This window comes from Pseudoalteromonas sp. ND6B, from assembly GCF_000764215.1.
Classification (GTDB): Bacteria; Pseudomonadota; Gammaproteobacteria; order Enterobacterales; family Alteromonadaceae; genus Pseudoalteromonas; species Pseudoalteromonas tetraodonis.
The window spans coordinates 288,358-330,336 of record NZ_JQFL01000035.1 but is presented as its reverse complement, the minus strand read 5'-3'; the positions used below and the strand labels follow the sequence as shown (position 1 = coordinate 330,336).

At 41.0% G+C, this 41,979-nt stretch carries 35 protein-coding genes (1 of these 35 only partly in view); 18 read left to right on the top strand and 17 right to left on the bottom strand.

What is annotated here, in order from left to right:
- The first annotated feature begins 214 nt into the window (after positions 1 to 214).
- Both ND6B_RS0119215 and ND6B_RS09495 read left to right on the top strand, forming a co-directional pair.
- Positions 215 to 415 (top strand): hypothetical protein, encoded by a 201-nt coding sequence (locus ND6B_RS0119215; protein WP_442960094.1) that lies wholly within the window; start codon positions 215 to 217, stop codon positions 413 to 415.
- A 27-nt stretch (positions 416 to 442) separates the two neighbouring features.
- On the top strand, positions 443 to 1,039 hold the full coding sequence (locus ND6B_RS09495; protein ID WP_033103489.1) for a DUF1287 domain-containing protein: 597 nt from the start codon (positions 443 to 445) through the stop codon (positions 1,037 to 1,039).
- Between the two features lie 98 nt (positions 1,040 to 1,137).
- Here ND6B_RS09495 and yfaE read toward each other — a convergent pair whose 3' ends face one another.
- The 5 genes from yfaE to ubiG all read right to left on the bottom strand — a co-directional run bounded on the left by yfaE (position 1,138) and on the right by ubiG (position 6,698).
- Complete coding sequence (yfaE, locus tag ND6B_RS09500; RefSeq protein ID WP_013464872.1) at positions 1,138 to 1,410, bottom strand: class I ribonucleotide reductase maintenance protein YfaE; 273 nt, start codon at positions 1,408 to 1,410, stop codon at positions 1,138 to 1,140.
- Positions 1,410 to 2,540, bottom strand: coding sequence for a class Ia ribonucleoside-diphosphate reductase subunit beta (nrdB, locus tag ND6B_RS09505; protein ID WP_013464873.1), 1,131 nt, complete (start codon positions 2,538 to 2,540; stop codon positions 1,410 to 1,412). Before nrdB ends, yfaE begins: the two co-directional genes overlap by 1 nt.
- 73 nt (positions 2,541 to 2,613) lie before the next feature.
- Complete coding sequence (nrdA, locus tag ND6B_RS09510) at positions 2,614 to 4,896, bottom strand: class 1a ribonucleoside-diphosphate reductase subunit alpha (RefSeq protein WP_013464874.1); 2,283 nt, start codon at positions 4,894 to 4,896, stop codon at positions 2,614 to 2,616.
- A 411-nt stretch (positions 4,897 to 5,307) separates the two neighbouring features.
- Entirely contained in the window at positions 5,308 to 5,988 is a 681-nt protein-coding gene (locus ND6B_RS09515; protein ID WP_033103488.1) for an HAD family hydrolase, read from the bottom strand.
- Complete coding sequence (gene ubiG, locus ND6B_RS09520; RefSeq protein ID WP_033103487.1) at positions 5,988 to 6,698, bottom strand: bifunctional 2-polyprenyl-6-hydroxyphenol methylase/3-demethylubiquinol 3-O-methyltransferase UbiG; 711 nt, start codon at positions 6,696 to 6,698, stop codon at positions 5,988 to 5,990. The genes ND6B_RS09515 and ubiG overlap by 1 nt, the downstream gene beginning before the upstream one ends.
- Positions 6,699 to 6,876: 178 nt before the next feature.
- On the opposite strand from ubiG, the gene gyrA reads away from it, so the two are divergent.
- From gyrA to ND6B_RS09570, 10 genes are all read left to right on the top strand, one after another.
- A complete protein-coding gene (gene gyrA / locus ND6B_RS09525) occupies positions 6,877 to 9,576 on the top strand; it encodes a DNA topoisomerase (ATP-hydrolyzing) subunit A (protein ID WP_008465686.1) in 2,700 nt (899 codons plus the stop codon).
- A 98-nt stretch (positions 9,577 to 9,674) separates the two neighbouring features.
- Positions 9,675 to 10,757: a 3-phosphoserine/phosphohydroxythreonine transaminase gene (serC, locus tag ND6B_RS09530; RefSeq protein ID WP_016899927.1), complete on the top strand. Its 1,083-nt coding sequence runs from the start codon at positions 9,675 to 9,677 to the stop codon at positions 10,755 to 10,757.
- A complete protein-coding gene (gene aroA, locus ND6B_RS09535; RefSeq protein ID WP_033103486.1) occupies positions 10,757 to 12,034 on the top strand; it encodes a 3-phosphoshikimate 1-carboxyvinyltransferase in 1,278 nt (425 codons plus the stop codon). Before serC ends, aroA begins: the two co-directional genes overlap by 1 nt.
- Positions 12,035 to 12,141: 107 nt before the next feature.
- Positions 12,142 to 12,852: a (d)CMP kinase gene (gene cmk, locus ND6B_RS09540; RefSeq protein ID WP_016899929.1), complete on the top strand. Its 711-nt coding sequence runs from the start codon at positions 12,142 to 12,144 to the stop codon at positions 12,850 to 12,852.
- A 95-nt stretch (positions 12,853 to 12,947) separates the two neighbouring features.
- A complete protein-coding gene (gene rpsA, locus ND6B_RS09545; RefSeq protein WP_002961176.1) occupies positions 12,948 to 14,615 on the top strand; it encodes a 30S ribosomal protein S1 in 1,668 nt (555 codons plus the stop codon).
- A 67-nt stretch (positions 14,616 to 14,682) separates the two neighbouring features.
- Positions 14,683 to 14,970, top strand: coding sequence for an integration host factor subunit beta (gene ihfB, locus ND6B_RS09550; protein ID WP_008114744.1), 288 nt, complete (start codon positions 14,683 to 14,685; stop codon positions 14,968 to 14,970).
- Positions 14,971 to 14,991: 21 nt separating this feature from the next.
- Positions 14,992 to 15,273 (top strand): lipopolysaccharide assembly protein LapA domain-containing protein, encoded by a 282-nt coding sequence (locus ND6B_RS09555; protein ID WP_008114742.1) that lies wholly within the window; start codon positions 14,992 to 14,994, stop codon positions 15,271 to 15,273.
- Positions 15,274 to 15,275: 2 nt separating this feature from the next.
- Complete coding sequence (lapB, locus tag ND6B_RS09560) at positions 15,276 to 16,412, top strand: lipopolysaccharide assembly protein LapB (RefSeq protein WP_028835278.1); 1,137 nt, start codon at positions 15,276 to 15,278, stop codon at positions 16,410 to 16,412.
- 33 nt (positions 16,413 to 16,445) lie between these two features.
- On the top strand, positions 16,446 to 17,150 hold the full coding sequence (gene pyrF, locus ND6B_RS09565) for an orotidine-5'-phosphate decarboxylase (RefSeq protein WP_016899932.1): 705 nt from the start codon (positions 16,446 to 16,448) through the stop codon (positions 17,148 to 17,150).
- A 90-nt stretch (positions 17,151 to 17,240) separates the two neighbouring features.
- Positions 17,241 to 17,615 (top strand): hypothetical protein, encoded by a 375-nt coding sequence (locus tag ND6B_RS09570; protein WP_016899933.1) that lies wholly within the window; start codon positions 17,241 to 17,243, stop codon positions 17,613 to 17,615.
- A 55-nt stretch (positions 17,616 to 17,670) separates the two neighbouring features.
- Here the strand turns inward: ND6B_RS09570 and ND6B_RS09575 are convergent, their stop codons facing one another.
- A complete protein-coding gene (locus ND6B_RS09575; RefSeq protein WP_008114734.1) occupies positions 17,671 to 18,501 on the bottom strand; it encodes a CvfB family protein in 831 nt (276 codons plus the stop codon).
- Positions 18,502 to 18,503: 2 nt separating this feature from the next.
- A complete protein-coding gene (locus tag ND6B_RS09580) occupies positions 18,504 to 19,826 on the bottom strand; it encodes a DEAD/DEAH box helicase (RefSeq protein WP_033103485.1) in 1,323 nt (440 codons plus the stop codon).
- Positions 19,827 to 20,031: 205 nt separating this feature from the next.
- Here ND6B_RS09580 and trhO point away from each other — a divergent pair, with 205 nt between their 5' ends.
- Positions 20,032 to 21,039 carry an oxygen-dependent tRNA uridine(34) hydroxylase TrhO gene (gene trhO / locus ND6B_RS09585; RefSeq protein WP_033103484.1) on the top strand — a complete coding sequence of 336 codons (1,008 nt, stop codon included), beginning with the start codon at positions 20,032 to 20,034 and terminating at the stop codon, positions 21,037 to 21,039.
- A 58-nt stretch (positions 21,040 to 21,097) separates the two neighbouring features.
- Here the strand turns inward: trhO and ND6B_RS09590 are convergent, their stop codons facing one another.
- Positions 21,098 to 21,535: a hypothetical protein gene (locus tag ND6B_RS09590; protein ID WP_033103483.1), complete on the bottom strand. Its 438-nt coding sequence runs from the start codon at positions 21,533 to 21,535 to the stop codon at positions 21,098 to 21,100.
- Positions 21,536 to 21,755: 220 nt separating this feature from the next.
- Between ND6B_RS09590 and ND6B_RS09595 the strand changes: the two genes are divergently transcribed.
- The 4 genes from ND6B_RS09595 to ND6B_RS09610 all read left to right on the top strand — a co-directional run bounded on the left by ND6B_RS09595 (position 21,756) and on the right by ND6B_RS09610 (position 28,542).
- Positions 21,756 to 22,772, top strand: coding sequence for an efflux RND transporter periplasmic adaptor subunit (locus tag ND6B_RS09595; RefSeq protein WP_033103482.1), 1,017 nt, complete (start codon positions 21,756 to 21,758; stop codon positions 22,770 to 22,772).
- Positions 22,773 to 22,774: 2 nt separating this feature from the next.
- Positions 22,775 to 25,855 (top strand): efflux RND transporter permease subunit, encoded by a 3,081-nt coding sequence (locus ND6B_RS09600; RefSeq protein ID WP_033103481.1) that lies wholly within the window; start codon positions 22,775 to 22,777, stop codon positions 25,853 to 25,855.
- Positions 25,856 to 25,941: 86 nt separating this feature from the next.
- On the top strand, positions 25,942 to 27,837 hold the full coding sequence (locus ND6B_RS09605) for a putative nucleotidyltransferase substrate binding domain-containing protein (protein ID WP_033103480.1): 1,896 nt from the start codon (positions 25,942 to 25,944) through the stop codon (positions 27,835 to 27,837).
- A gap of 3 nt (positions 27,838 to 27,840) precedes the next feature.
- Positions 27,841 to 28,542: a 3'-5' exonuclease gene (locus ND6B_RS09610; protein ID WP_033103479.1), complete on the top strand. Its 702-nt coding sequence runs from the start codon at positions 27,841 to 27,843 to the stop codon at positions 28,540 to 28,542.
- Positions 28,543 to 28,620: 78 nt separating this feature from the next.
- On the opposite strand, the gene ND6B_RS09615 is transcribed toward ND6B_RS09610, so the two are convergent.
- The 4 genes from ND6B_RS09615 to pxpB all read right to left on the bottom strand — a co-directional run bounded on the left by ND6B_RS09615 (position 28,621) and on the right by pxpB (position 34,547).
- On the bottom strand, positions 28,621 to 30,201 hold the full coding sequence (locus ND6B_RS09615) for a BCCT family transporter (protein WP_033103478.1): 1,581 nt from the start codon (positions 30,199 to 30,201) through the stop codon (positions 28,621 to 28,623).
- Between the two features lie 799 nt (positions 30,202 to 31,000).
- The gene (gene asnB / locus ND6B_RS09620) at positions 31,001 to 32,665 is read right to left on the bottom strand and encodes an asparagine synthase B (protein ID WP_033103477.1); all 1,665 of its coding nucleotides are present in this window, start codon (positions 32,663 to 32,665) and stop codon (positions 31,001 to 31,003) included.
- Between the two features lie 287 nt (positions 32,666 to 32,952).
- Positions 32,953 to 33,894 carry a biotin-dependent carboxyltransferase family protein gene (locus tag ND6B_RS09625; RefSeq protein WP_033103476.1) on the bottom strand — a complete coding sequence of 314 codons (942 nt, stop codon included), beginning with the start codon at positions 33,892 to 33,894 and terminating at the stop codon, positions 32,953 to 32,955.
- On the bottom strand, positions 33,891 to 34,547 hold the full coding sequence (gene pxpB / locus ND6B_RS09630) for a 5-oxoprolinase subunit PxpB (protein WP_033103475.1): 657 nt from the start codon (positions 34,545 to 34,547) through the stop codon (positions 33,891 to 33,893). The genes ND6B_RS09625 and pxpB overlap by 4 nt, the downstream gene beginning before the upstream one ends.
- A 489-nt stretch (positions 34,548 to 35,036) precedes the next feature.
- On the opposite strand from pxpB, the gene msrA reads away from it, so the two are divergent.
- Positions 35,037 to 36,323 carry a peptide-methionine (S)-S-oxide reductase MsrA gene (gene msrA / locus ND6B_RS09635; RefSeq protein ID WP_033103474.1) on the top strand — a complete coding sequence of 429 codons (1,287 nt, stop codon included), beginning with the start codon at positions 35,037 to 35,039 and terminating at the stop codon, positions 36,321 to 36,323.
- A gap of 644 nt (positions 36,324 to 36,967) precedes the next feature.
- On the opposite strand, the gene ND6B_RS09640 is transcribed toward msrA, so the two are convergent.
- From ND6B_RS09640 to ND6B_RS09660, 5 genes are all read right to left on the bottom strand, one after another.
- Entirely contained in the window at positions 36,968 to 37,846 is an 879-nt protein-coding gene (locus tag ND6B_RS09640; RefSeq protein ID WP_028835269.1) for a LysR family transcriptional regulator, read from the bottom strand.
- Between the two features lie 248 nt (positions 37,847 to 38,094).
- Positions 38,095 to 38,751, bottom strand: a complete 657-nt coding sequence (locus tag ND6B_RS09645) for a 3-oxoacid CoA-transferase subunit B (protein ID WP_013464895.1) — start codon at positions 38,749 to 38,751, stop codon at positions 38,095 to 38,097.
- Positions 38,752 to 38,766: 15 nt separating this feature from the next.
- On the bottom strand, positions 38,767 to 39,465 hold the full coding sequence (locus ND6B_RS09650; RefSeq protein ID WP_013464896.1) for a CoA transferase subunit A: 699 nt from the start codon (positions 39,463 to 39,465) through the stop codon (positions 38,767 to 38,769).
- A gap of 29 nt (positions 39,466 to 39,494) precedes the next feature.
- Positions 39,495 to 40,391, bottom strand: coding sequence for a hydroxymethylglutaryl-CoA lyase (locus ND6B_RS09655; RefSeq protein WP_013464897.1), 897 nt, complete (start codon positions 40,389 to 40,391; stop codon positions 39,495 to 39,497).
- Positions 40,391 to 41,979: the 3' portion of an acetyl/propionyl/methylcrotonyl-CoA carboxylase subunit alpha gene (locus ND6B_RS09660; protein WP_033103472.1), read on the bottom strand. Its footprint extends 403 nt past the window's final position; only the last 1,589 of its 1,992 coding nucleotides appear in the window; its start codon lies beyond the right edge, outside the window — the gene reads right to left on this strand; the stop codon is at positions 40,391 to 40,393. The genes ND6B_RS09655 and ND6B_RS09660 overlap by 1 nt, the downstream gene beginning before the upstream one ends.

The following is a 41,979-nucleotide window of genomic DNA, read 5'->3' as shown; positions in this document are numbered from 1 at the left end:
AGTTGTTTGATTAATGGTGTTAGAACACCGTCTTCGCCAGTAAGACCTTTACCAGCTTGAAGTTCAGCTAATGCTTTGTTGAAGTCGAAAGATTGAGTCATGTGTCACTCCTGTTTTCTTAATAATACTGAAATGACACAGATTTCTAAACACTACCGGGATCACCTATAAAAACACTTATTACATATTACCTCATGTTGCGCGTAATTTAAGAGTGCATTTTCATGAGCTGGCTCATGTCGTTCAATGGCGCGAGCTCGGTGCTCACGCTTTTATTATGCGCTACATCAATGAAATCCAAACCTGTGGTTACAATGATGCTCCGCTTGAAAAAATGGCCTATAAACTTGATGCACACTTTACCAGCAATGGAAATAAATTTAATATTCCTGACTATATTACTCAACAGCTTTAGTTAATAAATATTATAAAAGGAATTTATATGTTGCGCTTTGTGCTCTATTTACTAGCTTTATCTGCCCTTGATGTAAAGGCAGCCGATTTTAATCATGATATTGTCAACGCATTGATACACAGAACAACGCAACAAGTAACTTACGATGGCGCCTATCATAGGCTTGAATACCCTGGTGGCGATGTGCCCGATAATATTGGTGTATGTACCGATGTTATAATTCGATCCTATCGACAGCTTGGTATTGATTTGCAAAAGTTAGTACATGAAGACATGCAGGACAATTTTTTCTCATATCCTTCTAAGCGTATTTGGGGATTAACCAAGCCAGATAAAAACATTGATCATCGACGTGTACCTAACTTACAGGTTTACTTTGAGCGCCATGCACAAGTGTTATCTAAATCGCATAATGCAGCTGATTATAAAACCGGTGACATAGTCACTTGGATGCTGCCAGGCAATTTACCGCACATAGGTATGGTTGTTAATGAAATAGCGCAGAACAGTGGTCACCCGCTTATTGTGCACAATATTGGTCGCGGACCTGAAATGAGCGATATGCTTTTTGCTTATACAATTACGGGTCATTACCGATTTGTACCTGCTGCTTATTCAGAGTAAATAACACGGCTATAATCGCGATTACTCGAGTAATAATTGCAGCAAACAGGTAAGTGAATAAAGCGAGCTGTTTGGCATTATACTGTGTGGTTTGCTAGTTACTTTAAATTAATACTGATATCACCATTGGGCTTACAGCAACACAACAGTATTTCACCATCACGCACAAAGGCTAACGGTTCTTCATTGTAATTGACTTCACCAGAGACAAGCGTAGCACGACACGCACCACAATATCCCTCACGGCACTGGTAAGCAGCATCAATTTTATTCGATTCTAAGCAGTGTAAAAGAGAAGGGCAGCCAGCGGTAAAATCTAAACACTGGCTGTTATCTGCAAGCGTAACACTTGCAGTGGTTCTATCAGTCATTATAAATCAAAGTCACCAAATTCAGCTGCATCAACCTGTGAATCAATTTGACCTACAAGGTATGAGCTAATTTCCGCTTCTTGTGGAGCAACTTGCACGTTATCAGAAACAAGCCATGAGTTGATCCATGGAATCGGATTACTGTTATTATCAAACTGTGCTGGTAAACCAATAGCAGTCATGCGTGCATTGGTAATGTATTCAACATACTGACATAAAATATGTTTATTTAAGCCAATCATTGAACCATCTTTAAACAGGTACTCTGCCCATTCTTTTTCTTGCTCTGCAGCGTCAACAAACATCTTGATTGCTTCTTCACGGCACTGTGCAGCCACGATTGCCATTTCGGGGTCGTCTTTGCCATCTTGCATAATATTTAAAATATGCTGAGTGCCTGAAAGGTGAAGCGCTTCATCACGGGCAATAAGCTTAATAATTTTAGCATTGCCTTCCATTAGCTCACGCTCGGCAAACGCAAATGAACACGCAAAGCTGACATAAAAGCGAATAGCTTCAAGAATGTTCACTGACATCATCGCCAGATACAATTTCTTTTTCAGCTCAAATAAATTAACCACCACGGTTTCACCATTAATATCATGTTTGCCTTCACCGTACAGGTTGTAAAGCGACACTGAGTTAATTAAATCGTCGTAATAAGTGGTTACGGCATCGGCACGTTCACTAATTTTGTCATTGCTAACAATGTCGTCAAAGATGAGTTCAGGCGCTTGGGTTACGTTACGAATAATATGTGTGTATGAGCGACTGTGAATGGTTTCACTAAACGCCCATGTTTCAATCCATGTTTCAAGCTCAGGAATTGACACAATTGGCAATAGTGCAACGTTAGGCGAACGGCCTTGAACACTATCAAGCAAAGTTTGGTATTTTAAGTTACTTAAAAAGATATGCTTTTCGTGGTCAGGAAGTGCTTGAAAGTCTAAACGATCTTTACTTACGTCTACTTCTTCAGGACGCCAAAAGAAAGACAATTGTTTTTCAATCAGCTTTTCAAAAATAGGGTATTTTTGTTGATCGTAACGTGACACGTTAACGGTTTGACCAAAAAACATTGGCTCTTGCATTTGGTTATTATGATTTCTGCTAAAAGTAGTATAAGACATGTTTATCACTCAAAAAACTATCACTAAAACTATCAGGACAAAGCGGGCAAGGCGCCCGCTTTAAGTTTAACTATTAAATTTTACACGCGCCGCCTGCACAATCATCATCTTCCACTTCTGGAGCGTCTTCTTGTGCATCTGATGCGCCATCACGGGTGTTATGGTAGTACAGCGTTTTAACACCTAGCTTGTAGGCACCAAGTAAGTCTTTTAGTAAGACTTTCATAGGTACTCTACCGCCTTCGTATTTATTTGGATCATAATTAGTATTTGCTGAAATCGTTTGGTCGATAAATTTCTGCATTATGCCCACTAATTGTAAGTAACCATCGTTAGATGGGATATCCCACAGTAACTCATAGCTATCTTTAAGGCGTTCATACTCAGGGACAACTTGCTTTAAAATACCGTCTTTACTTGCTTTAACACTAATATGGCCACGCGGTGGCTCAATGCCATTGGTTGCATTAGATATTTGCGATGATGTTTCTGAGGGCATTAATGCGCTCAGTGTTGAGTTACGCATACCGTGCTCTTTAATACTGGCACGTAACGCGTCCCAATCAAGATGAAGTGGTTCATCACAAATTTTATCTAAATCACGTTTGTACGTATCGGTTGGCATAATACCTTGTGAGTACGTTGTTTCGTTAAATTTAGGACAGGCACCACGCTCTTTTGCCAGCTCATTAGATGCTTTCATTAGGTAGTACTGAATCGCTTCAAATGTTCTGTGCGTGAGTGCATTTGCGCTGCCATCTGAATAACGCTTACCGTTTTTAGCTAGGTAGTATGCGTAGTTAATAACGCCTATGCCTAGCGTACGACGTCCCATGGTTGCATTTTTAGCTGCAGGTACAGGGTAGTCTTGGAAATCAAGTAGGTTATCAAGTGCGCGTACTGCAAGCTCTGCTAACTCTTCTAGTTCATCTAAAGACTCAATGGCACCTAAGTTAAACGCAGATAATGTACAAAGTGCAATTTCACCTTCTTCATCATTCACGTTGCTAAGAGGCTTAGTCGGTAACGCAATTTCTAAACATAAGTTAGATTGACGGATTGGAGCCACTTTTGAGATAAACGGACTGTGTGTATTACAGTGGTCTACGTTCTGTAAATAAATACGACCCGTGCTAGCACGTTCTTGAGCAAACATAGAGAACAGCTCAATTGCTTTAATTCGTTTTTTACGAATTGACTCGTCTTGCTCATATTTTACATATAGCGCGTCAAACTCGTCTTGGTCTTCAAAAAATGCATCGTAAAGGCCAGGCACATCAGATGGGCTGAATAACGTGATGTAATCATCTTTAATTAAACGTGAGTACATGAGTTTATTAAACTGTACGCCGTAATCTAAGTGACGTACGCGGTTATCATCAACACCACGGTTGTTTTTAAGTACTAATAAGTTTTCAACTTCTAAATGCCAAAGCGGGTAGAAAAGGGTTGCTGCGCCACCACGTACACCGCCTTGCGAACAGCTTTTAACCGCTGTTTGAAAGTGCTTATAAAACGGAATACAGCCAGTGTGATACGCTTCACCGTTACGAATAGGGCTACCTAGTGCACGAATACGACCTGCATTAATACCAATACCAGCACGTTGAGAAACGTATTTAACAATCGCTGATGATGTAGCGTTAATTGAGTCTAAGCTATCGCCACATTCAATAAGTACACATGAGCTAAACTGACGCGTTGGCGTACGTACACCCGACATAATTGGCGTAGGTAAAGAAATTTTAAATAATGAAACCGCATCATAAAAACGTTTAATGTAATCAATGCGCGTGTCACGAGGGTAATCAGAGAATAAGCTTGCGGCCACTAAAATATATAAAAACTGCGCGCTTTCATAAATCTCACCCGTTACACGGTTTTGGACAAGGTATTTACCTTCAAGTTGCTTTACCGCTGCGTAGCTAAAGTTAAGATCGCGAGAATGATCTAAGTACGCATCTAGCTCATCTAATTCTTGCTCTGTGTAATCAACGAGTAAATGTGCATCGTAGCGTTTTTGTTCAACCATGTTAGTAACATGGTCAAAAAGACGCGGTGGCTCAAACTGGCCATAGGCTTTTTTACGTAAATGGAATACAGCTAAACGAGCAGCAAGGTACTGATAATCAGGCGATTCTTTAGAAATCTGATCCGCAGCGGCTTTAATAATCGTTTCGTGGATGTCTTTAGTACGAATACCGTCATAAAATTGAATATGCGATTTAAGTTCAACTTGTGAAACCGAAACGTTATTTAAACCTTCGGCGGCCCATTCAATAACGCGATGGATCTTATCAAGATCGAGTGGCTCTTTACGACCGTCACGTTTGCTTACAGATAACTGTTGGTTCATAGCTTTGCCTGTATTCCTTGGGAATTAAATATTTTTGACCAATGCGTGCACCTAAAAAAGCACAGTGCCTATTCGTTTATTGTTATTTTCACCGGTTTAGTGAATTTAATTGAATAACATTTAGCCACAATATCTGGTGTTGTTCAAATTAGAGATCACAAGATAGTGTGGTCTGGGATCTTTTGCAAGGGACAGAAACCGCTCTCATTGTGGATAACGTTGGGATAACGCAATTGTGTTAGTAGGCATTAACCTTTGATCATTCGGTTAAGTTGAAATTTGTAAAAATCAACTAAGGAAAGATTAAATTTACGCTTTTTAAAAATAAATTTTGTCTGCTTTTTTTATCATCAAGCTTTGCGTAAAAACTAACACAATCACAATATGTAGTGTTTATTAATTAACATGACACTATATGTGGTTAAATGCATCTATGGGACTGTGCCAATTAAAATCCGCATTCCAAGCCAATGCCTCGTCAACACTCGGTACATATCCCCATAGTGCGGTTGCGGTGTGCATATTGGCTGCTTTACCTGCTTGAATGTCACGCTGCGCATCACCTATATATAAGCAACGCGAACGATCTACACTCATTTGCTCAGCGCAATACAGTAAAGGAAGGGGTGAGGGCTTAGATTCAGCTAAGGTATCACCGCTTATCACAATACGTGCATTTTTTAATGCAGGAATCGCCTTGACTAAAGGATCAGTTAAAAATCCGGGCTTATTAGTCATAATTCCCCAGGGTATTGCTTTGTTATCAAGTGCGATTAATAATTGCTCTATTCCTACAAAACATCGAGTATGGGTGGCAATATTGGCAGCATATTGCGTGACTAGCTCATGTAAAAGTTGATCTTGCGGCTGTTGTGCCCAGCTTTCTTTAAAACCAGCAGCCAATAAAGCGGCAGCACCGTTTGAAGCCGCGGGGCGATATATATCACTGCCCACTTGGGGTTGTTGATGATTTTGCAGCACGGTGTTTAGTGCGGCGCCTAAATCATCAGCGGTATCGAGTAAAGTGCCATCTAAGTCAAACAGCAATGCTTGATATTCCATTGGGGCAATGGGGGGTTGAGAGCTTGCCATTACACTAACTTCTCAAAATGCAGCATATAATTTACGCTTACATCATCATTCATTGTGTATTGCTTAGAAAGCGGGTTGTAACTTAAACCAGCACTGGCACGTACTTTTAAGCCAGCTTGCTCTGCCCATGCAATTAATTGTGCAGGTTTAATAAACTTTTTATGGTCGTGCGTACCCTCTGGGACCATTTTTAACAGTTTTTCGGCACCGACAATAGCGTATAAGTAAGCTTTTGGGGTTTTATTAAGAGTAGAGAAAAAAACATCAGCGCCTGGTTTTGCCAATTTAGCCACCGCATGAATAATAGAAGCAGGGTCGGGGACGTGCTCTAACATTTCCATACAAGTGATCACATCAAAGCGCTCAGGGTGCTCATCTGCAAACTGCTCTGCAGGTACTTTTATATACTCAACGGGGACACTTGTTTCTAAGCTGTGTAACTTGGCGACAGTTAAAGGCTCTTGCCCCATATCGATGCCTGTTACGTTTGCGCCCATTCGCGCCATGCTGTGACTTAAAATGCCACCACCACATCCTACATCGAGGGTTTCTTTATCAAATAATCCTTTGGTTTTGTCTGCGATGAAATCTAATCGTAATGGATTAATTTCGTGAAGCGGCTTAAATTCGCCTTCTAAATCCCACCAACGTTCTGCGATGGCTTCAAACTTTGCTATTTCTGCGTTATCTACATTTTGATGTTCGGTCATAAAATACTTCCTCGTCAATCTGAGGCCATTATATAGGCCTAAATTGATAAATCGCAAAGTTTTGCGCCTGTAAATTAAAATTAATTGTGATAGCATGGTTACTTAGAAATAATAACAAACACTCTTAATACCTAATACTGGGTTGTTAAGAGCTGATACTGAAGGAATGTGATATCAAATGACTGATCTCGCCAATGAAATTCTGCCAGTCAATATTGAAGACGAGTTAAAAAACTCCTACTTAGATTACGCTATGAGTGTAATTGTAGGACGTGCATTACCAGACGTGCGTGACGGTTTAAAACCTGTTCACCGTCGCGTTTTGTTTGCAATGAACGAGCTTAGTAATGACTGGAACAAGCCTTACAAAAAATCGGCCCGTGTGGTCGGTGACGTAATCGGTAAATACCACCCACACGGCGACAGTGCAGTTTATGACACCATCGTACGTATGGCTCAGCCATTCTCACTGCGTTACATGCTAGTAGATGGTCAGGGTAACTTTGGTTCGGTTGATGGTGATTCAGCAGCGGCAATGCGTTATACAGAAGTACGTATGGCAAAAATGTCGCACGAATTATTAGCCGATCTTGAAAAAGAAACGGTTGATTTTGTGCCTAACTACGATGGCACAGAGCAAATTCCTGATGTGTTACCCACTAAAATACCTAACCTGTTAGTTAATGGTTCATCGGGTATTGCGGTTGGTATGGCAACAAATATTCCGCCACATAACTTAACAGAAGTCGTGAATGGCTGTTTAGCGCTTATTCAAAACCCTGAATTGACCATTACTGAGTTAATGGATTACATTCCTGGGCCTGATTTCCCAACTGCGGCGATTATTAACGGTAAAAAAGGCATTGAACAAGCTTATCAAACCGGTCGTGGTAAAGTGTACATGCGTGCGCGTGCTGACATCGAAACCGATGAAAAGACGGGTCGCGAAACCATTATTGTTCATGAAATCCCTTACCAAGTTAACAAAGCACGTTTGATTGAAAAAATCGCCGAGCTAGTTAAAGATAAAAAAATTGAAGGGATCAGTGCATTACGTGATGAATCAGATAAAGACGGTATGCGTATCGTTATCGAGATCAAACGTGGTGACGTAGGTGAAGTTATTTTAAACAACCTTTATTCACAAACTCAGTTACAAACTGTGTTTGGTATGAATATGGTTGCGTTAATTAATAACCAACCTAAGTGTTTCAACTTAAAAGAAATGCTTGAAGAATTTATTATTCACCGTCGTGAAGTTGTTACCCGTCGTACGGTATTTGATTTACGCAAAGCCCGCGACCGTGCGCATACGCTAGAAGGTTTAGCGATTGCACTGGCTAACATTGACCCAATTATCGAACTTATTCGTAAGTCGCCAACACCTGCTGAAGCAAAAGTTGCATTAACAGCGCGTCCATGGGAATTAGGTAATGTTAAAGCCATGCTTGATAAAGCAGGCGAAGACAACGTGGCACGCCCAGATTGGTTAGCAAGCGAGCTTGGTATTCGTGATGGTCAGTACTATATTTCTGAGCAACAAGCTCAAGCAATATTAGACTTACGTTTACACAAACTTACTGGTCTTGAACACGAAAAAATTCTTACCGAATATCAATCATTACTTGAGTTGATTGCCGAGTTATTATTCATTTTGGCAAATCCAGAGCGTTTAATGGAAGTTATTCGTGATGAGCTCGTTGAAATTAAAGAGCAATATGGTGATGAGCGCCGCACTGAAATAAATGCTGCAGCACACGATATAAGCCTTGAAGATTTAATCAACGAAGAAAACGTAGTTGTTACGCTTTCACATGAAGGGTACGTTAAGTATCAAGCATTAACTGATTACGAAGCGCAGCGTCGTGGTGGTAAAGGTAAATCAGCAACTAAGATGAAAGATGAAGATTTCATTGAACGTTTATTGGTTGCCAATACGCACGATACTATTCTTTGTTTCTCTACAGCGGGTCGTTTATATTGGCTTAAAGTATACCAGTTGCCACTTGCCAGTCGTGCAGCGCGCGGTAAGCCAATTGTTAACTTATTACCACTTGAAGCAGATGAACGTATTACTGCAATCCTGCCAGTACGCGATTATGAAGATGATAAATACATCTTTATGGCGACGGCGTTCGGTACGGTTAAGAAGACGCCATTAACGGCATACAGTCGTCAACGTGCAAGCGGAATCATTGCGGTTAACTTAAACGAAGGTGATAGCTTAATCGGTGTTGATATTACCGATGGCAGCAACGAAATTATGTTGTTCACTGATGCGGGTAAAGTTGTTCGCTTTAAAGAGGCTGAAGAAACAGCTGTTGTTGATGAAAATGGTAACCCTGTTCTTGATGAAGAAGGTAAGCCTGAAATCCGTTTCAAAGGCGTACGTCCTATGGGCCGTACTGCAACGGGTGTTCGTGGTATTAAGATGCCAGACGATCAGCGTGTTGTATCACTTATTGTACCAAAGAATGATGGTGCAATATTAACAGTGACAGAAAATGGTTACGGCAAGCGTACTCAACTTGAAGATTACCCATCTAAGAGTCGTGCAACACAAGGTGTTGTATCAATCAAAGTGAGTGAGCGTAACGGTGCTGTTGTTGGTGCTGTACAGGTTGATGACAACGACGAAATAATGATTATTTCGAATCGTGGTACCTTAGTACGTACTCGCGTTAATGAAGTTTCTACGGTTGGACGTAACACCCAAGGTGTTATTTTGATCAGAACTATTGACGAAGAGCAAGTAGTTGGTTTACAACGTATAGAAGAGATTGAAGTGACTGAAAGTGACTTGGTTGATATCGAAGACGTTGAAACAGTAGATACAGTTATTGATGAAGTGGCGGATGACAATCCACCTTCAGAATAATTAGATTGAAAAAAGCGGCCTTGGCCGCTTTTTTTATGTAGTTGAAAAAAATTAAATTAGTTTAATTCAAGTTAAATTACTGGAATGAGGAAAAGGTAATGAGTATATATAATTTTTGTGCAGGCCCTGCAATGTTACCACCGGCAGTTATGCAAAAAGCGCAAAAAGAGTTTTTAAACTGGCAAGGTCTTGGTGTATCGGTGATGGAAATAAGTCATCGTAGTCATGAATTTTTAGCATTAACCGCTAAATGTGAAGCCAGCCTGCGTCGTTTAATGAATATAAGTGACGAGTTTGAAGTGCTATTTATGCACGGTGGTGGTCGAGGTCAATTCAGTGCCGTACCTTTAAACCTTCATGTTAACGGTAAAAAAGCAGTTTATTGTGAAAATGGCGTTTGGTCAAAAAGTGCAACCAGCGAAGCCGATAAGTTTACAAATACACACGCTGTTGATGTGCGCAATGATGATAACGGCCTGTTTTCTATTAAGCAGGTAGCCGATTGGGTTTTACCTGCTGATGCGTCTTACATTCACTATTGCCCGAATGAAACCGTAGACGGCCTTGAAATATTTGACGTACCCAGTCATCCAACGGCGCCGATTGTGGCCGATATGTCATCGACTATTTTATCGCGCGAAATTGACGTTAATAAATTTGATTTAATCTACGCGGGTGCACAAAAAAATATCGGTCCATCGGGCATTGCTATTGTGATTGTTCGCAAAACGCTACTTGAGCGTGAAGGGCTCGCCAAGCCGGGTATTTTAGATTACGCCCTTGAGGCAAAACAAGGCAGCATGTTTAACACCCCACCAACCTTTGCTTGGTATTTAGCGGCGGAAGTATTTGCATGGCTTGAGCAAACCGGGGGTGTAAAAGCCATGGAAGCACATAATATTGCCAAAGCGCAGCTGCTTTATGATTTTATTGATGGTTCAGATTTTTATACCAATAAAGTAGCGAAGCATTGCCGTTCACGTATGAATGTGCCTTTTTGGCTGGTTGATGAAAGCTTAAATGATAAGTTTGTTAAAGAGTCAAAAGAAGCGGGCTTGTTAGCGCTTGAAGGTCATCGTATTGTTGGCGGGATGCGCGCCAGTATTTATAACGCGATGCCATTGGAAGGCGTACAAGCCCTAGTTGACTTTATGGCTAACTTCGCCAAGGAGAATAGTTAATGGAGCAACTTTTCTTAGCCCCTATTTCACAAGTGAATGGCAGTGTGACATTACCGGGCTCAAAGAGTTTATCAAACCGAATTTTATTATTAGCAGCATTATCTAACGGCACCACGGTTGTTGAAAACTTACTCGATAGCGACGATATTCGCCATATGTTGGGTGCGTTAAAGCACTTAGGCGTTAATGTAACGCTTAATACTGAGCGCACCGTAGCGACCGTAGAGGGCGTGAGTGGCGTGTTTAATACGCCAACTGAGCCGTTGTTTTTAGGTAATGCAGGTACAGCGTATCGGCCATTAACGGCAGTACTGAGTGCGATTGCTGGTGAGTATGAGTTAATTGGTGAGCCGCGCATGGAAGAGCGCCCTATAGGGCATTTAGTTGATGCTTTACAAGCGCTCGGGGGTGATGTTAGTTATTTAAAAAATAAAGATTACCCGCCACTTAAAATTATCGGTGGGCAAATAGCCGGCGGTGAAGTCGAAATTGACGGCAGTATTTCAAGTCAATTTTTAACGGCGCTGCTTATGGCTGCGCCGTTATTTAAAGGCGATACACACATTAAAATTAAAGGCACCTTAGTCTCTAAGCCTTATATTGATATTACTCTGGATGTGATGGCGCGCTTTGGTGTAACTGTTGAGCATGATAATTACACCACGTTCTTCGTTAAAGGTGCTCAGCAATACCAAGCGGTTGAGCGCATAATGGTTGAAGGTGATGCTTCATCGGCTTCTTATTTTATTGCTGCTGCAGCAATTGCCGGTGGCGAAATAGAAATTAAAGGCGTTGGCGCTAAATCAGTTCAAGGTGATATTGGCTTTGCTAAAGTGATGGAGCAGGTTGGTGCCAAAATTGATTGGTATGACGAGCATTTAGTTGTTCGTAAAGGCGAGCTTAACGGTATCGATATAGATGCTAATGCGATACCTGATGCTGCAATGACCCTGGCGACTGTTGCCTTGTTTGCTAAAGGGCCAACCGCTATTCGTAATATTTATAACTGGCGGGTAAAAGAAACTGACCGTTTACATGCAATGGCCACCGAGCTTAGAAAAGTAGGGGCTGAAGTGGTTGAAGGGCACGACTTTATTGAGATCACACCGCCAAAGCAATTTAATAATGTGGCTGTAGATACCTACGACGATCACCGTATTGCCATGTGCTTTGCAATGGTAGCGGTAGGGGGTAAGCCCATAACGATTAACGATCCGGCCTGTACTTATAAGACATTCCCAACATTTTTCAAAGTGTTAGCATCTGTCAGTAAATAGGCTATTTATAAGTATTTATAAAAAGTTACATACTAAAAGCGGATAATCTTTATTAATTGGCGTATAATGTGGCGGTTTATTTTGGTGTGCATTGAAGGAGGTTTTAAATGCCGGCGTTATTAATGCCCGTAATCACCGTAGATGGCCCAAGTGGTTCTGGTAAAGGAACTGTTTGTCGCCTATTGGCTGAAAAATTAGGCTGGGATGTGTTAGATAGCGGAGCAATTTATCGCGTACTATCACTTGCAGCACTTCATCACCAAATTGCGTTAGATAACGAAGAAGCACTTGTCCCACTAGCTGCAAATCTTGATGTGCAGTTTTTGATAGACAGTGACACTAATGCAGGAAAGATTATTTTAGAAGGCGAAGATGTTACAACCACTATTCGAAATGAAGAAGTGGGTGCTGCAGCGTCGAAAGTGGCCGCATTGCCGCGTGTTCGAGAAGCGTTGCTTCGCCGCCAGCGTGCGTTTAGAACAGAAAACGGTTTAATTGCCGATGGCCGCGATATGGGCACTGTGGTATTTCCAGATGCGCCATTAAAGATATTTCTAACCGCAAGTGCAGAAGAACGTGCTCGCAGACGTTTTGTTGAGTTGAATGAGCGCGGGCTTGATGTTACACTAAGTGGTCTATTACAGGACATTCAAGCACGTGATGATCGCGATATGAATCGCGCCGTTGCGCCGCTTGTACCTGCAGAGGATGCGATTGAGCTTGATACTAGCGAACTCAACGCACAGCAAGTCTTTGATAAAGTTATAACTTTATTAGATGCGAGCATCTCAGAAGGTAAGCTTCCTAAACGAAGCTAAATACATTTTATGCACCAGCAGGATGCCAGTGCTATTTTAACAACCCCATGCAGCATGGTTGCTTATTGGTATTAATATATGAGACGTATATTCGTATGTCAGAAAATTTTGCGCAGTTATTTGAAGAAAGCTTAAAGGGTTTTGAAGCAGAGCAAGGCTCTATCGTTAAAGGTACAGTAATCTCAATCGAGAACAACATTGTACTTGTAGATGCTGGTCTTAAATCAGAAAGTGCTATCCCTGCAGAGCAGTTCAAAAATGCTGCTGGTGAACTAGAAGTTGCTGTTGGCGACGAAGTAGATGTTGCACTAGATGCAATCGAAGACGGTTTTGGTGAAACTATCCTTTCTCGTGAGAAAGCGAAGCGTCACGAAGCGTGGATCCGTCTTGAGAAAGCATGTGAAGAGCAAGAGACTGTTACTGGTGTTATCAACGGTAAAGTTAAAGGCGGTTTCACTGTTGAAGTTGATTCAATCCGTGCTTTCCTACCTGGTTCACTTGTTGATGTTCGTCCAGTACGTGACACAACTCACCTTGAAGGCAAAGAGCTTGAATTTAAAGTAATCAAGCTTGATCAAAAACGTAACAACGTTGTTGTTTCACGTCGTGCAGTTATCGAATCAGAAAACTCACAAGAACGTGAAGAGCTTCTTGCTAACCTTGTTGAAGGTCAAGAAGTTAAAGGTATCGTTAAGAACCTTACTGACTACGGTGCATTCGTTGACCTTGGTGGTGTTGATGGTCTACTACACATTACTGATATGGCGTGGAAGCGTGTTAAGCACCCTTCAGAAATCGTTAATGTTGGCGACGAAATCGCAGTTAAAGTTCTTAAATTCGACAAAGATAAAACTCGTGTATCTCTAGGCCTTAAACAGCTTGGCGAAGATCCATGGGCAGCTATCGCTGGTCGTTACCCAGAAGGTTCTAAACTTTCTGGCCGTGTAACTAACCTTACTGATTACGGTTGCTTCGTAGAAATCGAAGAAGGCGTTGAAGGTCTAGTACACGTTTCTGAAATGGATTGGACTAACAAGAACATCCACCCTTCAAAAGTTGTATCATTAGGTGACACTGTTGAAGTTATGGTTCTTGAAATCGACGAAGAACGTCGTCGTATTTCTCTTGGTCTTAAGCAATGTATTGCTAATCCTTGGCAGGAATTTGCTCGTCTACAAAACAAAGGCGACCAAGTTACTGGTAAGATCAAATCAATCACTGACTTCGGTATCTTTATCGGTCTTGACGGTGGTATTGATGGTCTTGTACACCTTTCAGACATTTCTTGGAATACACCTGGCGAAGAAGCTGTACGTGAATTCAAGAAAGGCGACGAAATCACTGCTATCGTATTGCAAGTTGACCCAGAGCGTGAACGTATCTCTCTAGGTGTTAAGCAAATCGAAGCTGACCCATTCAATAACTACCTTGATGCAAACAAAAAAGGTGCTATTGTTAAAGGTAAAGTGACTGAAGTTGATGCGAAAGGCGCAACTGTTGAACTTATCGAAGGCGTTGAAGGTTACATCCGTGTAGCTGATATCGCTCAAGAGCGCGTTGAAGATGCAACTACTGTTGTTTCTGTAGGCGACGAGATTGAAGTTAAATACGTTGGTGTTGATCGTAAGAACCGCACTTTAAGCTTATCTGTTAAAGCTCTTTTCGAAGCAGAAGAGAAAGAAGTACTAGAGAAGCTTAAGAAAGAAGAGCCAGTGTTTGAAAACGCAATGGCAGCTGCTTTCGCAAATGCACAAAAAGACTAATTAATTATAGTCTTTTAATTGGAAGGGCAGTTTATGCCCTTCCACTATTTCTTTTTAAGGAAACGCTATGACTAAGTCAGAACTGATAGAAACACTTGCTGAACAACATTCACATATTCCTGTGAAAGATGTTGAGAACGCTGTTAAAGAAATTCTTGAACAAATGGCCGGCTCATTATCTTCTTCAGATCGTATTGAGATCCGAGGTTTTGGAAGTTTCTCTTTGCATTACCGTGCGCCTCGTACAGGCCGTAACCCTAAAACAGGTGAAACTGTAGAGTTAGATGGTAAGCATGTACCTCATTTTAAACCAGGCAAAGAACTACGTGACCGTGTAAACGAGAGCATTGCTTAGTAAACTTATTGGAGTAGTTACTTGTTCAAGGTATTAAAAATTATTCTGGCGGCACTTTTTTTAATTGGTGCATTTGTATTGGGTTCTCAAAACCCACAATTAACACAAATTAACTACATAATAGCCAGTAATACATTACCTTTAGCCGTTATAATAAGTATCTGCTTTTTGCTAGGTGTTGTAGTGGGTTGTTTTGTGAGTTTTAAATTGTTCACGCAATTAAAGTGGCAAAATTACCGTTTAAAAAAGCAATTAACGCCTGAAAAAGATAATAAAAAGCGTATTGCCAACAAAGACACCTAATTATGATTGAGCTGTTGTTTTTACTGCTTCCCGTTGCTGCCGGTTATGGTTGGATCATGGGGAAAAACAGTGCAAAAAATCAGGCTCATCAGTTTAATCGTCAAATTACTTCTGAATACAGTAAAGGCTTAAAGTTTTTACTGGACAGAGAAGAAGATCAGGGGCTTGAGCATTTAATTAATTTGCTCGAAGTAGCTGCTGACTCTGTTGAACATTATTCTACTTTAGCCACCATGTTTCGCCGCCGTGGTGAGCTTGACCGCGCAATAAAAATTCACGAACTACTGCTAAAACACCCAAGTCTTAACGAAAAACAAGCCGCTAATAGCCGTTTAGAACTAGCCGAAGATTATATTATGGCTGGCTTATTAGACAGCGCAGAAGAACATTTAATATGGCTGGTAAAAAATAGCCATGCAGATGCACTCGATCCTATTATTTCTTTATATTCACAAACCCGTGAATGGCAAAAAGGCATTAATATGTTTGAAGCGCATACTGAGCTTTTTTCAAAAGAACAACACTTTAAAGCCATCGCTAATTTTTACTGTGAGCATGCCATTGCCAGTAATAACCCACAACTTATGCGCAAAGCCATTAGCTTAAACTTTAAAACAATTAGGCCTTTATATGAGCTTGGACTGTCAGCTTACACCAAAGAAGATTACGTAAAAGCAATTTACTATTGGCGAGAATTAATCTGCCAATTTACTTTTTTTGCGCCATTGTTTATTGAAAAGTTAGCTCACAGCTATAAGCAATTAAAATTAACTCACCAATTCCATGAACTCATTACTGAGTTACTAGAAAAGGGTGGGGTGATGATAAAAATACAGCATTGCCAAGCCTTGCTTGAGCAAGGACACACTGAACAAGCCTTTGAATTTTTAACTGATAATTTAAAACGTCAACCCACTATTCGTGGCTTTAGTTTTTTATTACAGTTAATGAGTACAGAAAATAAAAATACAAAAGATGTGCTTAATCAAATCGATAAACTTGTTACTTCGTACATTGCCACTAAACCTGACTTTCAATGTCAGCATTGTGGCTTTACTAGCTACACCATTTATTGGAATTGCCCTTCATGTAAACACTGGGAAACCATTGTGCCTAGCAGAGGCTTAGACGGATTTTAATCTTTATACTTTTCGCTCACTAGTAGGATAGTTATGTCTTTCGAAAAATCAAAAAAAATTCTTATCGCGCTTGATTATGATGATCAGCAAACTGCTTTAGCATTTGTAAAACAGTTATCACCAGATACCTGTCGATTAAAAGTGGGCAAAGAAATGTTTACTTATTTTGGACCTGCATTTGTTAAAGAATTGGTCGATTTAGGTTTTGATGTATTTTTAGATTTAAAGTTTCACGATATTCCAAACACCGTTGCTAAAGCGGTGACTGCTGCGGCTAAAATGGGTGTATGGATGGTCAATGTACATGCATCGGGCGGTTATGAAATGATGCATAAAGCTAAACAAGCCCTTGAGCAGTTTGGCGACAAAGCGCCATTACTGATTGCGGTAACTGTATTAACCAGCATGGACGAAGCTGAACTTGAGCGTTTAGGTATAACTAAATCACCCCAAGAGCAAGTTATGCATTTAGCTAAATTAACAAAGCAAGCAGGACTTGACGGTGTTGTTTGTTCCGCGCAAGAAGCGCAAAGTTTAAAGGCTGCTTTAGGGAAAGAGTTTAAATTAGTTACGCCAGGTATTCGCCCAGCGGGAAGTGATGCAGGCGATCAAAAACGTATTATGACACCTAAAGAAGCGATTGAAGCGGGTAGTGACTATTTAGTGATTGGGCGTCCGATTACTCAGGCACAAAATCCTGTAAAAGTACTAAATGATGTAAATGAATCAATAGCTTAAATTAAAAATTAGCATAATTGAGAGCAGTTCCTTACAACTGCTTTTCTTTGTGCTACATTTAAATTATGGGTGTGCAGTGAGGGATTTGCTTTGCGTATAATAATATTTTTAGTTGTAATTATCATTAGTGGCTTTGCTGTAAATAAATATGTTTTTTCAACTAAAATGTATGATGATGTTTCAAACGTTACTGACTTGGTATCTGGTTACCCCGTTGATTTATTCAAGTTTAAAAAAATTGCTCAAAATTATGCCCAGCATCTGTGTTACACCAATGAAGGTGTGTTAGCAGGAATAGATGTTAGCAGCAGAGACTGTGTTGCGACACATGATGAAATGCAAAATGAGTGTACAGAAAAAGTTTTTAGGCTAGCGCCGTTAAATCTAGATTCTAAAAAAGAATTAATTGAATACTCAAATGAATATTCTCGCTGTACCTTACCTTATAAAAATATTAGGTTATAAATTTCAGATACTAAAAAGCCACTTAGGTTTAAAACTTAAGTGGCTTTTTATTTAATTATTTTAAACGAATAGACTTAGCTTCAATATCAATTAATCCTTGTTTAAATAAACCGCCAATGGCTTTTTTGTAGTTTGCTTTGCTGGTCGAAAACACTTTTTTAATTAATTCAGGATCAGACTTATCGCCTATGGCTAATATGCCACCCTCATCCTTTAGTTTTTCCATTATTTTTTCACCAAGCTCGCTTACTTTACCCATGCCTGGTTTTTCAAGTATGACGTCAATTTTTCCGTCTTCACGTACTTTTTGAATAAATCCTTTTAGCTTTTGACCAACAAACAGGTTTTTAAACACCATGTTGTAAAACACGACGCCAAAATGGGATTCTTCAATAAGCACCTTGTAACCAATATCAGTTTTGCCTGCAACAATTAAGTCAACTTCTTGTAAGTGACTATACTGAGGCTCATCTTTTGATAAAAAACGGTTAAAGTTAGTTGAGGCACAAATACGCTGACTGGCGTTATCAAGATATAAACGCACTAAATATGAGTAGCCTTCTTGCATACGTGGTTTTTGTTCATTAAACGGTGCGAGTACGTCTTTTTCTAAGCCCCAATCTAAAAACGCGCCTATGCTGTTTATTTCTTTTACACGCAGTAGGGCATATTCACCCACTTGAGCATGCGGCTTTTTAGTTGTGGCTGTTGGCAGGTTTGCATTATCTAAAAATGTGAATACACTGATGCTATCGCCGGCTTCAAGCTCATGTTTTATTTCATGTTTAGGTAAAAAAACTTCACCTAAGTCGTGCCCATCTAAATAGGCACCTTCGTTGCTGACTTCTTTAACAAAAAGGGTTTGGGTGGTTCCTAGGTAACTCATAATTATTCCTGCTCAGGCTTTTTTTTACGACGCATCGGGGTATCACCATCAATATTAAGAGGTGCTTTATTTGGGGCCGCTGGCTTTTTCGGTTTTGCTTTTCGTTTTGGCTGTGGCTTATTCGCGGTCACTGCTTTTTTAGTCGGTTTAATTGGCGCTACTTTTTTCTCTTTAATACCTTTAAATTTCGCTTTTAAACCCTCAACAGCAGCAAACGATAATTCATCATTTAAAAATGATTTTATTGCCAAGTAACTTGCCCAATCTTTAGGTCCCACAAGTGATAATGCGTTACCTTTAAAACCAGCACGACCAGTACGACCAATACGATGAACATATTCTTCTGCGTGTTTTGGTAAATCAAAGTTAATAACATGGGTAACACTGAGTAAATCTAAACCGCGCGAAGCAACATCTGTAGTAATTAATATTTTAAAGTTTTCACGGCTAAACGCATCCATAATATCAAGGCGCTTACTTTGAGTTAAATCCCCAGCTAATGCGACAGATTTAAAGCCTTTACTATTTAATGATTCACTTAAACGGCTGGTATCAGCTCGTGTAGCAGTAAATATAATGCACTGGCCAACGTTATCTTGATTTAAAAAGTGCTCAAGCAGTGCTTCTTTATGATCAAGGTGGTCAGCTAAATACAGTGTTTGTTTAATATCACTGTGTTGCTCATTGGCTGCACTGAGCATAATTTGTTTTGGTTTTTTTAATAAATTACGCGATAACGCATCAACTTGAGCATGATCTAATGTCGCCGAAAACAATAAAGTTTGACGAAGACGATGATCGGCCAGTTCATTAATTAATTTAAGTTGATCGGTAAAACCTAAATCTAAAATACGGTCCGCTTCATCGAATATAAGTAATTCTAGGCCACTTAATTGTAATGAACGTTGCTTTAAATGATCGGCTAAACGCCCAGGTGTGGCGACCACAAAATGAGGGTCGTTACGCAATGCTTTAATTTGGTCGTTAAAATTTTCGCCACCGAGGATTTTAACGGCCTTTATGTTGGTACCGGCGATAAGTAATCGAAGTTGAGTAAAAACTTGGGTCGCAAGCTCACGAGTTGGAGCAACAATAAGTACACGAGGATCACGTTTACTGAGTGCTTTTTGTTTCATTACACGCTGCACAGCCGGTAATAAAAACGCTAAAGTTTTGCCTGACCCTGTTTTTGACTGAGCGAAAATGTCATGTCCCGCCAGTGCCGTTGGCACAGCATGGGCTTGAATATCGGTAGGCTGGGTGATCCCTTGGTGCGCTAATTGTGTTTCTAGGCGAGTATCAATCCCAAGTTCAGTAAAGTGCAATGTATGTTTCTCCAATATGAGCAAGTCTGTATAAATTTATCCGCGCATTATAGCCCACTGAGCTACTGCGCTAACAGTAAAAAGCGCATTATCATCCATTTTTTTGCATTTAAATAAAAAAAGCGTAAAATACGCGCCCCATATGCGCCGGATTTACGATTCGGTAAACGCCCCTTGCGGGTTTTAAAAGCAAAATAGGAATACCATGACTGCTGTCCATAAAGATAATGTAACCAGCGAACACTTTGTTGTTTGCGCTCTGTATAAATTTGTTTCTCTACCGGATTTTGAAGCACTTCGCCAACCTTTACTTAATGTAATGGAGCAAAACGAAGTGCGAGGCACTTTATTAATTGCCGCAGAGGGGATTAACGGTACTGTCTCTGCAAAACGTGAAGGCATAGATAATTTACTTGCGTGGTTAGACACCCAACCAAATTTAGACAACATTGTTACCAAAGAATCATTTGATGACGAATGCCCGTTTTACCGCACAAAAGTTAAGCTGAAAAAAGAAATTGTGACTATGGGGGTTGAAGGCGTAGACCCATTAAAAGTAGTGGGCAGTTATGTTAAGCCACATGAATGGAATGCCCTTATTTCTGATCCAGAGGTGATCCTTGTTGATACCCGTAATGATTACGAAATTGAAATTGGTACGTTTCAAAACGCAGTAGACCCAAACACTAAAACGTTCCGTGAATTTCCTCAGTGGGCCAAAGAAAACCTAGACCCATCAAAACATAAAAAAGTAGCCATGTTTTGTACTGGTGGTATTCGCTGTGAAAAATCAACAGCCTATATGAAAGAGCAAGGTTTTGATGAGGTATACCACCTTGAAGGCGGCATATTAAAATACCTAGAAGAAGTGCCTAAAGAAGAAACCATGTGGGAAGGCGAGTGTTTTGTATTTGATAATCGTGTAGCGGTAAATCATGACTTACAAAAAGGCTCATACGATCAATGTCACGCATGTCGCATGCCTATCACAGAAGAAGAAAAGCAAAAGCCAGAATACAGGGAAGGGGTGTCGTGTCACCACTGTATTGACAATGTAACCGATGAACAACGCGCTCGCTTTGCAGAGCGCCAAAAGCAAATAGAGCTTGCTCAAGCGCGCGGTGAAGGCCACATTGGTAACGAAGCACAAGCTGTTTTACAACAACGTAAAGAAGGTAAAAAAGCGCAAAAAGAAGCACAGCGAAATAAATAAGCGGTACTTTTTGTTTGTACGTTTTTAATAAAAAAACCTCAGTTTTAACTGAGGTTTTTTATTTTATACTCTTTTCACAATTGCTTGTATCTGTAGTAGAGAGCGTGACCTTGTTGGCAGCATTGACGAGCACACATTTTGTGTTTTTATCGAGCTTTTTCTTTTGAATAACGGTAAATTCACCTTCATCAGCAGCATATAAATTATACTGATACGCGCTATTACCCCCTTCAAATAAAGCAGTAAATAATCCACCGACTAGTCCACCAACAATCGCGCCGCCAATCATTTCTTCTTTATTGCCATCCAAGCTATCTACAAAGCCAAACCCCGCACCAGCAGCTATTCCAGTTCCCACTTCTGAGGAGAGTGTTACTTTTTGTATTGATTCAACAGACGCATAATAACGTTTAACAACTTGATTTTGATCTGCCCGATCAATCCCTGGTGATGCACAGCCTGATAGCAAGATCACCATAATTAAACTCTTTTTCATAAATGTGCCTTTATTAAAAATATTGATGAGCTAAATCATAGTCATAAATGTAATTTAAATATGTGTGGATTTTGTATGCAGCTGTAAAAATATGTAGAGTGGCTAGCATGCTTAATTTCAGCTTATTGTTTTGCTAATTTATCGTACTTAGCTATTTATTGATCATAGAGCTGTTAAACTGCGTAACATAATGCAAATAATAATTAATTAGGGTGATCCTTTGAAATCGCGAATTCTTTTTACCAGCGTGTTTTTTTCTTTAATGTCGTTAAGTTTATCTGTAAAGAGTGCCAATGTCGTGGTGGAGCAGGTAGCGATGGAACGTGCTAAAGAGCAAGTTCAGGCTGTCGGTAACGCCGAAGCAATTCATTCGGTTATTTTATATCCGGCTGTGGGCGATAAAGTAACGGCGGTGCATTTTAAACCGGGTGATAGGGTAAAGGCCGGTGATGTGTTACTCGAACTTGATTCACGCAGACAAAAAGCGGCACTTGAAGAGGCAAAAATAAAACTTGCTGACACCCAAAGAACCCTCGCACGTTTAAAGCAAAGCCAAGCAAAAGGGGCTGTGCCACAGAGTGATGTGGATGATGCAAAAACAGTTGTTGAATTAGCAAAAGTGACCCTTACCCAAGCAGAAACAGAATTTGAAGACCGCCAAGTTCGTGCGCCTTTTAACGGCACTATGGGACTTACCGACGTTGAAGTGGGTGACAGAATTACTCCCCAAACGGCGATTGCAAGTATTGATGATACGCGTGCTTTATATATAAACTTTAACGCCCCAGAATCGGCCGTTTATATGCTGCGCAATAAAGGCAATGTAAAAGTATTCCCTTGGCAGTCACAAAATGCTGTAAACGCAAAAATTGCTTATCTAGATTCACGAATAGACCCACAAACCCGCACCTTACGTGTAAAAGCGCAGCTTGAAAACCCGCAGCAAAAGTTCTTACCCGGCATGAGTTTTCGTGTTCATATTGAAGTAGAAGGGCAACGTTTTGCTGCTGTACCTGAGGCGGCATTACTGTGGGGAGCAACAGGCCCTTACGTATGGACAAGTGTTGATAAAAAAGCCACTCGAATTGATGTTAAAATTGAACAGCGCCTTGCAGGTCGTTTATTAGTTTCGGGGGCTTTAAAAGAACAAGATAACTTAGTGGTAGAGGGCGTACAACGCTTACGTGCGAACCAAGAGCTAAGCTTCTCAGCGCCAATCGCTAATACGCAGGAGTAGCCATGAAACAGCAACCTATGATGCAAGACTTGCCATCAATGGCTATTCGCCGCCCAGTGCTTATTGTGGTTCTGAATTTACTGATTATTATTGCCGGAATTGCCGCCATAGCAGGCGTAGAAGTTCGAGAGCTTCCAGATGTAGACAGACCCCGAATTACCGTATCAGCCTCGTTCCCTGGTGGTTCACCTGAAACCGTTGATACCGAAGTTACCAGTAAACTTGAAGGTGCCGTGGCCCGTGTGAGCGGTGTTAAATCGATTCGTGCGCAAAGTGAAGAAGGTAATTCACGTATTGTGGTTGAATTTAGACCGGGTGTTAACCTTGACGATGCTGCAAATGAAACGCGTGAGTCAGTTGCTCGAGTGCAAAGAGAGCTCCCTGAAGAGGTAGAGCGCGTTTCTATTATTAAGGCTGATAACGACGCTGAAGCGGTGGTTTCATTAACAGTATCAAGTGAAAGCTTATCGTTAGAGGCATTAACAGAGCGGGTTGATGTTGACTTAGCGCCGCAGTTTTTAACTATTCCTGGTGTTGCCGATGTACGATTAAACGGCGATAGAGAACGTGTGCTCAGGGTTCGCATTGATCCATTAAAGCTCAGCAGTTTTAACTTAACGATTCCAGATGTCGCCGATGTACTCAGGCAAGCCCCCTTTGATGTGCCTGCAGGGAGTTTAAAATCAAACGATCAGCAAATAATAGTGCGTGCTGATGCAACGTCTGTTACCCCCGCACAGGTGGGCGACATTATAATTCAGGGCGATACTCGTATTAGCGATATTGCTGCCGTGTACTTTGGTCCTGCCGATCCGCGCTCTATGGTAAGGCTTAATGGTAAACCTGTTATTGGTATGGAAATTATTCGCCAAGCACAGTCCAACACTATCGAAATTTCTGATGAAGTACTCAACCTTATAGAGGGAATGCGTGAGCGCTTTCCTGAGATGGAGTTTACGCTAACATCAGATGACGCGCAGTTTATTAGAAGCTCAGTAGATGAAGTGATTAACTCATTGGTTCTAACGGTACTGCTAGTGATCATCACCTTATGGGTGTTTATTGGTTCATGGCGTGCAACATTAGTCCCAGCATTTGCCATTCCTGTTGCGCTTATAGGTTCATTAGCTCTGATATGGGCACTTGGGTTTTCAATTAATATTTTAACCTTATTAGCACTGGTATTAGCGACAGGATTAATTGTTGATGATGCAATTGTAGTGAGTGAAAATATTCAACGCCAGCGAGGGTTAGGCCTTGGAAGGCGTGCCGCAGCGGTTGTTGGTACCCGTGAAGTATTTTTTGCCGTTATTGCCACCACTGCAGTATTAGCGGCTGTGTTTGTACCCATCGCATTTTTACCCTCTACAGCAGGGCGTTTATTTAGGGAGTTTGGTGGCGTACTAGCTGGTGCGGTAATTATATCTAGCTTTGTTGCGTTATCGTTAGTGCCGGCGCTCACCTCAAAATTAAAACTCAAACAAGGTGGTTTTCACCCCTTTGCTAAATTTGGTAACGTGCTTGCCAATATTTATACCAAAACAATTCATAAAGTACTGGATCATGCGTGGGTTACCTTTATTGTTTGTTTATTAGTTGCAGGCGGTTCGGGTGCTTTGTATATGAGTTTAGATAACGAACTGCTCCCTACTGAAGACCGCGGTAAAATTAGAATATTTGCCCGCGGACCTGATGGCGTAGGCTTAAATTTTATGGATAGACAAGCCATTAAAATGGAAGATACCTTACTGCCTTTCGTTGAAAGTGGTGAAATTGAGTCTATTTATACTGTGGTTGGGCAATGGGATCCCAATATTGTGTTTATTACTGTGCCATTAAAGCATTGGGATGAACGTAACTTTAGCCAACAAGAAATTATTAATAAAATTCGCCAGCCTTTAGGCAACATCCCTGGTGCACCTGCTTACCCTGGTGGTGCAAATAGCTTAAATTTACGTGGCCAAGGTGGCGGCATAGAAATCGCTTTACTGGGACAAGATTACCTTGAAATATTTAAGGCTGCACAGCAGTTCTCAGCTGAACTTGAAAAAGCCGTGCCAGAGGTTGCGCCGGTAAGAGTATCGTATCAGCCATCGCAGCCGCAATTGCGTGTTAATATTGACAGACGACGCGCAGAAGAACTTGGCGTGTCTTTAAGTGATATCGCAATTACATTAAGAGCCGCTATTAATGGTGACGATATCGCTGATTTAAACATTGGCGATCAATCTATTCCTATTATGCTGCAGGCACAAAATCAAACTATTAACGACCCGAGTGATTTAGCAAACTTGTTTATTAGAGCTCGTAATAATCAATTGGTGCCGCTCAGTAGTGTCGCTAACATTTCAGAGGAAGGGGTTGCCGCCGAGCTTGAGCGTCATGCTCAGCGCCGTGCCATAGAGCTCAGTATGGAGCTGCCTGAAGGCTTAACAATTGCCACCTTAGTGGAGCAAATAAAGCAAGTGTCTGAGCAATCATTACCAGCAGGTATTACCCTTGCGTTTAAAGGGGAAGCACTGACATTTGAAGAAACCTCCAACGAAGTATTAATGACCTACGTATTGGCATTTTTAATTGTGTTTTTAGTACTTGCGGCGCAATTTGAAAATGTTAACAGTGCAATCGTGGTAATGATCACTGTACCATTTGGGATTACATCGGCAATTTTAGCGCTGTATTTAACCGGTACCTCACTGAATATTTACTCGCAAATAGGCCTAGTGATGTTAATTGGGTTAATCGCTAAAAATGCGATTTTATTAGTCGAGTTTGCTGATCAATTAAGAGATCAGGGGCTGAGTGTTCGAAAAGCGGTTGAACAAGCTGCATTGGTACGTTTAAGACCAATCACCATGACCTTAATATCGACCTTACTCGGTGCGTTACCCCTAATTATGTCAACAGGTGCCGGAGCAGAAGCACGTAATGCCATTGGTTGGGTGGTATTTGGTGGACTTGCGTTAGCAGTATTGTTTACGCTTTACTTAACACCGGTGATTTATTTAGGATTAGCCCGCTTTACCAGTCCTCGTGGCGATGAGTCAAAGCAATTAGCCCAAGAGCTGGAGCAACTTGACTAACTAATTACGCTAATTGGCTATTTTTCTTTGAAAAAATAGCCAATTAAGCCCACAATTCAACTAGATTAAAGCCACAAGGATCACCCATGCAGGCCGAGCAAGTTGAAATAGCCCAATTTTTAGTTGAACACCCCCCCTTTGATACGCTTGAGAGCGAGGCACTAAACGAACTAGCAATGCAAATTGAAGTTGCTTATTTTCGTGCGCAAACTGATATTTTACATTTAGGCCAAGATATTAGTGACTTATATATTATTCGTAGTGGCTCGGTTGAAATTTCACGTCGTAATGGCGAGCTCTATAATCGTTTAGCCACAGGCGGCATTTTTGGCCAAATGGGCCTATTAATGAACCGCAAAGTGCGCTTTCCGGCTCGAGCCCTAGAAGACACCTTAACCTATTGTATTAACGTTAATACCTTCAACGAATATTGTGATAAATACGAAACTTTTGCCGATTTTTTCGAAGTGGATGGTAACGTACGTTTGCACCAAGCCATTGTAGAGCAAGCCGACAGCAATGATTTAACCACCGCGAAAGTGAAGTCATTATTACACCGTGATGTGGTCACAGTAACAATGCAAACTGCTATTCAAGACGTCGCATTTTTAATGACGCAAGAATCGGTCTCTTCAGTGTTAGTCACCGACATAGAAAAACAAATAAGCGACGACCCAGAAGAAGACGACGGTCAAGTTGTTGGGATCATAACCGACAGAGATATTCGCACTAAGGTGGTTGCCCAAGGGTTAACATATGATACACCCGCCAAAGAAGTAATGACATCAAGCTTAGTACTACTTGATAGCAACGCTTATGTGTTTGAAGCCGTATTAGCCATGCTAAGAGATAACTTACATCATTTACCTGTGGTACATAAAAAACGGCCAATTGGGGTGATATCGCTATCTGATATTTTACGCTATGAATCACAAAGTAGCTTACTGCTAGTACGCGGTATTTTAGCGCAACAATCTGTGGATGACTTAGTTCATTATGCGCGCCAATTACCTAATGTATTTGTACGCATGGTTAATGAAGATGCAAATTCGCATATGATAGGGACGGCCATGGCGGTCATAGGACGTACCTTTAAACAGCGCTTGTTAGCACTGGCCGAAGAAAAATTTGGCGCGCCGCCAGTCCCTTATTGTTTTATTGCCTTAGGCTCAATGGCCCGCGACGAACAGCTAATTGTGACCGATCAAGATAATGCTCTCATTTTGGATAATAGTTTTGATGAAGCACTGCACGATGAGTATTTTCAAAACCTATCAGATTTTGTGTGTGATGGTTTAGCTAAATGTGGCTATACCTATTGTGACGGTGAAATTATGGCGTCGTTTAAAAAATGGCGTATGACCCGAACACAATGGAAAGAAAAATTTGCTAGCTGGATGGCCGAGCCAAAACCGCAAGCACTGCTTAATAGCTCGATATTTTTTGACTTAGATGGTGTGTGGGGTAAGCTTAAGTGGGCCGATGAGCTTAAAACGTTGGTGGCCAAAGAAAGCAAAGTAAACAAACGCTTTTTAGCAAACCTTGCTGCCAATGCCCGCAATAGAACGCCGCCACTAGGTTTTTTTAATGGCTTTGTGCTTGAGCATAATGGCCAACATAAGCGCTCAATGAACTTAAAACGCCGTGGTACGGCGCCGCTATCTGATGTGGTGCGTGTGCACGCCTTAGCGGTTGGCTCACGTAAACAAAACTCCTTTGAGCGCTTAGAAGATATTATCGAGGCTAACTTATTACCAAAAGGCAAAGCACAAGATTTGCGTGATGCGTTTGAGTATATTGCCACAGTGCGTATTCGTCATCAGGCATGGCAAATAGAGCAGGGTGAAGCCCCAGATAACGATCTAGACCCCCATTTACTTTCACCCTTTGAGCAAAGTAATTTAAAAGAAGCTTTTGCTATTTTAGAAAAAGCGCAAAGCTTTTTAAAATTTAGCTATTCTGCGCATCCGGGAGTGAAATAAGTTATGGCTAAATCACCGTTAGATTGGTCACAGCGCTACGAGCAGTTATTGCAAAGTGCGCAAAACCCGCTGCTTAAAGACTTTTATCAACAAGCGTTTACCAATCAGGCTGCTCCACTTAAAGATGTCCCTTTTGTGGCGCTCGATTTTGAAACAACCGGCCTTGATGCGAATAGCGATGATATTGTTAGTGTGGGTTTAGTGCCTTTTAATGTAAAACGTATCTACTGCAAAGAGAGCCGCCACTGGGTGGTGCAACCTCGACGAGATTTAAGTGAAGAGTCAATAGTTATTCATGGAATTACTCATTCAGAAGTGGATGAAGCCCCTGATCTTAATCGAATTTTAGCGCCACTGCTTGATGCCCTTAAAGGCAAAGTGGTGGTGGTACATTATGCTGCAATAGAACGTCATTTTTTTTATAACGCGCTACTTATGCGTATAAAAGAGGGCATTGAGTTTGCACTAGTTGATACGATGGAAATAGAAAGGCGTGCGCTTAAAGCGCGGCAGGGGTTATTAGGCAGGCTGTTTAATTCAAAGCTAGGATCACTTAGGTTAAGTGATACACGGGAGCGTTATTCATTGCCACTGTATCAAAACCATAACGCGCTTACTGATGCACTAGCCACTGCCGAGCTGCTGCAAGCGCAGCTGAGTTACCACTATAGATCAGATACGCCAGTGAGTGAAATTTGGCTTTAGCTATTGAAGCATTACTGTTAAAAATAGAGCACAAAAAAAGCCGCAATTTGCGGCTTTTTTATTATGGAATGTGTTGTGTTATTTAACTGGGCGAGGCTCAGTTCGTAAACCTAAAATTAAGCTTACACACATCAATAACAATACAATGGTAAATGGCAGACCGGTTGATATAGCTCCCGCTTGCAGTGCTTCAATCGCTTGAGTGCCACCAATCCAAAGTAATGCAGCAGCAATAGCACCCTCAACAGACGCCCAAAAAATACGCTGTGGTACCGGCGCATCAATCTTACCACCTGCTGTGATTGAATCGATTACAAGTGATCCTGAATCAGAAGAGGTAATAAAGAATACCAGTACTAATACAATAGCAATGAAAGAAAGCACACTCGCCATTGGCATTTCATCAAGCATTTGGAACATCGCCATAGGCACACTTGTTAAACCGTCAGTTCCTAGGGCACCAATTCCATTAACTACTTGGTCAATTGCGATGCCGCCATAAATAGACATCCATAAGATAGTGACTGCTGTAGGAATAAGTAGTACAGCGGTTAAAAACTCACGAATTGTACGACCACGTGAAACACGGGCAATAAACATACCTACAAACGGTGACCACGAAATCCACCAAGCCCAATAAAATACTGTCCAACCATGCATCCATGTTTCATCTTCACGACCATGTGGGTTACTTAACGGAATAATGTTTTCTACATAGCCCATTACCGTGTTTGGTATATTACCCATAGATACAGCAAAACCAACTAAACATACAAATACCAGTAACACTAAAGCAATCAGCATATTAACGTTACTTAGTAGCTTAACGCCACCATCAATGCCTCGAATAACCGACACAATGGCTAATAACGTCACCCCTGTAATAACCAGAATTTGTGAACCTACGCCACCTTCAAGGCCAAATACGTGGTTAATACCCGCTGAAGCTTGTTGAGCACCTAATCCTAAAGACGTTGCCAAACCAAATAAGGTCGCAAGCACAGCTAAAATATCGATTATATGGCCCGGCCAGCCCCATGCTTTATCCCCTAAAATAGGGTAAAAAATTGAGCGTATAGAAAGCGGTAAGCCTTTATTGTATGTGAAAAACGCTAAAGAAAGCGCAACAACGGCGTAAATGGCCCAAGGATGCAGACCCCAATGGAACATAGTTGCGCCCATTGCAAGCTTTGCAGCTTCAGGGGTGTTGGCAGCCACATTAAGCGGTGTTTCATACCAGCCCGTGTAATAAGCCACCGGTTCAGCAACTCCCCAAAACATTAAGCCAATACCCATACCTGCTGCAAATAACATTGCCAGCCAAGAAATACGAGAATGCGATGGTTTAGCATCGTCGCCGCCTAAACGGATATTGCCGTAAGGCGAAAAAATTAAAACTAAACAAAAAATAACAAAGAAGTTAGCAGCCCACATAAACAGGCCGTCAAAATTATTAATAATATCGGTTTTAATACCATCTAGCGTCGTTTTAGCAACTTCGGCATCAGATACTAATACGGCAATTAAAAACAGCGCTATTAACCCTGCACTTATTCCGAATACAGGGTTATGTATATCAAACCCCCATTTTTGCACGTTGTCTTGACCTACGGTGTAGTCCGTATTGTCAATACTGTACTTGTCATGATTCTCGCTCATGCAATACCTCATTGGTTAATGAAACAGGCTGGCTTAATGCCAGTTTTTTATAGTTCACTGTATTCGTCTTATTAGATTCTTTGCCAAAGCTAACAACACGAATAATTAGAAGACTAACTAATTTAATTGCCCATCATACCTTTACTGCTAGGGGAGTTAAATATTAAATACGAAAGAATTAACACTTTGCTAAAATTTTGAGCTGACTTTGTCTTTTTATTGTACATGTCTGGTCGCTAAGAAAATGAAAACTAACGCGTTAGCACTTTATTTTATAGTCGTAAATAGCAATGAATGCAAAAGCTAAGTTAATGAATATTCAACTTAATAGGGTGTATAAACAGATAAATCACTTAATTGGATACGCTAAAAGCGTACTCTGATTTTTAAAACTAAGAGTAATTTGTTAAATGGGCTTTTTTATGACTTTTTAATTACATTTTTATAGCTTTGGATTTTTAGCCAAGGGGAGGTTAATAGAATCAGCAATGAAAATAGCGATGTTAAAGTAGTTTTTATAAAAAGGTGGCATACTTATTTTGCAGTTTAAACTAATTTGCTTTCTCATTTATTTTGAGTCTTAACAGCTTAACTCACGAAGAGGGTAAAGAGACGCTGCGCTTTTAGAGAAGTAACAAAGCCACATAATTAAACAAAAATGATTAGGCAGAATGGCTTTTGCTTTCTCATTTTCTTCTCATTCACTTCTCTCTGTGCAATAAGCATTTTAAGAAAATTACGCACAAAGACACCAAAAAAAGCTGCAGCTTTAACACTGCAGCTTAGGATGGTTAAATTTTTATTTGTACGCTTCGTTATGAACGCCCGCGGCGCGCCCTGATGGGTCGGCATTATTTTGAAATGATGCATCCCATGCGAGTGCTTCTGGGGTTGAACACGCAACTGATTTACCATGTGGTACACACTTAGCCGAGGCATCGCCTGGGAAGTGCGACTCAAAAATACTGCGGTAAAAATACGCTTCTTTAGAGTCTGGGGTGTTAATTGGGTATTTAAATTTGGCATTCGCCAATTCTTGATCCGTTACTTGCTCATTAACAAACTCTTTTAAGGTATCTATCCAGCTGTAGCCAACGCCATCAGAGAATTGCTCTTTTTGACGCCATAACACTTCATCTGGGAGGTATCCGTCAAAGCCTGCACGTAAAATGTGTTTTTCAATTTTGCCGTCTTTACACATTTTAGCTTCAGGGTTAATGCGCATTGCCACATCAACAAACTCTTTATCTAAAAATGGTACGCGTGCTTCAACACCCCAAGCCGCCATTGATTTGTTGGCACGTAAACAGTCAAACATATGGAGCTTTGAAACTTTACGGTTCAGCTCTTCATGAAATTCTTTTGCATTAGGCGCTTTATGAAAATATAAATAACCGCCAAATAATTCATCTGCACCTTCACCTGAGAGCACCATTTTTATACCCATGGCTTTAATTTGACGGGCCATTAAGTACATTGGGGTTGATGCACGAATGGTGGTTACATCGTAAGTTTCAATGTGGTAAATCACTTCTTTAAGTGCATCAATACCTTGTTGAATAGTAAAGATAATAGGGTGGTGAATAGTCCCTATCATATCAGCTACTTTTTGCGCTGCGGCTAAATCGGGGGAGCCTTCTAAACCCACCGAGAAGGAATGCAGTTTAGGCCACCAAGCATCGCTTTCATCGTTATCTTCAATACGTTTTGCAGCAAAGCGCTGGGTAATAGCGGAAATAACCGATGAATCTAAGCCACCCGATAGCAATACGCCATAGGGTACGTCACACATAAGCTGGCGCTTAACCGCCGCTTCCAATGCATCTTTTACATCTTCTGCTTTGGCATCGTTGTTTTTAACAGCGTCGAAGCGTTGCCAATCACGTTGATAGTAAGGGGTTAATTTGCCGTCTTTGCTGTACAGGTAATGCCCCGGCGGAAACTCTTCAATGTGCTTACAAATAGGTGACAGCGCTTTGAGCTCTGACGCTACATAAAAGTTACCGTGCTCATCGTGACCTGTGTACAGTGGAATAATACCAATGTGATCGCGACCAATTAAGTACGCGTCTTGCTCTTCGTCATATAAACAAAAAGCAAAAATACCATTTAAGTCATCTAAAAATGCCGGCCCTTTTTGTTTATACAGGGCTAAAATCACTTCACAGTCTGACTGGGTTTGAAAATCAAAGTCGACCTCTAAATTAGCGGCCAGCTCTTTGTGGTTATAAATTTCGCCATTAACCGCTAAAATATGGGTTTTTTCTGGGTTGTAAAGGGGTTGAGCACCGCTTGATACGCCAACAATGGCTAAGCGCTCATGCACTAAAATTGCTTTATCAGATGAATACACACCAGACCAATCTGGCCCACGATGACGTAACAGTTTAGACATTTCGATTGCCTGAGTGCGTAACTGGCTGGGATCCGATTTAATATCGAGTACACCAAAAATTGAACACATAATTTTTCCTCATTCCTATTAAGTGCCTACGATAGCGAGTTTGCTAAAGACTAACCTTGTTTTATCAGAAATAAATAACTAAGTCACACGGCTTTTTTAAATTAATAAGAATAATTTATGCACCAAACAAGTTACTGGTGCACCAACATGGTGAGGTCGATAGTGTGATAGCAACGAATTGTACAATTTTTAATTTAAAACAGGCAGGGATAAGCATTTAATGCTCATGAAAATATATATTTGCACCAAGTGGGTGCAAATATAATCGTTAAGAAAATAGCTTTAAGTTAATTAGCCCAATAGCGATTTAAACTCAATTTAAGCTGAGATAGATGCGCATCGAGTTTACTTTTTGCCGCGGTTGCTTGTTCAAGCGTTACAAACTCAAAAGTAATTGAATCGGCGGTTCTAAACTGAGCAAACTGATGTAAATCCGCCTCTATTACATGGCCTATCAATGGGTAGCCCCCCGTTGTTTGTGCATCATTTAATAGCACAATTGGGTTGCCATCGGGTGGGAGTTGCACGCTTCCCGGTGCTACCGCGAGTGAGTGCAGTGAGAGCGAGTGTTGCATTATTTGGCTATTATTATGATCTAAGCGTACCCCCATTCGATTACTATTCGGGTTAATAGTAAATGAGGTGGTACAGAAAGCGTTTATACACTCAGGTGTAAGTAGTTCATGATGTGGGCCTTGATGTAGCCGAATAACTTTTCGTTTAGGCGGTGTTAATGCGCCTTTATTGCATAGCCAAGGCTGAGTATATGGGGTTATTTTTATAATATCGTCGCTTTGTAATGCTCGGCCATTATAACCACCAATGGCTGCCCCTAAGTCGGTTGATTTAGAACCCATAACTTCAGGGCATTCAATTCCACCTCTTACGGCAATGTAAGCTCTGGAGCCACCGCGTCCTGTATCAAATTTAAGTGTTTGTTTTGCTTTTACCGGATAACTCCACCCGGGGTAAACGGCTTGAGTGTCAATTTTAGCGTTTAAGTCGGCTCCATGCAGAGCAATGACGGTATCGCACTCAAATTGCAATTCACATAACCCAACGGTGAGTTCAAGTACGGCATCGTTATCGTGATTATTTACTAAGCGATTGGCAATAATGTGCGCATAGGCGTCTAAGCTACCCGAGCGGCTAACCCCTAAATGACGAAAACCCACACGGCCTAAATCTTGGATTGTAAGCTGTATACCGGGTTTGATTACTTTAATCATTGTTTACTCCTTTTAACAGGCACAAATTCAAGGGTGTCACCGGGTTTAAATAAACAAGGGTTTGAGGCGGTTGCATCAAATAAACAGGCATCAGTATGAGCAATAATATGCCAGCCACCAGGTGAGTTTTCAGGATAAATGCCTGTTTGGTCTGCCCCAATCGCAATCGCGCCTTTAGGAACACTGACTCGTGGGTTATCACGCCTTGGGGTAAACAGTTGAGAATTGAGCCCATGTAAATAAGGAAAACCGGGCACAAAACCTAAAAACAACACATGGTAAATTTCTTTACTGTGTAAATTAATTACCTCATCTATTGTTAGCTTGTGATAATTAGCCACATAGTTTAAATCCTCACCTTGGTAATAGGTGTCTATTTTATGATGCTGACTTTCAAAGGCGTAATCATCAACCTCATCCCATAGTTTGGTTAAGGTGTTTTGCCATTGATGTAAATTACTGGTTGATTTTAAATACAAGGTTAATGAGTTCATTCCGGGGACTAAATCTATAAACTCATTGGTGTTTTTACAATACTGTGACAGCGCCCAGAGTTTTTTTTGCGTCGCAAGTATGTGTTGTTCGCTGTAGTGAGAAACATCAAAAAGCAGACTAGAATTTGTTAATATTTTTATACTTGGCAAAGTGCTCATACAGATAACTTATTAATATTGTTTGTATTTAAGCTATCACAGTCGTTGTGCTATTACGATATTAATAGACAAACTCGGATCGATTAAATTCCCGTCTTCGTAAAGTTTTATTGCGTGTGAAATTTATTGTTGAGTTTACAGGTCTGCTTTAGGGTCTGTTGACCTTTGCGGATTAAAATTGTTCAAACTAGGAGCGGTTTAATCGCGGCGCGAGGTTTGTAACCTAGTGGGCTAAGTAAAAACCGAGCAAAGCTTCCGCGTCCTGCTCACGCCCTTACCTACATCCATGTAGGCAACAAAGAGTAAATCGCTCCTAGGCAGAACCCGAAGGGCAGCGCCTGTTTGGCATTGATGCTGCGTTATCGCCTATTTATTGGGAATAACCACACCACATAGGCTCTGCCTTACCTAAATACCAAACAAACTGCTGCAAATTTAACCTTGAAAGGTCAACAGACCCTAGAGTAACTAAAACTAAGAGGTCATCGTATGTTTAAGCGGGTAATACTATCGGCGTTTGCCATTGTGGGCTTACTAAGTGCAATGAGTGCTATATCGTCAGATGATATAATCAAACCAACTGATTTAGATGCAACCATGCATGTTGAAAAAATAGTGCTGGGTTCGGGCTGTTTTTGGGGTGCAGAAAAACGCTACGAAGCACTTAATGGTGTGTTAGACGCTGAATCGGGTTACGCCGATGGCCGGGGGTTTAAGCCAACCTATAGAAATATCACTAAGTTATCCCGTCGCTTTGATGAAGATAATTACGCCGAAGTGGTGCAGGTTACCTTTAATAGTAATATTATTTCAGCAAGAGAGCTGTTGCAAAATTACTATGAGAGCCACGATCCAACGCAAAAGAATCGTCAAGGTAATGATGTAGGCACGCAATATCGCTCTATTATTTTAACCACTACCGATCAGCAAGCGAGCATCGCAAAAGCGGTCACGAGTGAGTATCAGCAATTATTAAGTAAAGCCGATTATGGAAAAATAGTGACGCAAATAAAGCCACTTGAGCGCTTTTATTCGGCTGAAGAGTATCATCAAAATTACCTTGAAAAAAATCCAAACGGCTATTGCCCTGATCATTCAACCGGCGTTGTATTTACTCAAAGTGATAAACCGAAGGTAGATAATACTGCATTATTAAATGGCAAACAGATTGTTATTTTAGACTCGCAAAGTTATTGCCCTTACTGCGAAAAGTTTAAAGCGGCCGTTGCCAATGATTATAAAGGCACAATTCCAATGACTTTCCGCCATGCTGATCAGCTTGATGGGTTAACGATTAAATCGGCAACATGGGCTACACCTACCATATTATTTTTAGAAAATGGGGTTGAGGTCTATTCTCGCCAAGGCTACATGAACGCAGAGCAATTTTATAAAGCATTAGGTGCGTTTAAGCTTGGCAACAGTGAAGCTTATAAGGTGGCGTTTAATGCTAAAACCGACAGCCCTTACTGCAAAGAATATGATATTTTTAAAAACACGCCCGATGGCATCTTTATTGATAAACTAAGCGGTGAGCCATTATTTGATACCCGCGATAGATTTAACTCAGGCACCGGTTGGCTTTCATTTACTCACCCAATAAAAGACAGTGTAACCCAACATGAAGATAATAGCTGGGGAATGCAGCGCATTGAGCTTAAGTCTAAAAGTACCGGTATTCACTTAGGGCATTTATTTCCGGGTGAGGGGCCTAGAGGGCAAGATAGATATTGTATTAATGCGACTGTTTTAGAATTTGTAGCCAGAAAACAGTAAATTTTAAGCAAAAAAAAGCAGCGATGATTAAGTAGATACTTAACGGTCGCTGCATTTCAATTAACAACATCTTCACACACAATAAAGATTCGGGGGGGTGTATTAGTACAAAACTAACTCTGGCTTATTGTTGTTGATGAGAATGAAAATAAAAACAACCCAAGCTCAGTCACCACCGGACTTGAGTTGTTTTTTACACTGACAACATCTTCACACACAATAAAGATTCTTAAGTTTATTGGCGGGTGTAAGGGTAAAAATAAAAACAACTCAAGCTAAGTCACCACCGAACTTGAGCTGTTTTTTACACTGACAACATCTTCACACACAATAAAGATTCTTTTTTACTAGCTCGTTGTTACAAACTAATGAAATCTGATTTTGGTAACACGTTTTATATTTTTTAGCGTGTTGCCGTTTGGTTGAGTTAACTTTAGAGCTTTTACTCAATTTCGACAAGCGATAAAAACAAAACTAATAAGTGAAAAAAACTAACTTATGGGGTTTTAGATTTTTCCAATATGTAAAGCACTGATAAATAGATGCTTTTGTTGTTTTTCCGGTAGGGGGATTTTAAGAAATAAAAGTTGCACACTTTAAAATTAGCTAATAAGCGCTCAACAAGGAGCGCTTAATTGAATGTGCTATTTAGTTTGCCTAAAGGTGGTAATCACCCATTTTGCAAACAAATCGAGAGGGTGATTAGCGGTACTTGAGCCATGCTGAACTAAATAGTATTTGTCTTTTGTTGTTAGTGGTTGCTCAAACAGTTTGTAGAGCCATTGCTCATCCAGCCAGCTTTGACTTATTGGCAAAGGAATAAGTGCAATGCCCATACCTTGCTGTGCAGCGCGTGCAACGCCAAACATACTGTCTATTTGAATAATTTGTGCAGGGGAAAAGTCATCAATACCGACTTTTTCAGCCCATTGGTGCCACGCCCAAGGCCGGGCTTTATGAACAATAAGCGGCACTTGATTGAGCGCCTGGCAGTGATCGTTTTGCCACTGATCGAGCAGCTTTTTATTACACGCTGGAATATATTCTAAATTAAATAACTCAGTAGCTAGCCCATCAAGCGGTTTACTTGAAGATAAAATGATTGATAAATCACTTTGGCGAGTCAACTCTTTGCGCGTTTTAAGGGTGTCCATGTGTAAATTAATATTAGGATGCTCACTCGTCCACTCACTCAGTTTTGGCATTAGCAATTCACTGGCAAAAAACTCGGGCAGGGTAATGGTTAAATTTACATTTTGTTGTAACTGACTAAATTCGGTTATGGTGCTTTCCAGCATATTTATAATGGGGTAAATCGCTTCAAAAAAGTTTTTACCAGCTGGCGTTAAGCTTATGGAACGGGTTTGCCTTTGAAATAAATCAATGCCCAGCTGCTCTTCAAGCTGCTTTATTTGATGGCTGACCGCCGACGGCGTTAAATACAGCTCTTTGGCGGCATGTTTAAAACTTAGGCTTTTTGCGGCAAAACAAAAAGAGCGAAGGCCGCGAATAGGTGTTTGCATGGTATCCAATATAAAGTTATTTCAATCACCTTATTACAGGCAATTATTAAACCAAAAATAAAAGTTAACTATATCAGTTATTTAATTTTTTTATTAGGGCGAATTCACCCAAGTGGTGCGTTAAATTGTCACTATAGTGCAAAAACTAAAATAAAGGCAAAAAAAATCCCTCTTGCGAGGGATTTTGGGTAACTCAGCGCCATTGGCACTGGGAATGAGGTCGTTACATGGTGAACTACTAAAGACGCTTAAAAAACCATCTCAGGAATATCACCGTCAACAAGCAATTTGCCCGCTGTTTTACTAATAATTTCATCAACAGACACGCCAGGAGCACGCTCTAGCAAATGAAATGCGCCGTCTTTAACTTCTAATACGGCTAAATCGGTTACTATTTTTTTAACACAGTTAACGCCGGTTAGCGGTAACGTACAGCTTTCTAATAATTTAGAATCGCCGTGTTTACTGGCATGGGTCATGGTAACAATAATGTTTTTTGCACCGGCGACTAAATCCATCGCACCGCCCATACCTTTAATTAATTTTTTAGGGATCATCCATGAAGCTATAGACCCGTTTTGATCCACTTCAAAAGCGCCCAGAACCGTTAAGTCTACATGACCACCCCGTATCATGGCAAAACTATCTGCACTGTTAAATATAGCTGCCCCCGTGGCTGCCGTCACGGTTTCTTTACCCGCGTTGATCATATCGGCATCTACAGTGTCTTTAGTTGGGTATTCACCCATACCTAATAGGCCATTTTCGGACTGTAGCATAACTTCTATGCCATCGGGTACATAGTTTGCGACGAGTGTCGGAATACCTATGCCTAAATTAACATAGTAGCCATCTTGTAGCTCTTGAGCGACGCGCATTGCGACTTGTTCACGTGATAATGCCATTTTAAGTGCTCCTGCTTAATCTCGTGTGGTAACACGTTCAATGCGTTTTTCAAAGTTGCCCTTGATCACGCGGTTTACAAAAATGCCAGGGGTATGAATTTGACTTGGCTCTAGTTCACCGGGTTCAACAATCTCTTCCACTTCGGCAACGGTAATTTTACCTGCGGTTGCGGCCATGGGGTTAAAGTTCATTGCGGTATGGCGAAACACTAAATTACCGTAACGGTCTGCTTTCCATGCTTTTACAATGGCAAATTCACCTGTAATTGACTCTTCTAAAATATAAGGGCGACCATTAAATTCTTTTACTTCTTTACCCTCAGCTACTGGCGTACCGTAACCCGTGGCGGTATAAAAAGCAGGAATACCGGCACCACCAGCACGCATTTTTTCTGCTAGAGTCCCTTGCGGTGTTAGCTCTACATCAATTTCGCCATTCAGTAGTTGTTGCTCAAAAAGAGCATTTTCGCCCACATAAGAGGCAACCACTTTTTTAATTTGTTTGTCTTGTAATAAAAGTCCTAAACCAAAGTCATCAACGCCGCAATTGTTCGATACGACCGTTAACTCTTTGGTTTGCATTTTTTTAATTTGGGCTATTAATCCCTCGGGAATACCGCATAAACCAAAACCACCAGCGATGATAGTATCGCCGTCTTTTAAACCTTCCATTGCAGCTTCGTAACTCGAAACTACTTTATCAAAACCGGCCATGAGTGACTCCTCATTCTATGCTATTGCAATTATTGTGTGTGTAATGCCACTGAAACTTTACTAACAGGCTGTTTATTAAGCGCATTAGTAATTTGCCAACCTGCTTGTGCAAGCCTTTTTAAATCAATTCCATGTTCAATGCCAAGCCCTTGCAGTAAGTAAACAACATCTTCGGTGGCAACATTTCCTGACGCACCCTTAGCGTAAGGGCAGCCACCAAGGCCAGCAACGGCAGCGTCAACCGTTGAAATACCTAGGCTTAAGGCAGCGTAAATATTTGTGAGCGCCTGTCCATAGGTATCATGAAAATGTACTGCAAGCTTACTTTTATCAATATGCTTGAGCAGCAATGTAAGCAGCTCAGTCACTTTACCTGCGGTGCCGACACCAATAGTATCGCCAAGGCTCACTTCATAGCAGCCAAGTGCTAATAACTTTTGTGCCACGTTTAAAACAACCTGAGGGTCAACGTCTCCCTCATAAGGGCAGCCTAAAACACAGCTTACATAGCCTCGAACGCGTATATTATTCGCTTTAGCAAAAGTCATTACCTCGCTAAAACGATCAATACTTTGCGCTATTGAACAATTTATATTTTTTTGACAAAACGCTTCGCTGGCCGCCGTAAATATAGCAAATTCTTTAATACCAACAGCATGCGCAGCTTGTGCGCCTTTTAAATTTGGCGTTAAGGCACTTAAATTAATCTCTGGAAGATCAAGGGCACTGATCACTTCGCTTGAGTCTGCCATTTGTGGCACCCATTTTGGGGATACGAACGCACCAGCTTCTATATCTTTTAATCCCGCGGCGGCGAGGGCATTAATAAGTGTTACTTTATCTTCAGTGCTGACAGTTTTCTCGTTTTGTAAGCCATCACGTGCACCCACTTCAACAATACGTACTTTGTTTGCAAAGGCACTCATTAAGCACCTTCCTGCACAGTCGTATCTTCAACAATGGCTAACAGTGCGCCGTGTGAAACTAGTTCACCTTCACCAAAGCAGTAACTCTGTAATATGCCGTCATGTGGTGCATTAAGTGTATATTCCATTTTCATGGCTTCAATAATAACAACGGCATCACCTTTGGTGATAGTGCTACCTACTTCAATTAAATGTTTTACTACCGTGCCATTGAGTGGCGCAGCGAGCGGCAGCGCGTCATTTTCGTGTGAACTAATATAATGTTTATCTACACATTCAAACTTAGTTTGCAGTGCTTTATTCATTACAGTAATTTCATTGTCAGTTATGCTGACATGCGCACTGTGCTTTTCACCGTTAATAAATACGCAGCACTCACCATTATTTAGCGTCCCTTGTACACTGTATACGCCCGCACTGTGTGTCACATTGTAACCCTGCGCTGTTTTGACGGCGCTTAGCGGTAAATCTACAAATGGGATTTTAATTGCCTGCGGTGCATTTAAAGTAAACCCACTCAGTTGTTGCCAAGGGCTGGCACTATTGTTTTGTGCTTGGTGCGTGTTTAACGACTCTAAATAGGCAAAAGCAGCAATAAGCTGGCTTGATAGCAATAATGACTCATCAACCGTAGCGAGTGAATCACCTTGCTCAGCAATAAAGTGTGTACTTGGCGCGCCTTGTTTAAAGCTTGCGTGGCAAGCTAAGTTATGTAAAAAGCCAATATTGGTACTAAAGCCTGCTAAATGAAATTGCTCAAGCGCCTGTTGCAAACGAGAAAGCGCTTGTTCGCGATTATCATCATGAACAATTAACTTTGCGATCATTGGGTCGTAATAGGGGCTTATTTCATCACCTTGGGCAATCCCGGTATCTATGCGTACAAATTCACTATTAACGGGGACATGTAGCGCTTCAATGGTGCCTGAGCACGGAATAAAGCCATTTGCAGGGTCTTCGGCGTAAATACGCGCTTCAAAGCTATGGCCTTGCAGTTGAATATCAGATTGCTTTAACGGCAGTGTTTGCCCGCCCGCTATATTAATTTGCCAGTTCACTAAATCAACGCCGGTTACCATTTCGGTCACTGGGTGCTCTACTTGCAGGCGAGTGTTCATTTCCATAAAGAAAAATTCATTATCGCAAAGTAAAAACTCAACAGTACCCGCACCACGGTAATTAATGGCTAATGCACAGCGAACAGCCGCTTCGCCCATTTCTTTACGCAGCGTGTCAGATAAACCTGGAGCAGGGGCTTCTTCAATCACTTTTTGGTGTCGGCGTTGCAACGAACAGTCACGATCACCCAAATAAACACAGTTACCGTGATTATCTGCAAATACTTGTACTTCAACATGGCGAGGTTGATTAACGTAGCGCTCTAATAGCACTAAATCGTTACCAAAACCGGCAATGGCTTCACGTTGGGCGCCTTCAAGTGCAGTTATAAAGTCTTTCGGCTTTTCTACCACTCGCATCCCTTTACCGCCACCGCCAAAGGCCGCTTTGATAAGAACAGGGTAACCAATTTTTTCGGCCTCAGATTGCAAAAAAGCAGGGTCTTGTTTATCACCATAGTAACCAGGTA

Bases quoted from the DNA above. Each gene is read 5' to 3' on its own strand.
- ND6B_RS09495 (WP_033103489.1), top strand. From the start codon at position 443: ATGTTGCGCTTTGTGCTCTATTTACTAGCTTTATCTGCCCTTGATGTA.
- yfaE (WP_013464872.1), bottom strand. From the start codon at position 1,410: ATGACTGATAGAACCACTGCAAGTGTTACGCTTGCAGATAACAGCCAG.
- nrdB (WP_013464873.1), bottom strand. From the start codon at position 2,540: ATGTCTTATACTACTTTTAGCAGAAATCATAATAACCAAATGCAAGAG.
- nrdA (WP_013464874.1), bottom strand. From the start codon at position 4,896: ATGAACCAACAGTTATCTGTAAGCAAACGTGACGGTCGTAAAGAGCCA.
- ND6B_RS09515 (WP_033103488.1), bottom strand. From the start codon at position 5,988: ATGGCAAGCTCTCAACCCCCCATTGCCCCAATGGAATATCAAGCATTG.
- ubiG (WP_033103487.1), bottom strand. From the start codon at position 6,698: ATGACCGAACATCAAAATGTAGATAACGCAGAAATAGCAAAGTTTGAA.
- gyrA (WP_008465686.1), top strand. From the start codon at position 6,877: ATGACTGATCTCGCCAATGAAATTCTGCCAGTCAATATTGAAGACGAG.
- serC (WP_016899927.1), top strand. From the start codon at position 9,675: ATGAGTATATATAATTTTTGTGCAGGCCCTGCAATGTTACCACCGGCA.
- aroA (WP_033103486.1), top strand. From the start codon at position 10,757: ATGGAGCAACTTTTCTTAGCCCCTATTTCACAAGTGAATGGCAGTGTG.
- cmk (WP_016899929.1), top strand. From the start codon at position 12,142: ATGCCGGCGTTATTAATGCCCGTAATCACCGTAGATGGCCCAAGTGGT.
- rpsA (WP_002961176.1), top strand. From the start codon at position 12,948: ATGTCAGAAAATTTTGCGCAGTTATTTGAAGAAAGCTTAAAGGGTTTT.
- ihfB (WP_008114744.1), top strand. From the start codon at position 14,683: ATGACTAAGTCAGAACTGATAGAAACACTTGCTGAACAACATTCACAT.
- lapB (WP_028835278.1), top strand. From the start codon at position 15,276: ATGATTGAGCTGTTGTTTTTACTGCTTCCCGTTGCTGCCGGTTATGGT.
- pyrF (WP_016899932.1), top strand. From the start codon at position 16,446: ATGTCTTTCGAAAAATCAAAAAAAATTCTTATCGCGCTTGATTATGAT.
- ND6B_RS09575 (WP_008114734.1), bottom strand. From the start codon at position 18,501: ATGAGTTACCTAGGAACCACCCAAACCCTTTTTGTTAAAGAAGTCAGC.
- trhO (WP_033103484.1), top strand. From the start codon at position 20,032: ATGACTGCTGTCCATAAAGATAATGTAACCAGCGAACACTTTGTTGTT.
- ND6B_RS09590 (WP_033103483.1), bottom strand. From the start codon at position 21,535: ATGAAAAAGAGTTTAATTATGGTGATCTTGCTATCAGGCTGTGCATCA.
- ND6B_RS09600 (WP_033103481.1), top strand. From the start codon at position 22,775: ATGAAACAGCAACCTATGATGCAAGACTTGCCATCAATGGCTATTCGC.
- ND6B_RS09605 (WP_033103480.1), top strand. From the start codon at position 25,942: ATGCAGGCCGAGCAAGTTGAAATAGCCCAATTTTTAGTTGAACACCCC.
- ND6B_RS09610 (WP_033103479.1), top strand. From the start codon at position 27,841: ATGGCTAAATCACCGTTAGATTGGTCACAGCGCTACGAGCAGTTATTG.
- ND6B_RS09615 (WP_033103478.1), bottom strand. From the start codon at position 30,201: ATGAGCGAGAATCATGACAAGTACAGTATTGACAATACGGACTACACC.
- asnB (WP_033103477.1), bottom strand. From the start codon at position 32,665: ATGTGTTCAATTTTTGGTGTACTCGATATTAAATCGGATCCCAGCCAG.
- ND6B_RS09625 (WP_033103476.1), bottom strand. From the start codon at position 33,894: ATGATTAAAGTAATCAAACCCGGTATACAGCTTACAATCCAAGATTTA.
- pxpB (WP_033103475.1), bottom strand. From the start codon at position 34,547: ATGAGCACTTTGCCAAGTATAAAAATATTAACAAATTCTAGTCTGCTT.
- msrA (WP_033103474.1), top strand. From the start codon at position 35,037: ATGTTTAAGCGGGTAATACTATCGGCGTTTGCCATTGTGGGCTTACTA.
- ND6B_RS09640 (WP_028835269.1), bottom strand. From the start codon at position 37,846: ATGCAAACACCTATTCGCGGCCTTCGCTCTTTTTGTTTTGCCGCAAAA.
- ND6B_RS09645 (WP_013464895.1), bottom strand. From the start codon at position 38,751: ATGGCATTATCACGTGAACAAGTCGCAATGCGCGTCGCTCAAGAGCTA.
- ND6B_RS09650 (WP_013464896.1), bottom strand. From the start codon at position 39,465: ATGGCCGGTTTTGATAAAGTAGTTTCGAGTTACGAAGCTGCAATGGAA.
- ND6B_RS09655 (WP_013464897.1), bottom strand. From the start codon at position 40,391: ATGAGTGCCTTTGCAAACAAAGTACGTATTGTTGAAGTGGGTGCACGT.